The organism is Pseudoalteromonas sp. BSi20439, from assembly GCF_000241165.1.
Lineage (GTDB): Bacteria > Pseudomonadota > Gammaproteobacteria > Enterobacterales > Alteromonadaceae > Pseudoalteromonas.
The window spans coordinates 1-49,649 of the sequence record NZ_BADW01000077.1 but is presented as its reverse complement, the minus strand read 5'-3'; the positions used below and the strand labels follow the sequence as shown (position 1 = coordinate 49,649).

The 49,649-nt window shown below is 40.3% G+C and carries 36 protein-coding genes, 1 tRNA gene and 5 pseudogenes; 17 read left to right on the top strand and 25 right to left on the bottom strand.

Annotation, left to right across the window (positions count from 1 at the left end; translation table 11 throughout):
- The first annotated feature begins 151 nt into the window (after positions 1-151).
- Entirely contained in the window at positions 152-1,030 is an 879-nt protein-coding gene (locus tag P20439_RS07350) for a LysR family transcriptional regulator (RefSeq protein WP_008114707.1), read from the top strand.
- 649 nt (positions 1,031-1,679) lie between these two features.
- Here P20439_RS07350 and msrA read toward each other — a convergent pair.
- Entirely contained in the window at positions 1,680-2,987 is a 1,308-nt protein-coding gene (gene msrA, locus P20439_RS07345) for a peptide-methionine (S)-S-oxide reductase MsrA (protein ID WP_008465712.1), read from the bottom strand.
- Positions 2,988-3,165: 178 nt separating this feature from the next.
- Here msrA and pxpB point away from each other — a divergent pair, with 178 nt between their 5' ends.
- From pxpB to P20439_RS07325, 4 genes are all read left to right on the top strand, one after another.
- Positions 3,166-3,825: a 5-oxoprolinase subunit PxpB gene (pxpB, locus tag P20439_RS07340; RefSeq protein ID WP_024600982.1), complete on the top strand. Its 660-nt coding sequence runs from the start codon at positions 3,166-3,168 to the stop codon at positions 3,823-3,825.
- Positions 3,818-4,759 carry a biotin-dependent carboxyltransferase family protein gene (locus tag P20439_RS07335; RefSeq protein WP_008465709.1) on the top strand — a complete coding sequence of 314 codons (942 nt, stop codon included), beginning with the start codon at positions 3,818-3,820 and terminating at the stop codon, positions 4,757-4,759. Before pxpB ends, P20439_RS07335 begins: the two co-directional genes overlap by 8 nt.
- A 287-nt stretch (positions 4,760-5,046) precedes the next feature.
- Positions 5,047-6,711 (top strand): asparagine synthase B, encoded by a 1,665-nt coding sequence (gene asnB, locus P20439_RS07330; RefSeq protein WP_008465707.1) that lies wholly within the window; start codon positions 5,047-5,049, stop codon positions 6,709-6,711.
- A gap of 799 nt (positions 6,712-7,510) precedes the next feature.
- Complete coding sequence (locus tag P20439_RS07325) at positions 7,511-9,091, top strand: BCCT family transporter (RefSeq protein WP_008114717.1); 1,581 nt, start codon at positions 7,511-7,513, stop codon at positions 9,089-9,091.
- A gap of 78 nt (positions 9,092-9,169) precedes the next feature.
- Here the strand turns inward: P20439_RS07325 and P20439_RS07320 are convergent, their stop codons facing one another.
- The 4 genes from P20439_RS07320 to P20439_RS07305 all read right to left on the bottom strand — a co-directional run bounded on the left by P20439_RS07320 (position 9,170) and on the right by P20439_RS07305 (position 15,914).
- Entirely contained in the window at positions 9,170-9,871 is a 702-nt protein-coding gene (locus P20439_RS07320) for a 3'-5' exonuclease (protein WP_008114720.1), read from the bottom strand.
- Between the two features lie 3 nt (positions 9,872-9,874).
- Positions 9,875-11,770 carry a putative nucleotidyltransferase substrate binding domain-containing protein gene (locus P20439_RS07315; protein WP_008114722.1) on the bottom strand — a complete coding sequence of 632 codons (1,896 nt, stop codon included), beginning with the start codon at positions 11,768-11,770 and terminating at the stop codon, positions 9,875-9,877.
- A gap of 86 nt (positions 11,771-11,856) precedes the next feature.
- The gene (locus P20439_RS07310) at positions 11,857-14,937 is read right to left on the bottom strand and encodes an efflux RND transporter permease subunit (RefSeq protein WP_008114725.1); all 3,081 of its coding nucleotides are present in this window, start codon (positions 14,935-14,937) and stop codon (positions 11,857-11,859) included.
- Between the two features lie 2 nt (positions 14,938-14,939).
- Positions 14,940-15,914: an efflux RND transporter periplasmic adaptor subunit gene (locus P20439_RS07305; protein ID WP_242376017.1), complete on the bottom strand. Its 975-nt coding sequence runs from the start codon at positions 15,912-15,914 to the stop codon at positions 14,940-14,942.
- A 262-nt stretch (positions 15,915-16,176) separates the two neighbouring features.
- Between P20439_RS07305 and P20439_RS07300 the strand changes: the two are divergent.
- Positions 16,177-16,605: pseudogene (locus P20439_RS07300) on the top strand (hypothetical protein); the annotation flags it as partial.
- A gap of 65 nt (positions 16,606-16,670) precedes the next feature.
- Here the strand turns inward: P20439_RS07300 and P20439_RS07295 are convergent.
- Positions 16,671-17,677, bottom strand: a pseudogene (locus tag P20439_RS07295) (rhodanese-related sulfurtransferase).
- 206 nt (positions 17,678-17,883) lie between these two features.
- Here P20439_RS07295 and P20439_RS07290 point away from each other — a divergent pair.
- Together P20439_RS07290 and P20439_RS07285 are read left to right on the top strand one after the other, a co-directional pair.
- Positions 17,884-19,206, top strand: a complete 1,323-nt coding sequence (locus tag P20439_RS07290; RefSeq protein WP_008114733.1) for a DEAD/DEAH box helicase — start codon at positions 17,884-17,886, stop codon at positions 19,204-19,206.
- 2 nt (positions 19,207-19,208) lie between these two features.
- Positions 19,209-20,039 carry a S1 RNA-binding domain-containing protein gene (locus P20439_RS07285; RefSeq protein WP_008114734.1) on the top strand — a complete coding sequence of 277 codons (831 nt, stop codon included), beginning with the start codon at positions 19,209-19,211 and terminating at the stop codon, positions 20,037-20,039.
- A 55-nt stretch (positions 20,040-20,094) separates the two neighbouring features.
- On the opposite strand, the pseudogene P20439_RS07280 reads toward P20439_RS07285, so the two are convergent.
- From P20439_RS07280 to gyrA, 10 genes and pseudogenes are all read right to left on the bottom strand, one after another.
- A pseudogene (locus P20439_RS07280) lies at positions 20,095-20,440 on the bottom strand (hypothetical protein).
- Positions 20,441-20,560: 120 nt separating this feature from the next.
- Positions 20,561-21,265 (bottom strand): orotidine-5'-phosphate decarboxylase, encoded by a 705-nt coding sequence (gene pyrF, locus P20439_RS07275; protein WP_008114739.1) that lies wholly within the window; start codon positions 21,263-21,265, stop codon positions 20,561-20,563.
- Between the two features lie 33 nt (positions 21,266-21,298).
- Positions 21,299-22,435 carry a lipopolysaccharide assembly protein LapB gene (lapB, locus tag P20439_RS07270; RefSeq protein ID WP_008465696.1) on the bottom strand — a complete coding sequence of 379 codons (1,137 nt, stop codon included), beginning with the start codon at positions 22,433-22,435 and terminating at the stop codon, positions 21,299-21,301.
- 2 nt (positions 22,436-22,437) lie between these two features.
- A pseudogene (locus P20439_RS07265) lies at positions 22,438-22,718 on the bottom strand (lipopolysaccharide assembly protein LapA domain-containing protein).
- A gap of 21 nt (positions 22,719-22,739) precedes the next feature.
- Positions 22,740-23,027 (bottom strand): integration host factor subunit beta, encoded by a 288-nt coding sequence (gene ihfB, locus P20439_RS07260; RefSeq protein ID WP_008114744.1) that lies wholly within the window; start codon positions 23,025-23,027, stop codon positions 22,740-22,742.
- Between the two features lie 67 nt (positions 23,028-23,094).
- Positions 23,095-24,762, bottom strand: coding sequence for a 30S ribosomal protein S1 (gene rpsA, locus P20439_RS07255; RefSeq protein WP_002961176.1), 1,668 nt, complete (start codon positions 24,760-24,762; stop codon positions 23,095-23,097).
- Between the two features lie 95 nt (positions 24,763-24,857).
- A complete protein-coding gene (gene cmk, locus P20439_RS07250) occupies positions 24,858-25,568 on the bottom strand; it encodes a (d)CMP kinase (protein ID WP_008465692.1) in 711 nt (236 codons plus the stop codon).
- 107 nt (positions 25,569-25,675) lie between these two features.
- A complete protein-coding gene (aroA, locus tag P20439_RS07245) occupies positions 25,676-26,953 on the bottom strand; it encodes a 3-phosphoshikimate 1-carboxyvinyltransferase (RefSeq protein WP_008465690.1) in 1,278 nt (425 codons plus the stop codon).
- Positions 26,953-28,035 carry a 3-phosphoserine/phosphohydroxythreonine transaminase gene (serC, locus tag P20439_RS07240; protein ID WP_008465687.1) on the bottom strand — a complete coding sequence of 361 codons (1,083 nt, stop codon included), beginning with the start codon at positions 28,033-28,035 and terminating at the stop codon, positions 26,953-26,955. The genes aroA and serC overlap by 1 nt, the downstream gene beginning before the upstream one ends.
- A 98-nt stretch (positions 28,036-28,133) precedes the next feature.
- On the bottom strand, positions 28,134-30,833 hold the full coding sequence (gene gyrA, locus P20439_RS07235) for a DNA topoisomerase (ATP-hydrolyzing) subunit A (RefSeq protein ID WP_008465686.1): 2,700 nt from the start codon (positions 30,831-30,833) through the stop codon (positions 28,134-28,136).
- A 178-nt stretch (positions 30,834-31,011) separates the two neighbouring features.
- Here gyrA and ubiG point away from each other — a divergent pair, with 178 nt between their 5' ends.
- From ubiG to yfaE, 5 genes are all read left to right on the top strand, one after another.
- Entirely contained in the window at positions 31,012-31,722 is a 711-nt protein-coding gene (ubiG, locus tag P20439_RS07230; protein WP_008465684.1) for a bifunctional 2-polyprenyl-6-hydroxyphenol methylase/3-demethylubiquinol 3-O-methyltransferase UbiG, read from the top strand.
- Positions 31,722-32,402, top strand: a complete 681-nt coding sequence (locus P20439_RS07225) for an HAD family hydrolase (RefSeq protein ID WP_008465682.1) — start codon at positions 31,722-31,724, stop codon at positions 32,400-32,402. The genes ubiG and P20439_RS07225 overlap by 1 nt, the downstream gene beginning before the upstream one ends.
- 411 nt (positions 32,403-32,813) lie before the next feature.
- Positions 32,814-35,096, top strand: a complete 2,283-nt coding sequence (gene nrdA, locus P20439_RS07220; RefSeq protein ID WP_008465678.1) for a class 1a ribonucleoside-diphosphate reductase subunit alpha — start codon at positions 32,814-32,816, stop codon at positions 35,094-35,096.
- 73 nt (positions 35,097-35,169) lie between these two features.
- Positions 35,170-36,300: a class Ia ribonucleoside-diphosphate reductase subunit beta gene (gene nrdB, locus P20439_RS07215; protein WP_013464873.1), complete on the top strand. Its 1,131-nt coding sequence runs from the start codon at positions 35,170-35,172 to the stop codon at positions 36,298-36,300.
- Complete coding sequence (yfaE, locus tag P20439_RS07210; protein ID WP_008112475.1) at positions 36,300-36,572, top strand: class I ribonucleotide reductase maintenance protein YfaE; 273 nt, start codon at positions 36,300-36,302, stop codon at positions 36,570-36,572. Before nrdB ends, yfaE begins: the two co-directional genes overlap by 1 nt.
- Before the next feature lie 97 nt (positions 36,573-36,669).
- On the opposite strand, the gene P20439_RS07205 is transcribed toward yfaE, so the two are convergent.
- From P20439_RS07205 to P20439_RS07195, 3 genes are all read right to left on the bottom strand, one after another.
- Positions 36,670-37,266: a DUF1287 domain-containing protein gene (locus P20439_RS07205; protein ID WP_008465675.1), complete on the bottom strand. Its 597-nt coding sequence runs from the start codon at positions 37,264-37,266 to the stop codon at positions 36,670-36,672.
- Positions 37,267-37,293: 27 nt separating this feature from the next.
- Positions 37,294-37,767 (bottom strand): hypothetical protein, encoded by a 474-nt coding sequence (locus P20439_RS07200; RefSeq protein ID WP_008465673.1) that lies wholly within the window; start codon positions 37,765-37,767, stop codon positions 37,294-37,296.
- Between the two features lie 135 nt (positions 37,768-37,902).
- Positions 37,903-38,328, bottom strand: a complete 426-nt coding sequence (locus P20439_RS07195; RefSeq protein WP_008465671.1) for a tetratricopeptide repeat protein — start codon at positions 38,326-38,328, stop codon at positions 37,903-37,905.
- 208 nt (positions 38,329-38,536) lie between these two features.
- On the opposite strand from P20439_RS07195, the gene P20439_RS07190 reads away from it, so the two are divergent.
- Positions 38,537-38,926, top strand: coding sequence for a YkgJ family cysteine cluster protein (locus P20439_RS07190; protein WP_008465669.1), 390 nt, complete (start codon positions 38,537-38,539; stop codon positions 38,924-38,926).
- 151 nt (positions 38,927-39,077) lie between these two features.
- A pseudogene (locus tag P20439_RS19090) lies at positions 39,078-41,463 on the top strand (TonB-dependent receptor).
- Positions 41,464-41,541: 78 nt separating this feature from the next.
- Here P20439_RS19090 and P20439_RS07180 read toward each other — a convergent pair.
- From P20439_RS07180 to P20439_RS07155, 6 genes are all read right to left on the bottom strand, one after another.
- Entirely contained in the window at positions 41,542-42,159 is a 618-nt protein-coding gene (locus P20439_RS07180; RefSeq protein ID WP_008465664.1) for an FKBP-type peptidyl-prolyl cis-trans isomerase, read from the bottom strand.
- A gap of 69 nt (positions 42,160-42,228) precedes the next feature.
- Complete coding sequence (locus P20439_RS07175; protein ID WP_008465663.1) at positions 42,229-42,552, bottom strand: hypothetical protein; 324 nt, start codon at positions 42,550-42,552, stop codon at positions 42,229-42,231.
- Between the two features lie 114 nt (positions 42,553-42,666).
- Positions 42,667-42,757, bottom strand: a tRNA-Ser gene (locus P20439_RS07170).
- A 98-nt stretch (positions 42,758-42,855) separates the two neighbouring features.
- A complete protein-coding gene (locus P20439_RS07165; RefSeq protein ID WP_024601029.1) occupies positions 42,856-43,233 on the bottom strand; it encodes a hypothetical protein in 378 nt (125 codons plus the stop codon).
- Between the two features lie 172 nt (positions 43,234-43,405).
- On the bottom strand, positions 43,406-43,984 hold the full coding sequence (locus tag P20439_RS07160; protein WP_008465661.1) for an NAD(P)H nitroreductase: 579 nt from the start codon (positions 43,982-43,984) through the stop codon (positions 43,406-43,408).
- 395 nt (positions 43,985-44,379) lie between these two features.
- Positions 44,380-46,341 (bottom strand): FAD-dependent oxidoreductase, encoded by a 1,962-nt coding sequence (locus P20439_RS07155; RefSeq protein WP_008112459.1) that lies wholly within the window; start codon positions 46,339-46,341, stop codon positions 44,380-44,382.
- A gap of 322 nt (positions 46,342-46,663) precedes the next feature.
- Between P20439_RS07155 and sppA the strand changes: the two genes are divergently transcribed.
- Positions 46,664-48,529: a signal peptide peptidase SppA gene (sppA, locus tag P20439_RS07150; protein ID WP_008112457.1), complete on the top strand. Its 1,866-nt coding sequence runs from the start codon at positions 46,664-46,666 to the stop codon at positions 48,527-48,529.
- 68 nt (positions 48,530-48,597) lie between these two features.
- The gene (gene ansA / locus P20439_RS07145) at positions 48,598-49,608 is read left to right on the top strand and encodes an asparaginase (protein WP_008112456.1); all 1,011 of its coding nucleotides are present in this window, start codon (positions 48,598-48,600) and stop codon (positions 49,606-49,608) included.
- The last annotated feature ends 41 nt before the right edge of the window (positions 49,609-49,649 follow it).

Genomic DNA, 49,649 nt, shown 5'->3' with positions numbered 1-49,649 from the left:
TTTTAGTTTTTGCACTATAGTGACAATTTAACGCACCACTTAGGTGAATTCGACCTAATAAAATAAATAAATTGCTGATATAGTTAGTTTTTATTTTTGGTTTAATTATTGCCTATTACTAGGCGATTGAAATAACTTTATACTGGATACCATGCAAACACCTATTCGCGGCCTTCGCTCTTTTTGTTTTGCCGCAAAAAGCTTAAGTTTTAAACATGCTGCTAAAGAGCTTTACTTAACGCCCTCGGCTGTAAGCCATCAAATTAAGCAGCTAGAAGAGCAGCTAGGCATTGATTTATTTCAAAGACAAACTCGCTCTATTAGTTTAACGCCTGCAGGGAAGAACTTTTTTGAAGCAATTTATCCGATTATAAATATGCTAGAGAGCACCATTACCGAATTTAGTCAGTTACAACAAAATGTAAACTTGACCATCACGTTACCCGAGTTTTTTGCCAGTGAATTGTTGATGCCTAAGCTTAGTGAGTGGACCAGTGAGCACCCTAATATTAATTTACACATGGATACCCTTAAAACTCGAAAGGAATTAACCCGCCAGAGTGATTTATCAATAATTTTATCCTCAAGTAAACCACTTGATGGACTGGCTACCGAGCTTTTTAATTTAGAATACATTCCAGCGTGTAATAAAAAGCTGCTTGAACAATGGCAAAACGATCATTGTCAGGCACTTAACCAAGTACCCCTTATTGTACATAAAGCACGGCCTTGGGCTTGGCATCAGTGGGCAGAAAAAGTTGGGATTGATGACTTTTCACCAACGCAAATTATTCAAATAGACAGTATGTTTGGTGTAGCAAGAGCTGCGCAGCAAGGAATGGGCATTGCGCTTATTCCTCTACCAATTAGCCAAAGCTGGCTGGATGAACAATGGCTTTATAAACTATTTGAACAACCACTTACCACCAAAGATAAATACTACTTGGTACAACATGGCTCTAGTACGGCAAACCACCCGCTCGACTTGTTTGCCAAATGGGTAATTAACACCTTCAGACAAACAAAGTGACTATTCATTAAACGCCCTTTTATGGGCGTTTAATTATTTACGACCTTTTTAAAATATTTTTTTCGTGTCTCACACAAACCTCTAAAAATAAAATATAACCAGCATTATCAACTACTTGAGCAACTCCTTATTGACTGGATTTATAGGTTAGTTTTTTTCACTTATTAGTTTTGTTTTTATCGCTTGTCGAAATTGAGTAAAAGCTCTAAAGTTAACTCAACAAATCAGCAACGACCAAAAATAATAAAACGCGTTACTGAAACCAAATTTAATTAGTTTGTAACAACGAGCTAGTAAAAAAGAATCTTTATTGTGTGTGAAGATGTTGTCAGTGTAAAAAACAGCTCAAGTTCGGTGGTGACTTAGCTTGGGTTGTTTTTATTTTACGCTTACACCCGCCAATAAATGTAAGAATCTTTATTGTGTGTGAAGATGTTGTCAGTGTAAAAAGCAACTCAAGTCCGGTGGTGACTGAGCTTGAGTTGTTTTTATTTACAATCACATCAGCACCAATAATTCAGCATTAGTTTTTACTAATACAACCCCCGAATCTTTATTGTGTGTGAAGATGTTGTCAATTGAAATGCAGCGACCTTATCTAAGTCTCGCTGCTTTTTTTTGCTTAAAATTTGCCTATTTGCTAATTAGCTTAAACATCATCTGATCTGTTTATTTCATCACGAGCGACAAATTCTAACACCGTGGCATTAATACAATATCTATCTTGACCTTTTGGCCCTTCCCCTGGAAATAAATGCCCTAAATGAATACCGGTACTTTTAGATTTAAGCTCAATACGTTGCATTCCCCAACTGTTATCTTCATGTTGCGTTACGCTGTCTTTTACAGGGTGTGTAAACGACAACCAGCCAGTGCCTGAGTTAAATCTATCACGGGTATCAAACAAGGGTTCACCACTGAGTTTATCTATAAAAATACCATCGGGGGTGTTTTTAAAAATAGCGTACTCTTTACAATACGGGCTGTCGGTTTTAGCATTAAACGCTACTTTATAAGCTTCACTGTCACCAAGCTTAAATGCCCCTAGCGCCTTATAAAACCGCTCGGCATCCATGTAACCTTGGCGAGAATACACTTCTACTCCATCTTCTAAAAATAAGATGGTGGGTGTAGCCCAAGTAGCCGATTTGATGGTTAAGCCATTAAGCTGATCAGCATGGCGAAATGTCATTGGTATTGTGCCTTTGTAGTCATTGGCTACCGCCGCTTTAAATTTTTCACAGTAAGGGCAGTAATCGCGAGAGTCTAAAATAACAATTTGTTTGCCAGTCAACAATGCGGTGTTATCAAGCTGCTGCTTTTCGTCTTGACTAAAAACGACACCGGTTGAATGATCTGGGCAATAGCCGTTTGGATTTTTTTCAAGGTAATTTTGATGATACTCTTCTGCAGAGTAAAATCGCTCAAGTGGCTTAATTTGTGTAGCAATTTTTCCATAACCTGCTTTGGTGAGTAACTGCTGATACTGCTGTGTTACCGCAAGCGCGGTGTTTGCTTGCTCGTCACTTGTAGTTAAAATAATAGAGCGATATTGCGTACCTACATCATTACCTTGGCGGTTCCTTTGAGTCGGATCGTGGCTTTCGTAATAATTTTGCAGCAGCTCTTTTGCTGAAATGATATTGCTATTAAATGTAACCTGCACCACTTCGGCGTAATTATCTTCATCAAAGCGGCGCGATAACTTAGTTATATTTCTGTAGGTTGGTTTAAACCCATGCCCATCGGCATAGCCCGACTCTGCATCGAGAACACCATTAAGTGCTTCATAGCGTTTTTCTGCCCCCCAAAAACAGCCCGAGCCAAGCACTAGCTGTTCTACATGCATAGTGGCATCTAAATCACTGGGCTTAGTTACTTCGTCTGACGAGATTGCGCTCATCGCACTAAGCAAGCCCACAATGGCAAATGCCGGTAATATTAACCCCTTAAACATACGATTACCTCTTAGTTTTAGTTACCCTAAAGCTGACCTGTAAACTCAACAATTAATTTCACACACAACAAAACTTTACGAATGAGGGAGTTTATTCGATCCGAGCTTGTCTATTAATATCGTAATATTACAGTGACTGTGATAGCTTAAATGTAATTAATATTAATGAGTTATCGATATGAGCATGATTCCTAGTATAAAAATTTTAACGAACTCTAGCCTGCTTTTTGATGTTTCTCACTACAGCGAACCACACATACTTGCGACGCAAAAAAAGCTTTGGGCACTCGCCCAACACTGTAAAAACAGCAATGAATTTATCGATTTGGTACCAGCTATGAACTCGTTAACTTTGTATTTAAAGTCCTCAGAAATGCTTAATAAATGGTACAACACTTTAGCTAAGTTATGGGATGAAGTGGATGATTACCCGTTTGATAGCCAGCACCACCAAATTAATACCTACTACCAAGGTGGAGATTTAGATTACGTAGCTAACTATCATCAACTCACAATTGATGAAGTGATTAACTTACATAGTAAAGAGTTATATCACGTTCTATTTTTAGGCTTTGTTCCCGGTTTTCCTTATTTACATGGGCTCAACTCACGGTTATTTACCCCAAGGCGAGATAATCCGCGAGTGAGTGTACCTAAAGGCGCGATTGCCATTGGAGCAGACCAAACAGGTATTTACCCTGAAGATTCGCCAGGTGGTTGGCATATTATAGCTCACACTGATGCCTGCTTATTTGATTCTAAAGCGGCTAATCCTTGCTTATTTAAACCTGGCGATACCATAGAGTTTGTGCCTGTAAAAGGAGTAAGCAATGATTAAAGTAATCAAGAGCGGTATTCAACTAACAATCCAAGATTTAGGCCGTGTGGGTTTTCGTCATTTAGGGGTTAGCCGCTCGGGTAGCTTAGACGCCTATGCGCACATTATTGCCAATCGCTTAGTAAATAATCACGATAACGATGCCGTACTTGAACTCACCGTTGGGTTATGTGAATTGCAATTTGAGTGCGATACCGTCATTGCTCTGCATGGAGCCGACTTAAACGCTAAAATTGACACTCAAGCCGTTTACCCCGGGTGGAGTTATCCGGTAAAAGCAAAACAAACACTTAAATTTGATACAGGACGCGGTGGCTCCAGAGCTTACATTGCCGTAAAAGGTGGAATTGAATGCCCTGAAGTTATGGGCTCTAAATCAACCGACTTAGGGGCAGCCATTGGTGGTTTTAATGGCCGAGCATTACAAAGCGACGATATTATAAAAATAACCCCATATACTCAGCCTTGGCTATGCAATAAAGGTGCATTAACACCGCCTAAACGAAAAGTTATTCGGCTACATCAAGGCCCACATCATGAACTACTTACACCTGAGTGTATAAACGCTTTCTGTACCACCTCATTTACTATTAACCCGAATAGTAATCGAATGGGAGTACGCTTAGATCATAATAATAGCCAAATAATGCAACACTCGCTCTCACTGCACTCACTCGCAGTAGCACCCGGAAGCGTGCAACTCCCACCTGATGGCAACCCAATTGTGCTGTTAAATGATGCACAAACAACGGGGGGCTACCCATTGATAGGCCATGTAATAGAGGCGGATTTACATCAGTTTGCTCAGTTTAGAACCGCCGATTCTATTACTTTTGAGTTTGTAACGCTTGAACAAGCAACCGCGGCAAAAAGTAAACTCGATGCACATCTATCTCAGCTTAAATTGAGTTTAAATCGCTATTGGACTAATTAACTTAAAGCTATTTTCTTAACGATTATATTTGCACCCACTTGGTGCAAATATATATTTTCATGGGCATTAAATGCTTATCCCTGCCTGTTTTAAATTAAAAATTGTACAATTCGTTGCTATCACACTATCGACCTCACCATGTTGGTGCACCAGTAACTTGTTTGGTGCATAAATTATTCTTATTAATTTAAAAAAGCCGTGTGACTTAGTTCTTTATTTCTGATAAAACAAGGTTAGTCTTTAGCAAACTCGCTATCGTAGGCACTTAATAGGAATGAGGAAAAATTATGTGTTCAATTTTTGGTGTACTCGATATTAAATCGGATCCCAGCCAGTTACGCACTCAGGCAATCGAAATGTCTAAACTGTTACGTCATCGTGGGCCAGATTGGTCTGGTGTGTATTCATCTGATAAAGCAATTTTAGTGCATGAGCGCTTAGCCATTGTTGGCGTATCAAGCGGTGCTCAACCCCTTTACAACCCAGAAAAAACCCATATTTTAGCGGTTAATGGCGAAATTTATAACCACAAAGAGCTGGCCGCTAATTTAGAGGTCGACTTTGATTTTCAAACCCAGTCAGATTGTGAAGTGATTTTAGCCCTGTATAAACAAAAAGGGCCGGCATTTTTAGATGACTTAAATGGTATTTTTGCTTTTTGTTTATATGACGAAGAGCAAGACGCGTACTTAATTGGTCGCGATCACATTGGTATTATTCCACTGTATACAGGTCACGATGAGCACGGTAACTTTTATGTAGCGTCAGAGCTCAAAGCGCTCTCACCTATTTGTAAGCATATTGAAGAGTTTCCGCCGGGGCATTACCTTTACAGCAAAGACGGCAAATTAACCTCTTACTATCAACGTGATTGGCAACGCTTCGACGCTGTTAAAAACAACGATGCCAAAGCAGAAGATGTAAAAGATGCATTGGAAGCGGCGGTTAAGCGCCAGCTTATGTGTGACGTACCCTATGGCGTATTGCTATCGGGTGGCTTAGATTCATCGGTTATTTCCGCTATTACCCAGCGCTTTGCTGCAAAACGTATTGAAGATAACGATGAAAGTGATGCTTGGTGGCCTAAACTGCATTCCTTTTCGGTGGGTTTAGAAGGCTCCCCCGATTTAGCCGCAGCGCAAAAAGTAGCTGATATGATAGGGACTATTCACCACCCTATTATCTTTACTATTCAACAAGGTATTGATGCACTTAAAGAAGTGATTTACCACATTGAAACTTACGATGTAACCACCATTCGTGCATCAACCCCAATGTACTTAATGGCTCGTCAAATTAAAGCCATGGGTATAAAAATGGTGCTCTCAGGTGAAGGTGCGGATGAATTATTTGGCGGTTATTTATATTTTCATAAAGCACCGAATGCACAAGAATTTCATGAAGAGCTGAACCGTAAAGTTTCAAAGCTCCATATGTTTGACTGTTTACGTGCCAACAAATCAATGGCGGCTTGGGGTGTTGAAGCACGCGTACCATTTTTAGATAAGGAGTTTGTTGATGTGGCAATGCGCATTAACCCTGAAGCTAAGATGTGTAAAGACGGCAAAATTGAAAAACACATTTTACGTGCAGGCTTTGACGGCTACCTCCCAGATGAAGTGTTATGGCGTCAAAAAGAGCAATTCTCCGATGGCGTTGGCTACAGCTGGATAGATACCTTAAAAGAATTTGTTAATGAGCAAGTAACGGATCAAGAATTGGCGAATGCCAAATTTAAATACCCAATTAACACCCCAGATTCAAAAGAAGCGTATTTTTACCGCAGTATTTTTGAGTCGCACTTCCCTGGCGATGCCTCGGCTAAGTGTGTACCGCATGGTAAGTCAGTTGCGTGTTCAACCCCAGAAGCACTCGCATGGGATGCATCATTTCAAAATAATGCCGACCCATCAGGGCGCGCCGCGGGCGTTCATAACGAAGCGTACAAATGAAAATTTAACCATCCTAAGCTGCAGTGTTAAAGCTGCAGCTTTTTTTGGTGTCTTTGTGCGTAATTTTCTTAAAATGCTTATTGCACTGAGAGAAGTGAATGAGAAGAAAATGAGAAAGTAAAAGCCATTCTGCCTCATCATTTTTGTTTAATTATGTGGCTTTGTTACTTCTCTAAAAGCGCAGCGTCTCTTTACCCTCTTCGTGAGTTAAGCTGTTAAGACTCAAAATAAATGAGAAAGCAAATTAGTTTAAACTGCAAAATAAGTATGCCACCTTTTTATAAAAACTACTTTAACATCTCTATTTTCATTGCTGATTCTATTAACCTCCCCTTGGCTAAAAATCCAAAGCTATAAAAATGTAATTAAAAAGTCATAAAAAAGCCCATTTAACAAATTACTCTTAGTTTTAAAAATCAGAGTACGCTTTTAGCGTATCCAATTAAGTGATTTATCTGTTTATACGCCCTATTAATATGAATATTCATTAACTTAGCTTTTGCATTCATTGCTATTTACGACTATAAAATAAAGTGCTAACGCGTTAGTTTTCATTTTCTTAGCGACCAGACATGTACAATAAAAAGACAAAGTCAGCTCAAAATTTTAGCAAAGTGTTAATTCTTTCGTATTTAATATTTAACTCCCCTAGCAGTAAAGGTATGATGGGCAATTAAATTAGTTAGTCTTCTAATTATTCGTGTTGTTAGCTTTGGCAAATAATCTAATAAGACGAATACAGTGAACTATAAAAAACTGGCATTAAGCCAACCTGTTTCATTAACCAATGAGGTATTGCATGAGCGAGAATCATGACAAGTACAGTATTGATAATACGGACTACACCGTAGGTCAAGACAACGTACAAAAGTGGGGATTTGATATACATAACCCTGTATTCGGGATCAGTGCAGGGTTAATAGCACTTTTTTTAATCGCCGTACTAGTGTCAGATGCCGAAGTAGCTAAAACAACACTAAATGGTATCAAAACCGATATTATTAATAATTTTGACGGCCTGTTTATGTGGGCTGCTAACTTCTTTGTTATTTTTTGTTTAGTTTTAATTTTTTCGCCTTACGGCAATATCCGTTTAGGCGGCGACGATGCTAAACCATCTCACTCTCGTATTTCTTGGCTGGCAATGTTATTTGCAGCAGGTATGGGTATTGGCTTAATGTTTTGGGGAGTTGCTGAACCGGTGGCTTATTACACCGGCTGGTATGAAACACCACTTAATGTGGCTGCCAACACCCCAGAAGCAGCAAAGCTTGCAATGGGCGCAACTATGTACCACTGGGGTCTTCATCCTTGGGCCATTTATGCGGTTGTCGCGCTTTCTTTAGCGTTTTTCACATACAATAAAGGCTTACCGCTTTCTATACGCTCAATTTTTTACCCTATTTTAGGTGATAAAGCATGGGGCTGGCCGGGGCATATAATCGATATTTTAGCTGTGCTTGCGACCTTATTTGGTTTGGCAACATCTTTAGGATTAGGTGCTCAACAAGCTTCAGCGGGTATTAACCACGTATTTGGCCTTGAAGGTGGCGTAGGTTCACAAATTCTGGTTATTACAGGGGTGACGTTATTAGCCATTGTCTCAGTTATTCGAGGCATTGATGGTGGCGTTAAGCTACTAAGTAACGTCAATATGCTTATTGCTTTAGTGCTACTGGTATTTGTATGTTTAGTTGGTTTTGCTGTATCTATGGGTAATATACCAAACACAGTAATGGGCTATGTAGAAAACATTATTCCGTTAAGTAACCCACATGGTCGTGAAGATGAAACATGGATGCATGGATGGACAGTATTTTATTGGGCTTGGTGGATTTCGTGGTCACCGTTTGTAGGTATGTTTATTGCCCGTGTTTCACGTGGTCGTACAATTCGTGAGTTTTTAACCGCTGTACTACTTATTCCTACAACAGTCACTATCTTATGGATGTCTATTTATGGCGGCATCGCAATTGACCAAGTTGTTAATGGAATTGGTGCCCTAGGAACTGACGGTTTAACAAGTGTGCCTATGGCGATGTTCCAAATGCTTGATGAAATGCCAATGGCGAACGTTTTATCTTTCATTGCTATTGTTTTAGTACTGGTATTCTTTATTACTTCTTCTGATTCAGGGTCACTTGTAATCGATTCAATCACAGCAGGTGGTAAGATTGATGCGCCGGTACCACAGCGTATTTTTTGGGCGTCTGTTGAGGGTGCTATCGCTGCTGCATTACTTTGGATTGGTGGCACTCAAGCGATTGAAGCACTGCAAGCGGGGGCTATATCAACCGGTCTGCCATTTACCATTGTATTGTTATTGATGTGTGTAAGCTTAATTTTAGGTTTACGAACTGAGCCTCGCCCAGTTAAATAACACAACACATTCCATAATAAAAAAGACCGCAAATTGCGGCTTTTTTGTGCTCTATTTTTAACAGTAATGCTTCAATAGCTAAAGCCAAATTTCACTCAGTGGCGTATCTGATCTATAGTGGTAACTCAGCTGCGCTTGCAGCAGCTCGGCAGTGGCTAGTGCATCAGTAAGCGCGTTATGGTTTTGATACAGTGGCAATGAATAACGCTCCCGTGTATCACTTAACCTAAGTGATCCTAGCTTTGAATTAAACAGCCTGCCTAATAACCCCTGCCGCGCTTTAAGCGCCCGCCTTTCTATTTCCATCGTATCAACTAGTGCAAACTCAATGCCCTCTTTTATACGCATAAGTAGCGCGTTATAAAAAAAATGACGTTCTATTGCAGCATAATGTACCACCACCACTTTGCCTTTAAGGGCATCAAGCAGTGGCGCTAAAATTCGATTAAGATCAGGGGCTTCATCCACTTCTGAATGAGTAATTCCATGAATAACAATTGACTCTTCACTTAAATCTCGTCGTGGTTGCACCACCCAGTGACGGCTCTCTTTACAATAAATACGATTTACATTAAAAGGCACCAGCCCCACACTAACAATATCATCGCTATTCGCATCAAGGCCGGTTGTTTCAAAGTCGAGTGCCACAAAAGGGACATCTTTAAGTGGAGCAGCCTGATTGGTAAACGCTTGTTGATAAAAGTCTTTAAGTAACGGGTTTTGCGCAGTTTGCAATAACTGCTCGTAGCGCTGTGACCAATCTAACGGTGATTTAGCCATAACTTATTTCACACCCGGGTGCGCAGAATAGCTAAATTTTAAAAAGCTTTGCGCTTTTTCTAAAATAGCAAAGGCTTCTTTTAAATTACTTTGCTCAAAGGGTGAAAGTAAATGGGGGTCTAGATCGTTATCTGGAGCTTCACCTTGCTCTATTTGCCATGCCTGATGACGAATACGTACTGTGGCAATATACTCAAACGCATCACGTAAATCTTGTGCTTTACCTTTAGGCAGTAAATTTGCCTCTATAATATCTTCTAAGCGCTCAAACGAATTTTGTTTACGTGAGCCAACCGCTAACGCATGAACGCGCACCACATCAGATAGCGGCGCCGTACCACGGCGTTTTAAGTTCATTGACCGCTTATGCTGGCCATTATGCTCAAGCACAAAGCCATTAAAAAACCCTAGTGGCGGCGTTCTATTGCGGGCATTGGCAGCAAGGTTCGCTAAAAAGCGTTTGTTTACTTTGCTTTCTTTGGCCACCAGCGTTTTAAGCTCATCGGCCCATTTTAGCTTGCCCCATACACCATCTAAGTCAAAAAATATCGAGCTATTAAGCAGGGCTTGCGGTTTCGGCTCGGCCATCCAGCTAGCAAATTTTTCTTTCCATTGTGTACGGGTCATACGCCATTTTTTAAACGACGCCATAATTTCACCGTCACAATAGGTATAGCCACATTTAGCTAAACCATCACACACAAAATCTGATAGGTTTTGAAAATACTCATCGTGCAGTGCCTCATCAAAACTATTATCCAAAATGAGAGCATTATCTTGATCAGTCACAATTAGCTGCTCGTCGCGGGCCATTGAGCCTAAGGCTATAAAACAATAAGGAATAGGCGGCTCGCCAAATTTTTCTTCGGCCAATGCTAATAAACGCTGTTTAAAGGTACGCCCTATGACCGCCATAGCGGTTCCGATCATATGCGAATTTGCATCTTCATTAACCATACGTACAAATACATTAGGTAATTGGCGTGCGTAATGAACTAAGTCATCAACTGATTGCTGCGCTAAAATACCGCGTACTAACAGTAAGCTACTTTGTGATTCATAACGTAAAATATCAGACAGCGATATTACCCCAATAGGCCGTTTTTTATGTACCACAGGTAAATGATGTAAGTTATCTCTTAGCATGGCTAATACGGCTTCAAACACATAGGCGTTGCTATCAAGTAGTACTAAGCTTGATGTCATTACTTCTTTGGCGGGTGTATCATATGTTAACCCTTGGGCAACCACTTTAGTGCGAATATCTCTGTCGGTTATGATCCCAACAACTTGACCGTCGTCTTCTTCTGGGTCATCGCTTATTTGTTTTTCTATGTCGGTAACTAACACTGAAGAGACCGATTCTTGCGTCATTAAAAATGCGACGTCTTGAATAGCAGTTTGCATTGTTACTGTGACCACATCACGGTGTAATAATGACTTTACTTTCGCGGTGGTTAAATCATTGCTGTCGGCTTGCTCTACAATGGCTTGGTGCAAACGTACGTTACCATCCACTTCAAAAAAATCGGCAAAGGTTTCGTATTTATCACAATATTCGTTGAAGGTATTAACGTTAATACAATAGGTTAAGGTGTCTTCAAGCGCACGAGCCGGAAAGCGCACTTTGCGGTTCATTAATAGGCCCATTTGGCCAAAAATACCGCCTGTGGCTAAACGATTATAGAGCTCGCCATTACGGCGTGAAATTTCAACCGAGCCACTACGAATAATATATAAGTCACTAATATCTTGGCCTAAATGTAAAATATCAGTTTGCGCACGAAAATAAGCAACTTCAATTTGCATTGCTAGTTCGTTTAGTGCCTCGATCTCAAGCGTATCAAAGGGGGGGTGTTCAACTAAAAATTGGGCTATTTCAACTTGCTCGGCCTGCATGGGTGATCCTTGTGGCTTTAATCTAGTTGAATTGTGGGCTTAATTGGCTATTTTTTCAAAGAAAAATAGCCAATTAGCGTAATTAGTTAGTCAAGTTGCTCCAGCTCTTGGGCTAATTGCTTTGACTCATCGCCACGAGGACTGGTAAAGCGGGCTAATCCTAAATAAATCACCGGTGTTAGGTAAAGCGTAAACAATACCGCTAACGCAAGTCCACCAAATACCACCCAGCCAATGGCATTACGTGCTTCTGCTCCGGCACCTGTTGACATAATTAGGGGTAACGCACCGAGTAAGGTCGATATTAAGGTCATGGTGATTGGTCTTAAACGTACCAATGCAGCTTGTTCAACCGCTTTTCGAACACTCAGCCCCTGATCTCTTAATTGATCAGCAAACTCGACCAATAAAATTGCATTTTTAGCGATTAACCCAATTAACATCACTAGGCCTATTTGCGAGTAAATATTCAGTGAGGTACCGGTTAAATACAGCGCTAGAATGGCCGATGTAATCCCAAATGGTACAGTGATCATTACCACGATTGCACTGTTAACATTTTCAAATTGCGCCGCAAGTACTAAAAACACAATTAAAAATGCCAATACGTAGGTCATTAATACTTCGTTGGAGGTTTCTTCAAATGTCAGTGCTTCCCCTTTAAATGCAAGAGTAATACCTGCTGGTAATGATTGCTCAGACACTTGCTTTATTTGTTCCACTAATGTGGCAATTGTTAAGCCTTCAGGCAGCTCCATACTGAGCTCTATGGCACGGCGCTGAGCATGACGTTCAAGCTCTGCGGCAACCCCTTCCTCTGAAATGTTAGCGACACTACTTAGCGGCACCAATTGATTATTACGGGCTCTAATAAACAAGTTTGCTAAATCACTCGGGTCGTTAATAGTTTGATTTTGTGCCTGTAGCATAATAGGAATAGATTGATCGCCAATGTTTAAATCAGCGATATCGTCACCATTAATAGCGGCTCTTAATGTAATTGCGATATCACTTAAAGACACGCCAAGTTCTTCTGCGCGTCGTCTGTCAATATTAACACGCAATTGCGGCTGCGATGGCTGATACGATACTCTTACCGGCGCAACCTCTGGCACGGCTTTTTCAAGATCAGCTGAGAACTGCTGTGCAGCCTTAAATATTTCAAGGTAATCTTGTCCCAGTAAAGCGATTTCTATGCCGCCACCTTGGCCACGTAAATTTAAGCTATTTGCACCACCAGGGTAAGCAGGTGCACCAGGGATGTTGCCTAAAGGCTCGCGAATTTTATTAATAATTTCTTGTTGGCTAAAGTTACGTTCATCCCAATGCTTTAATGGCACAGTAATAAACACAATATTGGGATCCCATTGCCCAACCACAGTGTAAATAGACTCAATTTCACCACTTTCAACGAAAGGCAGTAAGGTATCTTCCATTTTAATGGCTTGTCTATCCATAAAATTTAAGCCTACGCCATCAGGTCCGCGGGCAAATATTCTAATTTTACCGCGATCTTCAGTAGGGAGCAGTTCGTTATCTAAACTCATATACAAAGCACCCGAACCGCCTGCAACTAATAAACAAACAATAAAGGTAACCCACGCATGATCCAGTACTTTATGGATTGTTTTGGTATAAATATTGGCAAGCACGTTACCAAATTTCGCAAAGGGGTGAAAACCACCTTGCTTAAGCTTTAGTTTTGAGGTGAGCGCCGGTACTAACGATAAAGCAACAAAGCTAGATATAATTACCGCACCAGCTAGTACGCCACCAAACTCCCTAAATAAACGCCCTGCTGTAGAGGGTAAAAATGCGATGGGTACAAACACAGCCGCTAATACTGCAGTGGTGGCAATAACGGCAAAAAATACTTCGCGGGTACCAACAACCGCTGCTGCACGCCTTCCAAGACCTAATCCTCGCTGGCGTTGAATATTTTCACTCACTACAATTGCATCATCAACAATTAATCCTGTCGCTAATACCAGTGCTAATAAGGTTAAAATATTAATTGAAAACCCAAGTACCCATATCAGTGCTAATGAACCTATAAGCGCAACAGGAATGGCAAATGCTGGGACTAATGTTGCACGCCATGAACCAATAAACACCCATAAGGTGATGATCACTAGCAGTACCGTTAGAACCAATGAGTTAATCACTTCATCTACTGAGCTTCTAATAAACTGCGCGTCATCTGATGTTAGCGTAAACTCCATCTCAGGAAAGCGCTCACGCATCCCCTCTATAAGGTTGAGTACTTCATCAGAAATTTCGATAGTGTTGGACTGTGCTTGGCGAATAATTTCCATACCAATAACAGGTTTACCATTAAGTCTTACCATAGAGCGCGGATCGGCCGGACCAAAGTACACGGCAGCAATATCGCTAATACGAGTATCGCCCTGAATTATAATGTCGCCCACCTGTGCGGGGGTAACAGACGTTGCATCAGCGCGCACTATTATTTGCTGATCGTTTGATTTTAAACTCCCTGCAGGCACATCAAAGGGGGCTTGCCTAAGTACATCGGCAACATCTGGAATCGTTAAGTTAAAACTGCTGAGCTTTAATGGATCAATGCGAACCCTGAGCACACGTTCTCTATCGCCGTTTAATCGTACGTCGGCAACACCAGGAATAGTTAAAAACTGCGGCGCTAAATCAACATCAACCCGCTCTGTTAATGCCTCTAACGATAAACTTTCACTTGATACTGTTAATGAAACCACCGCTTCAGCGTCGTTATCAGCCTTAATAATAGAAACGCGCTCTACCTCTTCAGGGAGCTCTCTTTGCACTCGAGCAACTGACTCACGCGTTTCATTTGCAGCGTCGTCAAGGTTAACACCCGGTCTAAATTCAACCACAATACGTGAATTACCTTCTTCACTTTGCGCACGAATCGATTTAACACCGCTCACACGGGCCACGGCACCTTCAAGTTTACTGGTAACTTCGGTATCAACGGTTTCAGGTGAACCACCAGGGAACGAGGCTGATACGGTAATTCGGGGTCTGTCTACATCTGGAAGCTCTCGAACTTCTACGCCTGCTATGGCGGCAATTCCGGCAATAATAATCAGTAAATTCAGAACCACAATAAGCACTGGGCGGCGAATAGCCATTGATGGCAAGTCTTGCATCATAGGTTGCTGTTTCATGGCTACTCCTGCGTATTAGCGATTGGCGCTGAGAAGCTTAGCTCTTGGTTCGCACGTAAGCGTTGTACGCCCTCTACCACTAAGTTATCTTGTTCTTTTAAAGCGCCCGAAACTAATAAACGACCAGCAAGGCGCTGTTCAATTTTCACATCAATTCGAGTGGCTTTTTTATCAACACTTGTCCAAACGTAAGGGCCTGTTGCTCCCCACAGTAATGCCGCCTCAGGTACAGCAGCAAAACGTTGCCCTTCTACTTCAATATGAACACGAAAACTCATGCCAGGTAAGAACTTTTGCTGCGGGTTTTCAAGCTGCGCTTTTACACGTAAGGTGCGGGTTTGTGGGTCTATTCGTGAATCTAGATAAGCAATTTTTGCGTTTACAGCATTTTGTGACTGCCAAGGAAATACTTTTACATTGCCTTTATTGCGCAGCATATAAACGGCCGATTCTGGGGCGTTAAAATTTATATATAAAGCACGCGTATCATCAATACTTGCAATCGCTGTTTGGGGAGTAATTCTGTCACCCACTTCAACGTCGGTAAGTCCCATAGTGCCGTTAAAAGGCGCACGAACTTGGCGGTCTTCAAATTCTGTTTCTGCTTGGGTAAGGGTCACTTTTGCTAATTCAACAACTGTTTTTGCATCATCCACATCACTTTGTGGCACTGCCCCTTTTGCTTGGCTTTGCTTTAAACGTGCGAGGGTTCTTTGGGTGTCAGCAAGTTTTATTTTTGCCTCTTCAAGTGCTGCTTTTTGTCTGCGTGAATCAAGTTCAAGTAACACATCACCGGCCTTTACGCTATCACCCGGTTTAAAATGCACCGCCGTTACTTTATCGCCCACAGCCGGATATAAAATAACCGAATGAATTGCTTCGGCGTTACCGACAGCCTGAACTTGCTCTTTAGCACGTTCCATCGCTACCTGCTCTACCACGACATTGGCACTCTTTACAGATAAACTTAACGACATTAAAGAAAAAATACGCTGGTAAAAAGAATTCGCGATTTCAAAGGATCACCCTAATTAATTATTATTTGCATTATGTTACGCAGTTTAACAGCTCTATGATCAATAAATAGCTAAGTACGACAAATTAGCAAAACAATAAGCTGAAATTAAGCATGCTAGCCACTCTACATATTTTTACAGCAGCATACAAAATCCACACATATTTAAATTACATTTATGACTATGATTTAGCACATCAATATTTTTAATAAAGGCAACATTTATGAAAAAGAGTTTAATTATGGTGATCTTGCTATCAGGCTGTGCATCACCAGGGATTGATCGGGCAGATCAAAATCAAGTTGTTAAACGTTATTATGCGTCTGTTGAATCAATGCAAAAAGTAACACTCTCCTCAGAAGTGGGAACTGGAATAGCTGCTGGTGCGGGGTTTGGCTTTGTAGATAGCTTAGATGGCAATAAAGAAGAAATGATTGGCGGCGCGATTGTTGGTGGACTAGTCGGTGGATTATTAACTGCTTTATTTGAAGGGGGGAATACCGCGTATCAGTATAATTTATATGCTGCTGATGAAGGTGAATTTACCGTTATTCAAAAGAAAAAGCTCGATAAAAACACAAAATGTGTGCTCGTCAATGCTGCCAACAAGGTCACGCTCTCTACTACAGATACAAGCATTTGTGAAAAGAGTATAAAATATAAAACCTCAGTTAAAACTGAGGTTTTTTTTAATAACGTACAAACTAAATGTACCGCTTATTTATTTCGCTGTGCGTCTTTTTGCGCTTTTTTAGCTTCTTTACGTTGTTGTAAAACAGCTTGTGCTTCGTTACCAATGTGGCCTTCACCGCGCGCTTGAGCAAGCTCTATTTGCCTTTGGCGCTCTGCAAAGCGAGCGCGTTGTTCATCGGTTACATTGTCAATACAGTGGTGACACGACACCCCTTCCATGTATTCTGGTTTTTGCTTTTCTTCTTCTGTGATAGGCATGCGACATGCGTGACACTGATCGTATGAGCCTTTTTGTAAGTCATGATTTACCGCTACACGGTTATCAAATACAAAACACTCGCCTTCCCACATGGTTTCTTCTTTTGGCACTTCTTCTAGGTATTTTAATATGCCGCCTTCAAGGTGGTATACCTCATCAAAACCTTGCTCTTTCATATAGGCTGTTGATTTTTCACAGCGAATACCACCAGTACAAAACATGGCTACTTTTTTATGTTTTGATGGGTCTAAGTTTTCTTTGGCCCACTGAGGAAATTCACGGAACGTTTTAGTGTTTGGGTCTACTGCGTTTTGAAACGTACCAATTTCAATTTCGTAATCATTACGGGTATCAACAAGGATCACCTCAGGATCAGAAATAAGGGCATTCCATTCATGTGGCTTAACATAACTGCCCACTACTTTTAATGGGTCTACGCCTTCAACACCCATAGTCACAATTTCTTTTTTAGCTTAACTTTTGTGCGGTAAAACGGGCATTCGTCATCAAATGATTCTTTGGTAACAATGTTGTCTAAATTTGGTTGGGTGTCTAACCACGCAAGTAAATTATCTATGCCTTCACGTTTTGCAGAGACAGTACCGTTAATCCCCTCTGCGGCAATTAATAAAGTGCCTCGTACTTCGTTTTGCTCCATTACATTGAGTAAAGGTTGGCGAAGTGCTTCAAAATCCGGTAGAGAAACAAATTTATACAGAGCGCATACAACAAAGTGTTCGCTGGTTGCATTATCTTTATGGACAGCAGTCATGGTATTCCTATTTTGCTTTTAAAACCCGCAAGGGGCGGTTTACCGAATCGTAAATCCGGCGCATATGGGGCGCGTATTTTACGCTTTTTTTATTTAAATGCAAAAAAATGGATGATAATGCGCTTTTTACTGTTAGCGCAGTAGCTCAGTGGGCTATAATGCGCGGATAAATTTATACAGACTTGCTCATATTGGAGAAATATACATTGCACTTTACTGATCTTGGGATTGATACTCGCCTAGAAACACAATTAGCGCACCAAGGGATCACCCAGCCTACCGATATTCAAGCTCATGCTGTGCCAACGGCACTCGCTGGACATGACATTTTCGCTCAGTCAAAAACTGGGTCAGGCAAAACTTTAGCGTTTTTATTACCTGCAGTGCAGCGAGTAATGAAACAAAAAGCACTCAGTAAACGTGATCCTCGTGTACTTATTGTTGCTCCAACTCGTGAGCTTGCAACCCAAGTGTTCACCCAACTACGGTTACTTATTGCCGGTACCAATATCAAGGCAGTTAAAATTCTCGGTGGTGAAAACTTTAACGACCAAATTAAAGCACTGCGCAACGACCCACATTTTGTGGTTGCTACACCAGGGCGCTTAGCCGATCACTTAAAACAACGCTCTTTACAGTTAAGTGGCTTAGAGCTACTTATATTTGATGAAGCTGACCGTATTTTGGATTTAGGTTTCACCGACCAGCTTAAGTTAATTAATGAACTGGCAGATCACCGATTACGCCAGACCCTATTGTTTTCAGCGACATTAGATCATGCTCAAGTAGATGCCCTTTCGCGTAATTTATTAAAAAAACCAAAACAAATTATGCTCAGTGCAGCCAATGAGCAACACAGTGATATTAAACAAACATTGTATTTAGCCGATCATCTTGATCATAAAGAAGCGCTACTTGAGCACTTTTTAAACCAAGATAACGTTGGCCAGTGCATTATATTTACTGCCACACGGGCTGATACCAGCCGTTTAAGTGAATCATTAAATAGTAAAGGCTTTAAATCTGTCGCATTAGCTGGGGATTTAACTCAAAGTAAGCGCCTTGATATTATGGATGCGTTTAGCCGTGAAAACTTTAAAATATTAATTACTACAGATGTTGCTTCGCGCGGTTTAGATTTACTCAGTGTTACCCATGTTATTAACTTTGATTTACCAAAACACGCAGAAGAATACGTTCATCGTATTGGTAGAACTGGTCGTGCTGGTTTTAAAGGTAACGCATTATCACTTGTGGGCCCTAAAGATTGGACAAGTTACTTGGCAATAAAATCATTTTTAAATGATGAATTATCGTTTGCTGCTGTTGAGGGTTTAAAAGCGAAATTTAAAGGTATTAAAGAGAAAAAAGTAGCGCCAATTAAACCGACTAAAAAAGCAGTGACCGCTAATAAGCCACAGCCAAAACGAAAAGCAAAACCGAAAAAGCCAGCGGCCCCAATTAAAGCACCTCTTAATATTGATGGTGATACCCCGATGCGTCGTAAAAAAAAGCCTGAGCAGGAATAATTATGAGTTACCTAGGAACCACCCAAACCCTTTTTGTTAAAGAAGTCAGCAACGAAGGTGCCTATTTAGATGGGCATGACTTAGGTGAAGTTTTTTTACCTAAACATGAAATAAAACATGAGCTTGAAGCCGGCGATAGCATCAGTGTATTCACATTTTTAGATAATGCAAACCTGCCAACAGCCACAACTAAAAAGCCGCATGCTCAAGTGGGTGAATATGCCCTACTGCGTGTAAAAGAAATAAACAGCATAGGCGCGTTTTTAGATTGGGGCTTAGAAAAAGACGTACTCGCACCGTTTAATGAACAAAAACCACGTATGCAAGAAGGCTACTCATATTTAGTGCGTTTATATCTTGATAACGCCAGTCAGCGTATTTGTGCCTCAACTAACTTTAACCGTTTTTTATCAAAAGATGAGCCTCAGTATAGTCACTTACAAGAAGTTGACTTAATTGTTGCAGGCAAAACTGATATTGGTTACAAGGTGCTTATTGAAGAATCCCATTTTGGCGTCGTGTTTTACAACATGGTGTTTAAAAACCTGTTTGTTGGTCAAAAGCTAAAAGGATTTATTCAAAAAGTACGTGAAGACGGAAAAATTGACGTCATACTTGAAAAACCAGGCATGGGTAAAGTAAGCGAGCTTGGTGAAAAAATAATGGAAAAACTAAAGGATGAGGGTGGCATATTAGCCATAGGCGATAAGTCTGATCCTGAATTAATTAAAAAAGTATTTTCGACCAGCAAAGCAAACTACAAAAAAGCCATTGGCGGTTTATTTAAACAAGGCTTAATTGATATTGAAGCTAAGTCTATTCGTTTAAAATAATTAAATAAAAAGCCACTTAAGTTTTAAACCTAAGTGGCTTTTTAGTATCTGAAATTTATAACCTAATATTTTTATAAGGTAAGGTACAGCGAGAATATTCATTTGAGTATTCAATTAATTCTTTTTTTAGAATCTAGATTTAACGGCGCTAGCCTAAAAACTTTTTCTGTACACTCATTTTGCATTTCATCATGTGTCGCAACACAGTCTCTGCTGCTAACATCTATTCCTGCTAACACACCTTCATTGGTGTAACACAGATGCTGGGCATAATTTTGAGCAATTTTTTTAAACTTGAATAAATCAACGGGGTAACCAGATACCAAGTCAGTAACGTTTGAAACATCATCATACATTTTAGTTGAAAAAACATATTTATTTACAGCAAAGCCACTAATCATAATTACAACTAAAAATATTATTATACGCAAAGCAGATCCCTCACTGCACACCCATAATTTAAATGTAGCACAAAGAAAAGCAGTTGTAAGGAACTGCTCTCAATTATGCTAATTTTTAATTTAAGCTATTGATTCATTTACATCATTTAGTACTTTTACAGGGTTTTGTGCCTGAGTGATCGGACGCCCAATCACTAAATAGTCACTACCCGCTTCAATCGCTTCTTTAGGTGTCATAATACGTTTTTGATCGCCTGCATCACTGCCCGCTGGGCGAATACCTGGCGTAACTAATTTAAACTCTTTCCCTAAAGCAGCCTTTAAACTTTGCGCTTCTTGCGCGGAACAAACAACACCGTCTAGTCCTGCTTGCTTTGTTAATTTAGCTAAATGCATAACTTGCTCTTGGGGTGATTTAGTTATATCTAAACGCTCAAGTTCAGCTTCGTCCATGCTGGTTAATACAGTTACCGCAATAAGTAATGGCGCTTTGTCGCCAAACTGCTCGAGTGCTTGTTTAGCTTTATGCATCATTTCATAACCGCCCGATGCATGTACATTGACCATCCATACACCCATTTTAGCCGCAGCAGTCACCGCTTTAGCAACGGTGTTTGGAATATCGTGAAACTTTAAATCTAAAAATACATCAAAACCTAAATCGACCAATTCTTTAACAAATGCAGGACCAAAATAAGTAAACATTTCTTTGCCCACTTTTAATCGACAGGTATCTGGTGATAACTGTTTTACAAATGCTAAAGCAGTTTGCTGATCATCATAATCAAGCGCGATAAGAATTTTTTTTGATTTTTCGAAAGACATAACTATCCTACTAGTGAGCGAAAAGTATAAAGATTAAAATCCGTCTAAGCCTCTGCTAGGCACAATGGTTTCCCAGTGTTTACATGAAGGGCAATTCCAATAAATGGTGTAGCTAGTAAAGCCACAATGCTGACATTGAAAGTCAGGTTTAGTGGCAATGTAAGAAGTAACAAGTTTATCGATTTGATTAAGCACATCTTTTGTATTTTTATTTTCTGTACTCATTAACTGTAATAAAAAACTAAAGCCACGAATAGTGGGTTGACGTTTTAAATTATCAGTCAAAAATTCAAAGGCTTGTTCAGTGTGTCCTTGCTCAAGCAAGGCTTGGCAATGCTGTATTTTTATCATCACCCCACCCTTTTCTAGTAACTCAGTAATGAGTTCATGAAATTGGTGAGTTAATTTTAATTGCTTATAGCTGTGAGCTAACTTTTCAATAAACAATGGCGCAAAAAAAGTAAATTGGCAGATTAATTCTCGCCAATAGTAAATTGCTTTTACGTAATCTTCTTTGGTGTAAGCTGACAGTCCAAGCTCATATAAAGGCCTAATTGTTTTAAAGTTTAAGCTAATGGCTTTACGCATAAGTTGTGGGTTATTACTGGCAATGGCATGCTCACAGTAAAAATTAGCGATGGCTTTAAAGTGTTGTTCTTTTGAAAAAAGCTCAGTATGCGCTTCAAACATATTAATGCCTTTTTGCCATTCACGGGTTTGTGAATATAAAGAAATTATCGGTTCGAGTGCATCTGCATGGCTATTTTTTACCAGCCATATTAAATGTTCTTCTGCGCTGTCTAATAAGCCAGCCATAATATAATCTTCGGCTAGTTCTAAACGGCTATTAGCGGCTTGTTTTTCGTTAAGACTTGGGTGTTTTAGCAGCAGTTCGTGAATTTTTATTGCGCGGTCAAGCTCACCACGACGGCGAAACATGGTGGCTAAAGTAGAATAATGTTCAACAGAGTCAGCAGCTACTTCGAGCAAATTAATTAAATGCTCAAGCCCCTGATCTTCTTCTCTGTCCAGTAAAAACTTTAAGCCTTTACTGTATTCAGAAGTAATTTGACGATTAAACTGATGAGCCTGATTTTTTGCACTGTTTTTCCCCATGATCCAACCATAACCGGCAGCAACGGGAAGCAGTAAAAACAACAGCTCAATCATAATTAGGTGTCTTTGTTGGCAATACGCTTTTTATTATCTTTTTCAGGCGTTAATTGCTTTTTTAAACGGTAATTTTGCCACTTTAATTGCGTGAACAATTTAAAACTCACAAAACAACCCACTACAACACCTAGCAAAAAGCAGATACTTATTATAACGGCTAAAGGTAATGTATTACTGGCTATTATGTAGTTAATTTGTGTTAATTGTGGGTTTTGAGAACCCAATACAAATGCACCAATTAAAAAAGTGCCGCCAGAATAATTTTTAATACCTTGAACAAGTAACTACTCCAATAAGTTTACTAAGCAATGCTCTCGTTTACACGGTCACGTAGTTCTTTGCCTGGTTTAAAATGAGGTACATGCTTACCATCTAACTCTACAGTTTCACCTGTTTTAGGGTTACGGCCTGTACGAGGCGCACGGTAATGCAAAGAGAAACTTCCAAAACCTCGGATCTCAATACGATCTGAAGAAGATAATGAGCCGGCCATTTGTTCAAGAATTTCTTTAACAGCGTTCTCAACATCTTTCACAGGAATATGTGAATGTTGTTCAGCAAGTGTTTCTATCAGTTCTGACTTAGTCATAGCGTTTCCTTAAAAAGAAATAGTGGAAGGGCATAAACTGCCCTTCCAATTAAAAGACTATAATTAATTAGTCTTTTTGTGCATTTGCGAAAGCAGCTGCCATTGCGTTTTCAAACACTGGCTCTTCTTTCTTAAGCTTCTCTAGTACTTCTTTCTCTTCTGCTTCGAAAAGAGCTTTAACAGATAAGCTTAAAGTGCGGTTCTTACGATCAACACCAACGTATTTAACTTCAATCTCGTCGCCTACAGAAACAACAGTAGTTGCATCTTCAACGCGCTCTTGAGCGATATCAGCTACACGGATGTAACCTTCAACGCCTTCGATAAGTTCAACAGTTGCGCCTTTCGCATCAACTTCAGTCACTTTACCTTTAACAATAGCACCTTTTTTGTTTGCATCAAGGTAGTTATTGAATGGGTCAGCTTCGATTTGCTTAACACCTAGAGAGATACGTTCACGCTCTGGGTCAACTTGCAATACGATAGCAGTGATTTCGTCGCCTTTCTTGAATTCACGTACAGCTTCTTCGCCAGGTGTATTCCAAGAAATGTCTGAAAGGTGTACAAGACCATCAATACCACCGTCAAGACCGATAAAGATACCGAAGTCAGTGATTGATTTGATCTTACCAGTAACTTGGTCGCCTTTGTTTTGTAGACGAGCAAATTCCTGCCAAGGATTAGCAATACATTGCTTAAGACCAAGAGAAATACGACGACGTTCTTCGTCGATTTCAAGAACCATAACTTCAACAGTGTCACCAAGTGAAACAACTTTTGAAGGGTGGATGTTCTTGTTAGTCCAATCCATTTCAGAAACGTGTACTAGACCTTCAACGCCTTCTTCGATTTCTACGAAGCAACCGTAATCAGTAAGGTTAGTTACACGACCAGAAAGTTTAGAACCTTCTGGGTAACGACCAGCGATAGCTGCCCATGGATCTTCGCCAAGCTGTTTAAGACCTAGAGATACACGAGTTTTATCTTTGTCGAATTTAAGAACTTTAACTGCGATTTCGTCGCCAACATTAACGATTTCTGAAGGGTGTTTAACACGCTTCCACGCCATATCAGTAATGTGTAGTAGACCATCAACACCACCAAGGTCAACGAATGCACCGTAGTCAGTAAGGTTCTTAACGATACCTTTAACTTCTTGACCTTCAACAAGGTTAGCAAGAAGCTCTTCACGTTCTTGTGAGTTTTCTGATTCGATAACTGCACGACGTGAAACAACAACGTTGTTACGTTTTTGATCAAGCTTGATTACTTTAAATTCAAGCTCTTTGCCTTCAAGGTGAGTTGTGTCACGTACTGGACGAACATCAACAAGTGAACCAGGTAGGAAAGCACGGATTGAATCAACTTCAACAGTGAAACCGCCTTTAACTTTACCGTTGATAACACCAGTAACAGTCTCTTGCTCTTCACATGCTTTCTCAAGACGGATCCACGCTTCGTGACGCTTCGCTTTCTCACGAGAAAGGATAGTTTCACCGAAACCGTCTTCGATTGCATCTAGTGCAACATCTACTTCGTCGCCAACAGCAACTTCTAGTTCACCAGCAGCATTTTTGAACTGCTCTGCAGGGATAGCACTTTCTGATTTAAGACCAGCATCTACAAGTACAATGTTGTTCTCGATTGAGATTACTGTACCTTTAACGATAGAGCCTTGCTCTGCTTCAAAACCCTTTAAGCTTTCTTCAAATAACTGCGCAAAATTTTCTGACATACGAATATACGTCTCATATATTAATACCAATAAGCAACCATGCTGCATGGGGTTGTTAAAATAGCACTGGCGTCCTGCTGGTGCATAAAATGTGTTTAGCTTCGTTTAGGAAGCTTACCTTCAGAGATGCTTGAATCTAATAAAATTATAACTTTATCAAAGACTTGCTGTGCGTTGAGTTCGCTAGTATCAAGCTCAATCGCATCCTCTGCAGGTACAAGCGGCGCAACGGCGCGATTCATATCGCGATCATCACGAGCCCGAATGTCCTGTAATAGACCACTTAGTGTAACATCAAGCCCGCGCTCATTCAACTCAACAAAACGTCTGCGAGCACGTTCTTCTGCACTTGCGGTTAGAAATATCTTTAATGGCGCATCAGGAAACACAACAGTGCCCATATCGCGACCATCAGCAATTAAGCCATTTTCAGTTCTAAACGCACGCTGGCGACGAAGTAACGCTTCACGAACTCGTGGCAATGCCGCCACTTTAGACGCTGCAGCTCCCACTTCTTCATTTCGAATAGTGGTTGTTACGTCTTCGCCTTCTAAAATAATCTTTCCTGCATTAGTGTCACTGTCTATCAAAAACTGCACATCAAGATTTGCAGCTAATGGAACCAGTGCTTCTTCGTTATCTAACGCAATTTGGTGATGAAGTGCTGCAAGTGAAAGTACGCGATAAATTGCACCGCTATCTAACACATCCCAGCCTAATTTTTCAGCCAATAAGCGACAAACAGTTCCTTTACCAGAACCACTTGGGCCATCTACGGTGATTACGGGCATTAATAACGCCGGCATTTAAAACCTCCTTCAATGCACACCAAAATAAACCGCCACATTATACGTCAATTATTAAAGATTATCCGCTTTTAGTATGTAACTTTTTATAAATACTTATAAATAGCCTATTTACTGACAGATGCTAACACGTTGAAAAATGTTGGGAATGTCTTGTAAGTACAGGCTGGATCGTTAATCGTTATGGGCTTACCCCCTACTGCAACCATTGCAAAGCACATGGCAATACGGTGATCGTCGTAGGTATCTACAGCCACATTATTAAAATGTTTTGGCGGTGTGATCTCAATAAAGTCCTGCCCTTCAACCACGTCAGCCCCTACTTTTTTAAGCTCGGTGGCCATAGCGTGTAAACGGTCAGTTTCTTTTACTCGCCAGTTATAAATGTTGCGAATTGCCGTTGGCCCTTTTGCAAACAAGGCAACTGTAGCCAGGGTCATTGCAGCATCAGGTATTGCATTAGCATCAATATCAATACCGTTAAGCTCACCTTTACGAACAACTAAACGTTCGTCATACCAATCAATTTTGGCACCTACTTGCTCCATAACGTTAGCAAAACCAATATCACCTTGAACTGATTTAGCACCGACGCCTTTAATTTCTATTTCGCCGCCGGCAATTGCTGCAGCAGCAATAAAGTAAGAAGCAGATGAAGCATCCCCTTCGACCATAATTCGCTCAACGGCTTGATACTGTTGTGCACCTTTTACAAAGAAAGTACTGTAATTGTCATGCTCAACGGTAACACCAAAACGCGCCATTACATCAAGAGTAATATCAATGTAAGGCTTAGACACTAACGTGCCTTTAATTTTAATTTGAGTATCACCTTTAAATAACGGTGCAGCCATAAGCAACGCCGTTAAAAATTGGCTTGAAATACTACCGTCAATTTCGACTTCACCACCCGCTATTTTCCCGCCGACAATTTTAAGTGGCGGATAATCTTTATTTTTTAAATAACTAACATTACCACCTAAGGCTTGCAGTGCATCAACTAAGTGGCCAATTGGTCGCTCTTCCATACGTGGCTCACCAATTAACTCATACTCCCCAGCAATCGCTGCAAGCACGGCCGTTAAGGGACGGTATGCTGTACCTGCATTACCTAAAAACAGTGCTTCAGTTGGCGTTTTAAATACGCCACTCACGCCCTCTACGGTCGCTACGGTGCGCTCAGTATTAAGCGTTACATTAACGCCTAAGTGCTTTAACGCACCCAACATATGGCGAATATCATCACTGTCTAATAAGTTTTCTACAACCGTGGTGCCGTTTGATAGTGCAGCCAATAATAGAATGCGATTTGACAAGCTTTTCGAACCCGGCAGAGTAACACTGCCATTAACCTGTGAAATAGGCGCTAAAGAAAGTTGCTCCATTAGCTGTTCTCCTTTGCGAAAGCCGCCATAAAATCAACTAATGCTTTAACCCCTTCCAGTGGCATTGCGTTATAAATACTCGCGCGCATACCGCCAACAATACGGTGCCCTTCAAGCGCTAATAAGCCCGCTTCTTTTGACTCTTTAACAAACTTATCATTTAGGCTTTCATCAACTAACCAAAAAGGCACATTCATACGTGAACGACAATGTTTTGCTACCTTGTTGGTGTAAAAATCAGACTCATCGATAAAGTCATAAAGCAGCTGAGCTTTGGCAGTATTATGTGTTTCCATGGCTTTTACACCGCCATTTTGCTCAAGCCATTCAAATACTTCAGCTGCTAAATACCATGCAAAAGTCGGTGGAGTGTTAAACATACTGCCTTGTTTTGCTTCAAGGGCGTAATCCAAAATACCTGGCTTAGCTAGCCCTTCACGCTCAAGTAGCGTTTTACGAACAATTACGATAGCAATACCCGATGGGCCGATATTCTTTTGAGCACCTGCGTAGATTAAATCAAATTGATTAACGTCAATTTCGCGCGATAGAATAGTCGACGACATATCGGCGACAATCGGTGCTGTTGGGTGACTGGGTACATCAAAAATCTCTAGACCATCTACAGTTTCATTTGGGCAGTAATGAATATATGCAGCATCGGCTGGTAAAACCCAATCGACTACCTGCTTAATAGAAAATAAACCGTTATCATCATTACGTACGTCAATTGTGTGAGTTTGAGTAAACTTATCGGCTTCGCTAGTTGCACTTTTTGACCACACGCCATTTTCACAATAAACTGCTTTTTTACCGTTAACATGAAGGTTTAAAGGTACGGCACTGAATTGACCTCGACCACCACCGTGCATAAATAGCACTTCAAACTCGTCACTTATATTCATTAAACGACGCAGGCTGGCTTCACATTTAGCGGTTAATGCTAAAAATTCATGACTACGATGACTTATTTCCATCACCGATACACCAAGACCTTGCCAGTTTAAAAACTCTTTTTGCGCTTTTTGCATGACTGCCGGTGGTAACATTGCAGGGCCTGCACAAAAATTATATATACTCATTACCTTTTCCTCATTCCAGTAATTTAACTTGAATTAAACTAATTTAATTTTTTTCAACTACATAAAAAAAGCGGCCAAGGCCGCTTTTTTCAATCTAATTATTCTGAAGGAGGATTGTCATCCGCCACTTCATCAATAACTGTATCTACTGTTTCAACGTCTTCGATATCAACCAAGTCACTTTCAGTCACTTCAATCTCTTCTATACGTTGTAAACCAACTACTTGCTCTTCGTCAATAGTTCTGATCAAAATAACACCTTGGGTGTTACGTCCAACCGTGGAAACTTCATTAACGCGAGTACGTACTAAGGTACCACGATTCGAAATAATCATTATTTCGTCGTTGTCATCAACCTGTACAGCACCAACAACGGCACCATTACGCTCACTCACCTTAATTGATACAACACCTTGTGTTGCACGACTCTTAGATGGGTAGTCTTCAAGTTGAGTACGCTTACCGTAACCATTTTCTGTCACTGTTAATATTGCACCGTCATTCTTTGGTACAATCAGTGATACAACACGTTGATCGTCTGGCATCTTAATACCACGAACACCCGTTGCAGTACGACCCATAGGACGTACACCTTTGAAGCGAATCTCAGGCTTACCTTCTTCATCAAGAACAGGGTTACCATTTTCATCAACGACAGCTGTTTCTTCAGCCTCTTTAAAGCGTACAACTTTACCCGCATCAGTGAACAACATAATTTCGTTGCTACCATCGGTAATATCAACACCAATTAAGCTATCACCTTCGTTTAAGTTAACGGCAATAATACCGCTAGCACGTTGACGGCTGTATGCAGTCAATGGTGTTTTCTTAACCGTACCAAATGCTGTCGCCATAAAGATGTACTTATCATCTTCATAATCGCGTACTGGCAGGATTGCAGTAATACGTTCATCTGCTTCAAGTGGTAATAAGTTAACAATTGGCTTACCGCGCGCTGCGCGACTTGCAAGTGGTAACTGATACACTTTAAGCCAATATAATCGACCCGCTGTAGAGAAACAAAGAATAGTATCGTGCGTATTGGCAACCAATAAACGTTCAATGAAATCTTCATCTTTCATCTTAGTTGCTGATTTACCTTTACCACCACGACGCTGCGCTTCGTAATCAGTTAATGCTTGATACTTAACGTATCCTTCGTGTGACAAGGTCACAACCACGTTTTCTTCGTTGATTAAATCTTCAAGGCTTATATCGTGTGCTGCAGCATTTATTTCAGTGCGGCGCTCATCACCATATTGCTCTTTAATTTCAACGAGCTCATCACGAATAACTTCCATTAAACGCTCTGGATTTGCCAAAATGAATAATAACTCGGCAATCAACTCAAGTAATGATTGATATTCGGTAAGAATTTTTTCGTGTTCAAGACCAGTAAGTTTATGTAAACGTAAGTCTAATATTGCTTGAGCTTGTTGCTCAGAAATATAGTACTGACCATCACGAATACCAAGCTCGCTTGCTAACCAATCTGGGCGTGCCACGTTGTCTTCGCCTGCTTTATCAAGCATGGCTTTAACATTACCTAATTCCCATGGACGCGCTGTTAATGCAACTTTTGCTTCAGCAGGTGTTGGCGACTTACGAATAAGTTCGATAATTGGGTCAATGTTAGCCAGTGCAATCGCTAAACCTTCTAGCGTATGCGCACGGTCGCGGGCTTTGCGTAAATCAAATACCGTACGACGGGTAACAACTTCACGGCGGTGAATAATAAACTCTTCAAGCATTTCTTTTAAGTTGAAACACTTAGGTTGGTTATTAATTAACGCAACCATATTCATACCAAACACAGTTTGTAACTGAGTTTGTGAATAAAGGTTGTTTAAAATAACTTCACCTACGTCACCACGTTTGATCTCGATAACGATACGCATACCGTCTTTATCTGATTCATCACGTAATGCGCTGATCCCTTCAATTTTTTTATCTTTAACTAACTCGGCGATTTTTTCAATCAAACGTGCTTTGTTAACTTGGTAAGGGATTTCATGAACAATAATGGTTTCGCGACCCGTCTTTTCATCGGTTTCGATGTCAGCACGCGCACGCATGTACACTTTACCACGACCGGTTTGATAAGCTTGTTCAATGCCTTTTTTACCGTTAATAATCGCCGCAGTTGGGAAATCAGGCCCAGGAATGTAATCCATTAACTCCGTAATGGTCAATTCAGGGTTTTGAATAAGCGCTAAACAGCCATTCACGACTTCTGTTAAGTTATGTGGCGGAATATTTGTTGCCATACCAACCGCAATACCCGATGAACCATTAACTAACAGGTTAGGTATTTTAGTGGGTAACACATCAGGAATTTGCTCTGTGCCATCGTAGTTAGGCACAAAATCAACCGTTTCTTTTTCAAGATCGGCTAATAATTCGTGCGACATTTTTGCCATACGTACTTCTGTATAACGCATTGCCGCTGCTGAATCACCATCAACCGAACCAAAGTTACCCTGACCATCTACTAGCATGTAACGCAGTGAGAATGGCTGAGCCATACGTACGATGGTGTCATAAACTGCACTGTCGCCGTGTGGGTGGTATTTACCGATTACGTCACCGACCACACGGGCCGATTTTTTGTAAGGCTTGTTCCAGTCATTACTAAGCTCGTTCATTGCAAACAAAACGCGGCGGTGAACAGGTTTTAAACCGTCACGTACGTCTGGTAATGCACGTCCTACAATTACACTCATGGCGTAATCTAAGTAGGAGTTTTTTAACTCGTCTTCAATATTGACTGGCAGAATTTCATTGGCGAGATCAGTCATTTGATATCACATTCCTTCAGTATCAGCTCTTAACAACCCAGTATTAGGTATTAAGAGTGTTTGTTATTATTTCTAAGTAACCATGCTATCACAATTAATTTTAATTTACAGGCGCAAAACTTTGCGATTTATCAATTTAGGCCTATATAATGGCCTCAGATTGACGAGGAAGTATTTTATGACCGAACATCAAAATGTAGATAACGCAGAAATAGCAAAGTTTGAAGCCATCGCAGAGCGTTGGTGGGATTTAGAAGGCGAATTTAAGCCGCTTCACGAAATTAATCCATTACGATTAGATTTCATCGCAGACAAAACCAAAGGATTATTTAATAAAGAAACCCTCGATGTAGGATGTGGTGGTGGCATTTTAAGTCACAGCATGGCGCGAATGGGCGCAAACGTAACTGGTATCGATATGGGGCAAGAGCCTTTAACTGTCGCCAAGTTACACAGCTTAGAAACAAGTGTCCCCGTTGAGTATATAAAAGTACCTGCAGAGCAGTTTGCAGATGAGCACCCTGAGCGCTTTGATGTGATCACTTGTATGGAAATGTTAGAGCACGTCCCCGACCCTGCTTCTATTATTCATGCGGTCGCTAAATTAGCAAAACCTGGGGCCGATGTTTTTTTCTCTACTCTTAATAAAACCCCAAAAGCTTACTTATACGCTATTGTCGGTGCAGAAAAACTGTTAAAAATGGTCCCAGAGGGTACCCATGACCATAAAAAGTTTATTAAACCTGCGCAATTAATTGCATGGGCAGAGCAAGCTGGCTTAAAAGTACGTGCCAGTGCTGGTTTAAGTTACAACCCGCTTTCTAAGCAATACACAATGAATGATGATGTAAGCGTAAATTATATGCTGCATTTTGAGAAGTTAGTGTAATGGCAAGCTCTCAAACCCCCATTGCCCTAATGGAATATCAAGCATTGCTGTTTGACTTAGATGGCACTTTACTCGATACCGCTGATGATTTAGGCGCCGCACTAAACACCGTGCTGCAAAATCATCAACAACCCCAAGTGGGCAGTGATATATATCGACCCGCAGCTTCAAACGGTGCTGCCGCTTTATTGGCTGCTGGTTTTAAAGAAAGCTGGGCGCAACAACCGCAAGAGCAACTTTTACATGAGCTAGTTACGCAATACGCTGCCAACATTGCCACCCATACCCAATGTTTTGTAGGAATAGAGCAATTACTAATCGCACTTGATAACAAAGCAATCCCTTGGGGAATTATGACCAATAAGCCCGGATTTTTAACTGATCCTTTAGTCAAGGCGATTCCTGCATTAAAAAATGCACGTATTGTGGTGAGCGGTGATACCTTAGCTGAATCTAAGCCCTCACCCCTTCCTTTACTGTATTGCGCTGAGCAAATGAGTGTAGATCCTTCGCGTTGCTTATATATAGGTGATGCGCAGCGTGACATTCAAGCAGGTAAAGCAGCCAATATGCACACCGCAACCGCACTATGGGGATATGTACCGAGTGTTGACGAGGCATTGGCTTGGAATGCGGATTTTAATTGGCACAGTCCTATAGATGCATTTAACCACATATAGTGTCATGTTAATTAATAAACACTACATATTGTGATTGTGTTAGTTTTTACGCAAAGCTTGATGATAAAAAAAGCAGACAAAATTTATTTTTAAAAAGCGTAAATTTAATCTTTCCTTAGTTGATTTTTACAAATTTCAACTTAACCGAATGATCAAAGGTTAATGCCTACTAACACAATTGCGTTATCCCAACGTTATCCACAATGAGAGCGGTTTCTGTCCCTTGCAAAAGATCCCAGACCACACTATCTTGTGATCTCTAATTTGAACAACACCAGATATTGTGGCTAAATGTTATTCAATTAAATTCACCAAACCGGTGAAAATAACAATAAACGAATAGGCACTGCGCTTTTTTAGGTGCACGCATTGGTCAAAAATATTTAATTCCCAAGGAATACAGGCAAAGCTATGAACCAACAGTTATCTGTAAGCAAACGTGACGGTCGTAAAGAGCCACTCGATCTTGATAAGATCCATCGCGTTATTGAATGGGCCGCCGAAGGTTTAAATAACGTTTCGGTTTCACAAGTTGAACTTAAATCGCATATTCAATTTTATGACGGTATTCGTACTAAAGACATCCACGAAACGATTATTAAAGCTGCTGCGGATCAGATTTCTAAAGAATCGCCTGATTATCAGTACCTTGCTGCTCGTTTAGCTGTATTCCATTTACGTAAAAAAGCCTATGGCCAGTTTGAGCCACCGCGTCTTTTTGACCATGTTACTAACATGGTTGAACAAAAACGCTACGATGCACATTTACTTGTTGATTACACAGAGCAAGAATTAGATGAGCTAGATGCGTACTTAGATCATTCTCGCGATCTTAACTTTAGCTACGCAGCAGTAAAACAGCTTGAAGGTAAATACCTAGTTCAAAACCGTGTAACGGGTGAAATTTACGAAAGCGCGCAGTTTTTATATATCTTAGTGGCTGCAAGCTTATTCTCTGATTACCCTCGTGATACACGTATTGATTACATCAAACGTTTTTATGATGCGGTTTCATTATTTAAAATTTCTTTACCTACGCCAATTATGTCGGGCGTACGTACACCAACACGCCAGTTTAGCTCATGTGTACTTATTGAGTGTGGCGATAGCCTAGACTCAATTAATGCTACATCATCAGCAATTGTTAAATACGTTTCTCAACGTGCTGGTATTGGTATTAATGCAGGTCGTATTCGTGCATTAGGTAGCCCTATTCGTAACGGTGAAGCGTATCACACTGGCTGTATTCCGTTTTATAAGCACTTTCAAACAGCGGTTAAAAGCTGTTCGCAAGGCGGTGTACGTGGTGGCGCAGCAACCCTTTTCTACCCGCTTTGGCATTTAGAAGTTGAAAACTTATTAGTGCTTAAAAACAACCGTGGCGTTGATGATAACCGCGTACGTCACTTAGATTACGGCGTACAGTTTAATAAACTCATGTACTCACGTTTAATTAAAGACGATTACATTACGTTATTCAGCCCCTCTGACGTGCCTGGCCTTTACGATGCATTTTTTGAAGACCAAGACGAGTTTGACGCGCTATATGTAAAATATGAGCAAGACGAGTCAATTCGTAAAAAACGAATTAAAGCGATTGAACTGTTCTCTATGTTTGCTCAAGAACGTGCTAGCACGGGTCGTATTTACTTACAAAACGTTGACCACTGTAATACACACAGTCCGTTTATCTCAAAAGTGGCTCCGATCCGTCAATCTAACTTATGTTTAGAAATTGCGTTACCAACTAAGCCTCTTAGCAACGTGAATGATGAAGAAGGTGAAATTGCACTTTGTACATTATCTGCGTTTAACTTAGGCGCGATTGAGTCTTTAGATGAACTAGAAGAGTTAGCTGAGCTTGCAGTACGCGCACTTGATAACCTACTTGATTTCCAAGACTACCCAGTACCTGCAGCTAAAAATGCAACCATGGGACGTCGTACGCTAGGCATAGGCGTTATTAACTACGCATACTACCTAGCTAAAAACGGTAAGCGTTATTCAGATGGCAGCGCAAATGCGCTTACGCACAGAACATTTGAAGCAATTCAGTACTACCTAATGAAGGCATCTAACGAACTTGCTAAAGAGCGTGGTGCCTGTCCAAAATTTAACGAAACAACGTACTCACAAGGTATTATGCCAACCGATACGTACAAGCGTGATTTAGATAAAATTTGTGATGAACCACTTCATCTTGATTGGGATACGTTACGTGCCAGCATTAAAGAGCACGGTATGCGTAACTCAACACTGAGCGCATTAATGCCATCAGAAACATCATCGCAAATATCTAATGCAACCAATGGCATTGAGCCACCGCGTGGCCATATTAGTGTTAAAGCAAGTAAAGACGGTATTTTAAAACAAGTTGTCCCTGAGTACGAACGCCTTAAAGATAGCTATGAGTTACTGTGGGATATCCCATCTAACGATGGTTACTTACAATTAGTGGGCATAATGCAGAAATTTATCGACCAAACGATTTCAGCAAATACTAATTATGATCCAAATAAATACGAAGGCGGTAGAGTACCTATGAAAGTCTTACTAAAAGACTTACTTGGTGCCTACAAGCTAGGTGTTAAAACGCTGTACTACCATAACACCCGTGATGGCGCATCAGACGCACAAGAAGACGCTCCAGAAGTGGATGATGATGATTGTGCAGGCGGCGCGTGTAAAATTTAATAGTTAAACTTAAAGCGGGCGCCTTGCCCGCTTTGTCCTGATAGTTTTAGTGATAGTTTTTTGAGTGATAAACATGTCTTATACTACTTTTAGCAGAAATCATAATAACCAAATGCAAGAGCCAATGTTTTTTGGTCAAACCGTTAACGTGTCACGTTACGATCAACAAAAATACCCTATTTTTGAAAAGCTGATTGAAAAACAATTGTCTTTCTTTTGGCGTCCTGAAGAAGTAGACGTAAGTAAAGATCGTTTAGACTTTCAAGCACTTCCTGACCACGAAAAGCATATCTTTTTAAGTAACTTAAAATACCAAACTTTGCTTGATAGTGTTCAAGGCCGTTCGCCTAACGTTGCACTATTGCCAATTGTGTCAATTCCTGAGCTTGAAACATGGATTGAAACATGGGCGTTTAGTGAAACCATTCACAGCCGTTCATACACACATATTATTCGTAATGTAACTCAAGCCCCTGAACTCATTTTTGACGACATTGTTAGCAATGACAAAATTAGTGAACGTGCCGATGCCGTAACCACTTATTACGACGATTTAATTAACTCGGTGTCGCTTTACAACCTGTACGGTGAAGGCAAACATGACATTAATGGTGAAACCGTTGTGGTTAATTTATTTGAGCTGAAAAAGAAATTGTATCTGGCGATGATGTCAGTGAACATTCTTGAAGCTATTCGCTTTTATGTCAGCTTTGCGTGTTCATTTGCGTTTGCCGAGCGTGAGCTAATGGAAGGCAATGCTAAAATTATTAAGCTTATTGCCCGTGATGAAGCGCTTCACCTTTCAGGCACTCAGCATATTTTAAATATTATGCAAGATGGCAAAGACGACCCTGAAATGGCAATTGTTGCTGCACAGTGCCGTGAAGAAGCAATCAAGATGTTTGTTGACGCTGCAGAGCAAGAAAAAGAATGGGCAGAGTACCTGTTTAAAGATGGTTCAATGATTGGCTTAAATAAGCATATTTTATGTCAGTATGTTGAATACATTACCAATGCACGCATGACTGCTATTGGTTTACCAGCACAGTTTGATAATAACAGTAATCCGATTCCATGGATCAACTCATGGCTTGTTTCTGATAACGTGCAAGTTGCTCCACAAGAAGCGGAAATTAGCTCATACCTTGTAGGTCAAATTGATTCACAGGTTGATGCTGCTGAATTTGGTGACTTTGATTTATAATGACTGATAGAACCACTGCAAGTGTCACGCTTGCAGATAACAGCCAGTGCTTAGATTTTACCGCTGGCTGCCCTTCTCTTTTACACTGCTTAGAATCGAATAAAATTGATGTTGCTTACCAGTGCCGTGAGGGATATTGTGGTGCGTGTCGTGCAACACTTGTCTCTGGTGAAGTTAATTACAATGAAGAGCCGCTGGCCTTTGTGCGTGATGGTGAAATACTGTTGTGTTGCTGCAAGCCCAATGGTGATATCAGTATTAATTTAAAGTAACTAGCAAACCACACAGTATAATGCCAAACAGCTCGCTTTATTCACTTACCTTTTTCTGCAATTATTACTCAAGTAATCGCGATTATAGCCGTGTTATTTACTCTGAATAAGCAGCAGGTACAAATCGGTAATGACCCGTAATTGTATAAGCAAAAAGCATATCGCTCATTTCAGGTCCGCGACCAATATTGTGCACAATAAGCGGGTGACCACTGTCCTGCGCAATTTGATTAACGACCATACCTATGTGCGGTAAATTGCCTGGCAGCATCCAAGTGACTATGTCACCGGTTTTATAATCTGCTGCATTAAGCGATTTAGTTAACACTTGAGCATGGCGCTCAAAGTAAACCTGTAAGTTAGGTACACGTCGATGATCAATGTTTTTATCTGGCTTGGTTAATCCCCAAATACGCTTAGAAGGATATGCGCGAAAATTGGCCTGCATGTCTTCATGTACTAACTTTTGTAAATCAATACCAAGCTGTCGATACGACCTAATTATAACATCAGTACACACACCAATATTATCGGGCACATCGCCACCAGGGTATTCAAGCCTATGATAGGCGCCATCGTAAGTTACTTGTTGCGTTGTTCTGTGGATCAATGCATTGACGATATCGTCATCAAAAGAGCTCGCCTGCACATCAAGGGCAGATAAAGCTAGTAAATAGAGCACAAAGCGCGACATATAAATTCCTTTTATAATATTTATTAACTAAAGCTGTTGAGTAATATAGTCAGGAATATTAAATTTATTTCCATTGCTGGTAAAGTGTGCATCAAGTTTATAGGCCATTTTTTCAAGCGGAGCATCATTGTAACCACAGGTTTGGATTTCATTGATGTAGCGCATAATAAAAGCGTGAGCACCGAGCTCGCGCCATTGAACTACATGAGCCAGCTCATGAAAATGCACTCTTAAATTACGCGCAACATGAGGTAATATGTAATAAGTGTTTTTATAGGTGATCCCTGCTACATCCATGTCAATAAAATCGCTTAAACCAATTTCACGTAAACCAGCAAAGTCAGGCTTGGGAATGTGTTCAACAACCACATAAAATGCAGTTTTCAAAAATTCATGCGGGTAAAAGCCAGCAAATTCGCTAGCAAATGTATCACAGCATATTCTTTGATGAACATACTCGCTATTCGTTTTATCAATCCATTGTTCTATTTGCGCTAGCATTTTTTCTCCAAAAAATTTGCTTAGTGACTTAACTTAAGCATAAACATTTAATGACGCAGAATTTGCTTTTATCAATAAAAAAGCGCCAATGGTATTATTACTGACGCTTATTATTAATAATGGCTATAAAGTTGCCTAGCCTTCTTCTTCAACCAATGATTCTAATAACTCATGGATCTCTGATTTTAATTCTTTGTCTTCAATTTTATTCGCACTGATTTTAGCATCTTGCAGATTTTTAATTGCCGCTTCTTTATCACCCAGCTCAAGCTGTAAAGTAGCCATAGAAAAGGCAACAGACGACATATGATCTTTGTTATTAATTTCTATCGACTTCTGTAACGCTTTTTCGTAAGTCTCGATAGCTTCTTCTAGCTCTACGGTGAAATCAGCCAATGTTTCCCACTGAACAGGGTGATCTTTCGCTGTATTTTCGTTTTCAATACAAATAGCTTTTAGCTCAGCATATAAAGATTCAAACTGTTTAGTATCATTTTTATTAGCCGCTGCCATCAGCTTTTCCGCCAAATCGTGAACCGCTTTGTATACTTTAGTATTCATAATTAATTGCTACCTTATTAACGCGCCTTTTTTGATTTATTAAAGGCATCGTATTGGAAATATATTCCCTAATAGTACATTATTATTAAGCGCTGCGTTGTTACAAAAGTATTATAAGCGATAAAAACAGAGGTTTAATTTAAAAAACTGGATATTACAGTGCTACACTTAACGCTTAATTTAAGTCGCAATAGTAAATACCTACCCTATGCAAAATTGCAATCAATGCGGTAAATGCTGCACTAAATATGGTGCGGCAGATTTAGATACAAATCAGGATGAAATTGAAATGTGGGCGTTATTCAACCCAGAAATATTTCAATATGTTAAAAACGATCAGTTATGGTTTGATCCCAAAACAGGCGAGCAATTAACGCAATGCCCATTTTTAGTACTTAGCAGTAAAAAATATCCACAAGAAAAAGATAAATATACATGCAGTATTTACCATGACCGTCCTCAAGATTGCCGACACTACCCAAGCTTAATTTCAGAAATGATAAACGATGACTGTGAAATGCTTGAACCAATCGATAAACAAAATCCTTTCAAAGCACAAAAAAAGTTAGACATACTGATGATAGACAGCCGCTCCTAAATTTAACTGTAATAATACCGTGCTAAATTAAATTTATCGCTCTCTTGTGTTATTCAACGCAAAATTAAAAGTTATAGTATAACATTGTTGATGATGCCATTTTGTAGTGTTATATTATATCACAACATAACAACCACGATTCGAAGTAATTATGACAAAGTTAACACTCATATCCTCAGCGCTACTGTCTGTTTTGTGTTCTAACTCTGCCCTAGCAGCAACGATTAACGGCACAGTAACAGATTCAAAAAAACAACCTATTGCTAATGCAACTATTCATGTTCACGGAAAATCACAAAGCGTGAAAAGCAATGAACAAGGTCAATTTAGTATCGACATAGATGCTAAAAGCCAATTACACATTAGTAAAGATAACTACATCGATTCACGTATATCGCTTGAGAATGTAGACGATACAATTACTGTTACATTAAAGCCGTCTTCGGTTGAAACTGTCGTTGTGTATGCCTCAGCCCTGCATAAAAATAGTTTAGAAATGATTTCACCTGTGAGCGTACTATCAGGGGATGAACTAAAAAATAAAGCGAAACCGACCCTAGGTGAAACACTTAAAGGAATACCAGGAGTAAACGCGAGTTATTTCGGCCCTGTCTCTTCAAGTCCGATTATTCGTGGCCTAGGTGGTCCTCGTGTTAAAATTACTCAAAACGGTTTAGATAGCAGTGATGCATCACGTATTGGTCCAGATCACGCAACATCAAGTGATAGCTTAGCCGCTGAACAAATTGAAGTACTACGAGGCCCAAGCACCCTACTATATGGCTCTGGTGCGATTGGCGGTGTAGTAAATGTGGTTGATAACCGTATTCCAACCAATAATATTGACGCACTCTCGGGAGCGGCACAATACACACACGATACCGTTTCAAATGCGAACACTTATGCGGCAAAATTAGAAACAGGCAGCAATAATTTTAATTTTCATTTTGATGGCACCAAACGCAGTGGTGATGACTATCAAACGCCTCGCTTTAACCTACCGGATGAACATGAAGAAGGTGAAGTACACATTGAGGGCGATGAAGAAACAGCCACTTCAGTTGAAAATACCTTTATCGACAGTGAAACAGTAAACTTTGGTACCAGCTATGTCGGTGAGCATTTAACTGTTGGCTTTTCATACGGCAATATTGAAACAGATTATGGCATTCCTGGGCATTCACATGATCACGGTCACGCCCATGAAGAAGAAGGCGATCATGAAGCGCACGCAGATGAAGAACACGCAGAAACTCCCGTTTATGCTCATTTAGAGCAAGATCGTTGGCAAGGACTGGTAAGTTATGCATTTCATGATAACTGGATTGAATCGATTAATCTTCGTCTTGGCTATACCGACTATACGCACAGTGAAATTGAAGATGGCGCGATTGGCACCACGTTTAGTAACGAAACCACAGAAGCACGTTTAAATGTAGAGCATCAGTTAGGCCAATGGCATGATTGGCTATCACTATAGTGAATCTGATTACGATGCAATTGGCGAAGAAGCGTTTACGCCTGCAAGTGTCACTACCACTCATGCGTTATATCTACTTGAAGAACGCACATTTGGCGATGTCACCGTAGAGCTTGGCGCCCGCCTAGAAGATTATGATATCAAAAGTGATGTAGATACACATCAGCACAGCCATGATGAACAACCTGTATCAGCAGATGAGACTATTAACTACACCCAAAGCTTTACTAATGTAAGTGCCTCAGCCGGTGCGATTTGGGAGTATATGCCAAGTCACAACCTAGCCGTTAGCTTATCACATTCAGAGCGTGCGCCACTTTCAGCTGAATTACTCTCTAATGGTTTGCATTTTGCCACAGGTACTTATGAGCTTGGCTTGGGCTATCATATTGAAGGGGCAGAAGCGCATTTTGAACCTGAAGAAATTAAACAAGAGACCTCAACCAATCTTGATATTAGTTTACGTCGTTTTAGCGGTGACTTTGGCTACACCGTCAACTTTTTCTATAACGATATTAAAAACTTTTATTATCAACAAAACACCGGATTAGTGTTTGATGAAATGGATGGTTTTGAACCTGCTGCAAATGGACACAGCGATGCAATTGATGTTTATCAATTTACCAGTAAAGATGCGCAGCTTTATGGTTTTGAATTTGATGCACATTATCAAATAAACCCCAGCGCCATGGTAAAAGTATTTGGTGACTCTACTCGCGCCAAACTAAAAGATAATGAAGGTAATTTACCACGTATCCCTGCCAATAAATTGGGCTCAGAACTACAATATACCCTAGGTAATGCGCAATTTACCTTAACAGGAACCCATTACTTTGAGCAAAATGATATTAGTGCTTACGAAACGGCAACGGATGGCTATACATTAATTGATTTACAAGCTAATTATCAGCTTGATTTAGGTGCCGTTGATACGCAGCTATACCTAAGTGTTGATAATATAACTGATGAGCTTGGTTTCGTGCATAGTTCATTTATTAAAGATACGGCACCTCTTCCTGGGCGTAACTTCCAATTAGGCGTTAGAGGCTACTTTTAAAACGCGCTCATTTTTAATCAGACAATAAAAAACCGCATTCGTAATAATGAATGCGGTTTTTTTACAACTAAATTCTAATTAAAGAATTGCGTGTAACTCAACGTCAAATACTAGAGTTGAGTAAGGTGCGATTGCAGCACCGGCACCACGTTCACCATAAGCAAGCTCATGAGGAACATATAAACGCCATTTAGTACCTACTTGCATCATTTGTAATGCTTCAGTCCAACCTTTGATCACGCCACCTACTGGGAATTCAGCAGGTTGACCGCGCTCGTATGAGCTATCAAAAACAGTACCGTTTACTAAAGTACCGTGGTAATCAACACGTACTGTAGACTCTGCAGTTGGCTTTTCACCTTCACCTGTTGCAAGTACTTCGTACTGAAGACCTGACTCAGTAACTGTAATTTCAGGACGTTTTGCGTTTTCTTCTAAAAATGCAATACCTTCAGCAGCCAATACTTTAGCTTCTTCTTCACGACGAGCTTGGATCTCTTCGTTAATTTTCTCAAATGCAGCTTGGATCTCAGGGATCTCTACTTGAAAAGCACTGCCTGCATACGCATCTTTCATGCCTTCAAATACTGAATTTAAGTTTAAACCTTCAAAAGGGTTAGCCTTAAGTTGCTCACCCATTTGTAAGCCAATACCGTAACTTGCTTTTTCAGCATCTGTAGTAAAATTATCTGACATAATGTGTTATTCACGTTTTGTTAGTTAAAAGACCCGTATATGCTATCACAAAATAAAAGCCGTTTGGGGCTAGTTTTTATTGAGTTTTTCTTTAATTAAACCAATAGCAAAGGTACATACAGGTAAACTGAGCAAAATTCCAACAAGTAAGCTCATCGACAATAATCCAGCCACACCGACCAGTAAAAGAGGCACAGCCACCAAACCGATAATGCCAATGTAAAATGCACCCCACACTGGCCAAAAATGATCGTATTTTGTGATTAAATGCCCGGATAAAAGATTAAATCCGATGCCATATAAGAAAGTCATCATCAGCGCATTATTTGGGTATGCATCAATGGCCATTTTTTGTAATAACGATATGGCACTTTGGTAACAATAACCAAACACAGTCCATAGCAGGATGTGCTTGAGTAAACGTTTAGAAAAGGATAACTCCGGGGACTGTGACATAATAAAGCTCCAGATAGCAAAAAACCGCCAATAAGGCGGTTTTTTAAATAATGGTGGAGAGATAGGGATTTGAACCCTAGAGGGGCTATAAACCCCTGCCGGTTTTCAAGACCGGTGCATTCGACCACTCTGCCATCTCTCCGTACGGCGCGCATAATAAGATCATACGCTTAGCTTGTAAAGCCCTATTTTACTAAAACCGGTTAAATAGTTAAATATTAATCAGGATAGTCATAAACCCTAGTAATATTGTTTAGGTCTGCGGGCAATCCAAGAACATACTAAACACACCAGTAAGCTGGCAGTTAAAAATGCAATACTTTGAAATATTAAATCGAAGCGGTTTAAATCATCACTTGGGATCACAACTAACACAAACGAAGGTAGGACGGTGAATAATAGAACATAGCAGCATATTTTAAAGGCTCTGCCAAAATCAAATCGTCGAGACTGTTGCATCCACCATGTTAGCAGTACTAGGACACCCATCGCAGTTGCAGCAATAAAGTGAGCTGCTTGTGTATTCATTGCAACATAAAATGTCGCAAGCGCGCCAACAACACCCCAGATTGACCAAGCAAACCAGTTTTCTTTTTCACGTAAAAATAAATTTCCCATCATTTTCGTCTTCTTTATCGTTATTATTGGTAAGACTTTCCATACATTAACAAAAAACAACCGATTAAAAAACAAACTGAAGAAGATTTATTGCGTATGGTGCTTCCGTGCGCTTCTCGCAGCTACAATATTAACCGCGGTAGTGTAACACGATTAACTTAATGAATTATGACTATATTGAATATAAAAAGTTCATCCTATTGCTACAAAAACTAAAAAAGTTTTCTGGTTTATGGCGCGGTGACTTTTTACACTCAACTGCTGGCGTCCCTAAGTACAAATAACCCACTATTTCATCATCATCATTTAAGTTAAGCGCGTGTTTAACACTGGGGCTTTGTGCAAAGTAACCTGTGCGCCAAATACCGCCAAGCCCTTGTGCAAATGCGGCTTGTTGCATAGCCAGCACGCCACAGCCTGCACTTTGAACTTGTTCTATTCTTGGTACTTTTGGATGTTGTTGATATTTTGCAATGGCAATAATGATCATGGGTGCTCTAAGGGGTAACTCTTTAGCACGATTAATTACTTTTTCAGCTTGCTGCTCGGCCAAAGCGCTTTGATAATAAATTTCACCTAACTTATGACGTGCATCCCCTTGAACAATAATATATTGCCAAGGCGCAATACAGCCATGATCAGGAACTCTGAGCCCAGCCTGCTGAATAATGTTTAGTTGTTCTTCATTAGGGCCTGGCTCTGTCAGTTTTGCATCTGACTGGCGGGTTAATAAAAGCTCAATAGCATCCATTATAATTACTCAAAAGACAAAACAATAGCATACCATTGAAACCCTTAGGTTAAAATATAATGGGCACCCCGCTGTTATTATTTGCTTATCAAGAAAGTACCTAGGTTAAAAAAGTACACAAATAATATCGCAACCCAAATAGCCGTGTATTTGTGCCATTACAAAGTGGCGCTCGCCTTTTGCGTGTAAATAATTAGGTCGAACTAATGAGAGGCTTTATCGATTTAATTTTGCCAGTTAAGCGTTGTAGCCAAGGCACCATTGAAAATCGCAATAGCGTATTTATTAGCTATACAAGGAATGGGGTAAGGTAAAAAACAACAATATAAGGGTCTGATTAAAAGTTAACTATCTTTAAAAAATAATCAGACCCGTGTACTTACTTAAATTGCATATTAAATACTGCGTGCAACTTGTAAAGCTTCAAATATAGCGCGCTTGGCATCAATAGCAGCAGCGAGTTTAGCGCCACCAATAACATGAACCTTGGCATTCTCTGCTTGTGCCTTAAATAGCTCGTCGTTAGACACTTGACCAATACAGGCAATAACCGTATCGACTGGCAGTACTTGCGTTTCGCCAGCAACACTAATGGTTAGGCCGTTTTTATCAAAACGATGGTATTGGCAATTGGCAATTTGTTTAACACCATGTTGTTTAGCAACTTGACGATGGATCCAACCGGTTGTTTTACCTAAGTCACCACCAAAGCGCCCTTCACTGCGTTTTAGCATATAGAGTTGACGTTCATCTTTATGCGGCTGAGGTTCACACTCTATGCCCCATTGGGTTTTAAAGTCGCTGATGCTTTGTGATTTATGTTCGCTTAAAAATGCCACCATATCAAAACCTATACCGCCTGCGCCTAATATAGCAATAGAATTACCCAGCTCTACTTCACCGCGTATAACTTCATCGTAAGCAAATACACGCTTATTATCGCTGCATTTAATCGTAGCTTCACGTGGTCTTACACCCGTGGCAAATACCACATCATCAAACTCAGCTAGCATACTGTCACTAAATGCTTTACCTAATTCAATGGTTACATTTAAACGCTTAAGTTCATTACTAAAGTAAGCCAATGTATGGTTAAAGTCTTCTTTACCTGGTATTTGCATGGCTAAATTAAACTGCCCACCCATATGCTGCTTTTGGTCAATAAGCGTTACATTGTGACCTTTTTGCGCTAAGTAACAACTTGAAGAAAGCCCAGCAGGACCCGCTCCAACCACTAATACATTTTTAGCTGTTGCGGCTTTTTCTAGAGGGTAATCAAGTTCAAAACCCGCTTGTGGGTTAACTAAGCACGTGGCACGTTTACCTTTAAATACGTGGTCTAAACAGCCCTGATTACATCCAATACAAACATTAATATGGTCAGAGCGCTTGGCTTGGTATTTATTAAAAAACTCAGGATCGGCAAGTAAAGGACGCGCCATAGAGATTAAATCAGCTTCACCCGCCGTTAAAATATCATTGGCAATTTCTGGTGTATTAATGCGGTTTACCGCAATAACAGGCACGCTAATAACATCTTTCAACCGCTTTGACGCTTCTTTAAATGCGCCTGGGGGTACCATGCTTGCAATTGTCGGTACTCGAGCTTCATGCCAACCAATGCCAGTATTAAAAATATCAACACCTGCTTTTTCAAGTGCAATAGCTTGTTGTGTTACTTCCTCAGGAGTTGAGCCATTCGGAATTAAATCGATAACAGACAGTCTAAAAATAATTAGAAATTTATCTGAAACTTTAGCTCTTACTGCTTTTACAATCTCAACAGCTAAACGCATTCTGTTTTCAAGACTGCCACCAAACTCATCGTCTCGTTTGTTTGTATGCGGTGCCATAAATTCATTAATTAAGTAACCTTCAGAGCCCATCACCTCAACGCCATCGTAACCTGCTTTTTCTGCTAAATATGCAGAGTGCGCAAAATCTTTAATGGTTTTTTTAATTGAACTTAAAGACATAGCCTTAGGTTTATAAGGGTTGATCGGTGCTTTTATAGCACTTGGGGCTTGATTGAATGGATGATAAGCATAGCGCCCAGCATGCAATAACTGCAGGCAAATTTTACCACCATGTTGATGAACAGTTTGCGTATAAGCACGGTGTTTAAAAACATCATAATAACTATTAAATGATGATGAAATAGGCGTTAACTTGCCGCGAAGATTAGGGCTATATCCCCCCGTAATGAGCATTGCTGTGCCACCTTTAGCACGTGCTTCATAAAAAGCACGTAGGCGTTTACGATTATGCCATCCCTCTTCGAGGCCGGTATGCATTGATCCCATTACTAAACGGTTGCGTAATTGTGTGTGTTTTAGTTCTAATTTTTGTTCTAACATCCTGTGCCCCAATAACTGGTCTAACCTGTGTGCATTTAGTCAATTCTGCTTTAATGACCAACAATAAGCAATATATGAGCAGATTAAACTTAATAATTTTTTAACTTAAAACCTGTTGACTGCGTTTATCTTGACCAATAGCGTGAGTTAAAAGTAGTGACTACAGCCATAATTTCAGTAATTATTTATCAAATAAACACGTGTTTAATCTCAAGTGTAATTGAATTTATAAATGTTTCGTTACGATTTAGCAGTTAAATTTATTTATATTCTACGCTAAGATGGCAATAACGTTTTAGCTGTACCAATTTAAGGAGCTATTTTGATAGCAAAGGTATTTAAAGGTATATGGACGGGGATCAACTTCTCACGTCGTTTAATACTCAACGTATTGTTTTTATTTTTGGTCGTCATTTTTATCGTATCGGTATCAAGTGACGGTGATAAAATTATTGTCGAAGAGGGCTCTGTTCTTAGACTTAACCTTAATGGCCCTATTGTCGAAGAAAAAACCTATATAGACCCTGTTGAAGCCGCTATTAATGATGCAACGGCCAGTGCTGACTCACCCAGTGAAATATTGCTCGACGATGTAGTTGAAGTAATTAATGAAGCAGCACAAGACTCGCGTATAAGCGCTATTTTGCTTGATTTACAAGAAATGCCAAAAGCACATTTAAATAAGCTCAAACAAATTACGCAGGCACTTGAAACATTTAAAGCAACTGGTAAAAAAGTGATTGCCTCAGGGTATTACTACACCCAAGCACAATATTACATTGCCGCGCATGCAGACGAAATTGCGATGCATCCTTATGGTAGCGTGCTTATTGAAGGCTACGGTATGTACCCGCTTTACTTCAAAGACGCATTAGAAAAATTAGAAGTCACTCAGCATATATTCCGTGTAGGAACCTTTAAATCGGCCGTTGAACCGTTTATCAGAAACGATATGTCAGAGGCAGCTAAAGAAGCAAACCGCGTATGGCTTGGTGCTTTATGGAACGAATATAAGCAAGACGTTAGTGCTGTGCGTCCTTTTGATGAGTCAAACTTTGATGAAACAATGGATGTTTATTTAGCTAAAATGCAAGCCGCTAATGGTGATGCCGGTAAGTATGCACTGGATAACCAATGGGTTGATTCATTAAAAACCAATCAGCAAATTCGCCAACAATTAATTGAATTGGTTGGAGAAAATGAAGATGGAAAAACATTCAAACAAGTCTCTTTTGGTGAATACTTAAGTTTAGTAAAACCGCCTATTGAGTTTGATAACCCTATGACTGAAAAAGTCGCTGTTGTAGTTGCTAAAGGCACTATTGTTGATGGTGAACGCCGTGCTGGTGAAATTGGTGGTGATTCAACTGCAGCCCTCCTTCGCAAAGCCCGACTTGATGACAAGGTTAAAGCGGTGGTTTTACGTATAGATTCAGGCGGTGGCAGCATGTTTGCCTCAGAAGTAATTCGTGCTGAAGTACTTGCACTTAAAGCTGCTGGTAAACCCGTTATTGCATCAATGAGCTCAGTAGCTGCATCAGGCGGTTATTGGATTGCATCGGCGGCCAATGAAATTTGGGCAGCGCCGAGTACAATTACCGGTTCAATTGGCGTATTTGGTACCTTTATGACATTTGAAGATACCCTCGCTAAAATAGGCGTGTATTCAGATGGCGTAGCGACCACCGAATTGGCAGGTTTTTCAATCACTCGCCCACTTAACGAGAAAATGGCTAAAGTTATTCAAATGAGTGTTGAAGAAGCGTATGGACGCTTTTTAGATGTGGTTGCGGAGGCACGTAATATGACCCCAGAGCAAGTTGATAAAATTGCCCAAGGTCGGGTATGGATTGCCTCTCAAGCTCAAGAGCTTGGTTTAGTTGATAAACTTGGTAATAAACAAGATGCGATTAAAGCAGCTGCAGAGCTTGCAAAGCTTAACTACTATGACGTTAAAACAATTAAGCAATCGCTTAGCCCACAAGAAAAAATGCTTCAAGATATTTTCGGCAGTGCCGCCGTTAAATCAGTACTTGGGCTTGAAACACAAAAAACAGCAGTATTAGCCAGCCAAGCTAATCTGCAAAGTGTTATTAAACAATTAAGCAGTGAAGTAGAAAACCTAAAAGATTATAACGATCCACAAGGTGTTTATGCCCGCTGTTTAGAGTGTACAGTTGCACAATAGTGCCTTAACAGGCTGTATTGATTAGCAGTTAGCGTTATACTAAGCCCAGTTTTTTACTGGGCTTTTTTATGAAACGTAAACGCATTTATATCGCTTACACTGGCGGTACCATAGGAATGAAAAAATCAATTCGCGGCTATATTCCTGCTGAAGGGTTTTTAACCGAAACCGTGGTTAATAACGCAGAGTTTAATCGTGAAGAAATGCCATTATTTGATATTCATGAATACTGCCCACTTATAGATTCTTCAGATATGTCACCGGCTCATTGGCAACTCATCGCCGATGATATAAAAAGTAAATACCAAGATTACGATGGCTTTGTGGTACTGCATGGTACTGACACTATGGCCTATACTGCATCAGCTCTGTCGTTTATGTTTGAAAACTTAACTAAACCTATTATTGTGACCGGCTCACAAATTCCGCTGTCTCAATTACGCTCAGATGGTCAAGTTAACCTCCTTAATGCCATGTATTTAGCGGCTAACTACCCCATTGCAGAAGTCAGCTTATTTTTTAATAATCAGTTGTTCAGAGGCAATCGTGCAACTAAAGCCCATGCAGATGGGTTTGATGCATTCGCCTCACCTAACTTAGAGCCGCTTGCGCTTTCAGGTATTAATATTCAGCTGATCAAAGGGCAATTAAGCCCGTATGTAGAAAATGAACTCCAAGTTACCCCTATTACACCGCAAGCTATTGGCGTGCTGTATTTATACCCAGGGATCAGCAAAGAAGTAGTAAAAAGCTTAGTTAATGGCAATATTAAAGCCCTCGTACTGCTAAGCTTTGGCGTAGGCAATGCGCCACAAGACCCTGAGTTTTTAGATATTCTGGATGAAGCAAGCAAACGGGGTGTTATCATTACTAATTTAACCCAATGTTTAAAAGGCCAAGTGAACATGGGCGGTTATGCCACGGGTAATGCGCTGTTAAACATAGGCGTGATCAGCGGTTACGATATGACCTTAGAAGCATGCTTAACTAAGCTGCATTACTTGTTTAGTCAAAACCTAGAAATTGAAACAATTCGCCATTTAATGCAAGATAACCTGCGTGGTGAGCTGACCCGTTAAGTAATCAGTTAAGCGAATAACAAAAAAGGACGCTATATAGC

What these genes read in the sequence shown, in the direction of transcription:
- P20439_RS07350 (WP_008114707.1), top strand. Translation starts at nt 152, where the DNA reads ATGCAAACACCTATTCGCGGCCTTCGCTCTTTTTGTTTTGCCGCAAAA.
- msrA (WP_008465712.1), bottom strand. Translation starts at nt 2,987, where the DNA reads ATGTTTAAGGGGTTAATATTACCGGCATTTGCCATTGTGGGCTTGCTT.
- pxpB (WP_024600982.1), top strand. Translation starts at nt 3,166, where the DNA reads ATGAGCATGATTCCTAGTATAAAAATTTTAACGAACTCTAGCCTGCTT.
- P20439_RS07335 (WP_008465709.1), top strand. Translation starts at nt 3,818, where the DNA reads ATGATTAAAGTAATCAAGAGCGGTATTCAACTAACAATCCAAGATTTA.
- asnB (WP_008465707.1), top strand. Translation starts at nt 5,047, where the DNA reads ATGTGTTCAATTTTTGGTGTACTCGATATTAAATCGGATCCCAGCCAG.
- P20439_RS07325 (WP_008114717.1), top strand. Translation starts at nt 7,511, where the DNA reads ATGAGCGAGAATCATGACAAGTACAGTATTGATAATACGGACTACACC.
- P20439_RS07320 (WP_008114720.1), bottom strand. Translation starts at nt 9,871, where the DNA reads ATGGCTAAATCACCGTTAGATTGGTCACAGCGCTACGAGCAGTTATTG.
- P20439_RS07315 (WP_008114722.1), bottom strand. Translation starts at nt 11,770, where the DNA reads ATGCAGGCCGAGCAAGTTGAAATAGCCCAATTTTTAGTTGAACACCCC.
- P20439_RS07310 (WP_008114725.1), bottom strand. Translation starts at nt 14,937, where the DNA reads ATGAAACAGCAACCTATGATGCAAGACTTGCCATCAATGGCTATTCGC.
- P20439_RS07305 (WP_242376017.1), bottom strand. Translation starts at nt 15,914, where the DNA reads ATGTCGTTAAGTTTATCTGTAAAGAGTGCCAATGTCGTGGTAGAGCAG.
- P20439_RS07285 (WP_008114734.1), top strand. Translation starts at nt 19,209, where the DNA reads ATGAGTTACCTAGGAACCACCCAAACCCTTTTTGTTAAAGAAGTCAGC.
- pyrF (WP_008114739.1), bottom strand. Translation starts at nt 21,265, where the DNA reads ATGTCTTTCGAAAAATCAAAAAAAATTCTTATCGCGCTTGATTATGAT.
- lapB (WP_008465696.1), bottom strand. Translation starts at nt 22,435, where the DNA reads ATGATTGAGCTGTTGTTTTTACTGCTTCCCGTTGCTGCCGGTTATGGT.
- ihfB (WP_008114744.1), bottom strand. Translation starts at nt 23,027, where the DNA reads ATGACTAAGTCAGAACTGATAGAAACACTTGCTGAACAACATTCACAT.
- rpsA (WP_002961176.1), bottom strand. Translation starts at nt 24,762, where the DNA reads ATGTCAGAAAATTTTGCGCAGTTATTTGAAGAAAGCTTAAAGGGTTTT.
- cmk (WP_008465692.1), bottom strand. Translation starts at nt 25,568, where the DNA reads ATGCCGGCGTTATTAATGCCCGTAATCACCGTAGATGGCCCAAGTGGT.
- aroA (WP_008465690.1), bottom strand. Translation starts at nt 26,953, where the DNA reads ATGGAGCAACTTTCTTTAGCGCCTATTTCACAGGTTAATGGCAGTGTT.
- serC (WP_008465687.1), bottom strand. Translation starts at nt 28,035, where the DNA reads ATGAGTATATATAATTTTTGTGCAGGCCCTGCAATGTTACCACCGGCA.
- gyrA (WP_008465686.1), bottom strand. Translation starts at nt 30,833, where the DNA reads ATGACTGATCTCGCCAATGAAATTCTGCCAGTCAATATTGAAGACGAG.
- ubiG (WP_008465684.1), top strand. Translation starts at nt 31,012, where the DNA reads ATGACCGAACATCAAAATGTAGATAACGCAGAAATAGCAAAGTTTGAA.
- P20439_RS07225 (WP_008465682.1), top strand. Translation starts at nt 31,722, where the DNA reads ATGGCAAGCTCTCAAACCCCCATTGCCCTAATGGAATATCAAGCATTG.
- nrdA (WP_008465678.1), top strand. Translation starts at nt 32,814, where the DNA reads ATGAACCAACAGTTATCTGTAAGCAAACGTGACGGTCGTAAAGAGCCA.
- nrdB (WP_013464873.1), top strand. Translation starts at nt 35,170, where the DNA reads ATGTCTTATACTACTTTTAGCAGAAATCATAATAACCAAATGCAAGAG.
- yfaE (WP_008112475.1), top strand. Translation starts at nt 36,300, where the DNA reads ATGACTGATAGAACCACTGCAAGTGTCACGCTTGCAGATAACAGCCAG.
- P20439_RS07205 (WP_008465675.1), bottom strand. Translation starts at nt 37,266, where the DNA reads ATGTCGCGCTTTGTGCTCTATTTACTAGCTTTATCTGCCCTTGATGTG.
- P20439_RS07200 (WP_008465673.1), bottom strand. Translation starts at nt 37,767, where the DNA reads ATGCTAGCGCAAATAGAACAATGGATTGATAAAACGAATAGCGAGTAT.
- P20439_RS07195 (WP_008465671.1), bottom strand. Translation starts at nt 38,328, where the DNA reads ATGAATACTAAAGTATACAAAGCGGTTCACGATTTGGCGGAAAAGCTG.
- P20439_RS07190 (WP_008465669.1), top strand. Translation starts at nt 38,537, where the DNA reads ATGCAAAATTGCAATCAATGCGGTAAATGCTGCACTAAATATGGTGCG.
- P20439_RS07180 (WP_008465664.1), bottom strand. Translation starts at nt 42,159, where the DNA reads ATGTCAGATAATTTTACTACAGATGCTGAAAAAGCAAGTTACGGTATT.
- P20439_RS07165 (WP_024601029.1), bottom strand. Translation starts at nt 43,233, where the DNA reads ATGGGAAATTTATTTTTACGTGAAAAAGAAAACTGGTTTGCTTGGTCA.
- P20439_RS07160 (WP_008465661.1), bottom strand. Translation starts at nt 43,984, where the DNA reads ATGGATGCTATTGAGCTTTTATTAACCCGCCAGTCAGATGCAAAACTG.
- P20439_RS07155 (WP_008112459.1), bottom strand. Translation starts at nt 46,341, where the DNA reads ATGTTAGAACAAAAATTAGAACTAAAACACACACAATTACGCAACCGT.
- ansA (WP_008112456.1), top strand. Translation starts at nt 48,598, where the DNA reads ATGAAACGTAAACGCATTTATATCGCTTACACTGGCGGTACCATAGGA.